Source organism: Actinomadura barringtoniae, from assembly GCF_017573505.1.
Classification (GTDB): Bacteria; Actinomycetota; Actinomycetes; order Streptosporangiales; family Streptosporangiaceae; genus Spirillospora; species Spirillospora barringtoniae.
Window position 1 is genome coordinate 576144 of the sequence record NZ_JAGEOJ010000003.1, and the last position, 57671, is coordinate 633814.

Here is a 57671-nt window from a genome sequence, read left to right on the forward strand (position 1 = left end):
CCTGGTCCTGGAGGCCATGACGAGCCGGTACGAAGGGATCGAGAAGGCAGGGAAGCCCGCGTACAACGGATCATCCGTCGTCGCGGGCCTCCGCCACTGCGATCTGACGTTCAGCGCGCCCTAGAGGTCTAGTGCGCCCCAGGTACTGACGTTCAGTGCGTCCTTGAGGGAGTGAAGACCGCCAAGGCTCCGGCTCGTTTACCGAACCGGGCCTTCGGCGGCATCTTCATCAGCTCGCCGTCGACCGCGACCGGCAGCGAGCCCTGGAGCGAGGAGAGCTCCAGCGTCGTGCCGTGCCAGGCGTGGTAGCCCGGCGCGGCGTGCAGGTGACCGGCCATCACCGAGGCGAGCGCCCGCATCTTGGAGTAGCGCCGGGCGGCCGTGACGATCCGGACATCGAGCTGCCCGTCGTCCAGGTGGCCGCGCCAGGTGGGCGCCGCGCCGCGCGACCCGTACATGCCGTTGCCGACGAACGCCAGCCAGATCTTGCGCCGCTCGCCGTCGACGAGCACGTCCACCGGCTCGGAGTGCCGCAGCGTGCGGACCGCGGCCACCGCGAGCGCGGGCCACTTGCCGAGCCGCCCCTCCAGCCGCTCCCTGCGGTGCACGAGCTCCGTGTAGGCACCGAAGCTCGCCGTGTTGAGAAAGACCAGCTCGTCGCCGCCGCTCGATGTGACCGATCCCACATCGACCTTCGCCAGGCCGCCCTTCTTATAGGCGGCGACGGCGTCGGCGGCGGTCTCGAGACCCAGCGCCCGCGTGAAGTGGTTCAGCGTCCCGCCGGGGATCGGCAGCATCGGAACGTCGTGCCGCAGGGCCACCTTGGCTCCGGCGTTGATCGTTCCGTCGCCGCCCATGACGCCCAGCACCTCCGCCCGGACGGCCGCCTCCTCCAGCTCCTTCAGCAGGTCGCCCTCCGGGCCGACCCGCACGATCTCGGCCGCGGGCAGGTCGCGTTCCAGCAACGCGATCTCCAGGTCGGACAGGCGCGGCACCCGCGCTCCGCCGCCGTCACCCCCGCCCGCGCCCGCCTTGTCGTTGATCACCACGACGACGCCGCGCCCGTCCTCGGTGATCTCGATGTCGGTGGTGGCGACCTTGGACGCGTGCGCGACCGGCGGCCGCGCCTGCCACGCCATGCGGGTGCCGAGCCCCGCCGCCACGCCGATGCCGAGGCCCGCCAGCACGTCCCCGGGATAGTGAGCCCCGGTGTAGACGCGGGAGAACGCCACGGCCGCCGCGGTGGCGGCCACCGGGACCGCGACCGCACGCGGCGCCTCCATGGCCACGCCGGTGGCGAACCCGGCCGCCGAGGCCGAGTGCCCCGAGGGGAAGGCGTGCGAGGTGGGCAGCTTCCAGCGGATCCGCATCGCGGGCACCAGGTCGACGACGGGCCGCTGCCGCCGGAAGGCCTGCTTGCCCAGGATGTTGACCACCGGGCTGGCCACCGCGATCGCGAGCGTGCCCCGCAGCGCGGCGCGCCGGAGGCTCGGCCGCCGGGTCGCCGCCAGGCCCGCGGCGACCGAGAACCACAGCACTCCGTGGTCGGCGAGCCGCGACAGCCGCGGCAGGACGTTCTCCAGGCCGGGCAGGTGCGCCGCGGCCACGCGGTCGAACGCCTTACGGTCGATCTTGGATAGCCTGCTGATCACACCTGCATCGGGCCGCGATCGAACGATCACGACCGGCGACCAGGAGGCTCGTGTCCGGTGATTCGCGCGCATGACGGGGGTATCCCCAGGGAAGCGGACATGATTCCCCAAAGATCACAAAGCGGGGGTCACATGTGGGCGAACGTACCTCACACAACGTGGACTGCAATAGGCTTCCCGGCATGAGTCACCCGGAACGGCTCAGCTCCTCGGGTGGCGAGTCGGTCGACACTCTGGCGGAACGTCCTGGCACCAATGGACACCGCCCCGAGAAGCTGGCCGATTTCGCCGCGCGCTTCGGGCTGAAGCAGAGCGCGGCACGCCCCCCGCTGCGCAAGTACATCGCCGAGGTCTGGCAGCGACGCACCTTCATCTGGGCCTTCGCCTCGGCCCGGACGCGGTCGCGCTACACCAACTCGCGGCTGGGGCAGCTCTGGCAGGTACTGACGCCGCTGCTGAACGTCGGCGTCTATTACCTGATCTTCGGTCTGCTGCTGAACAGCAAGCGCGGCGTCACCAACTTCATGCCGTTCCTGGTGACCGGTGTCTTCATCTTCAGTTTCACGCAGAACTCGATCACGGCCGGGGCCAAGTCGATCAGCTCCAACCTGTCGCTGATCAGGGCGCTGCACTTCCCCCGGGCCTCACTGCCGTTCTCCTATGTCGTCATCGAGCTCCAGCAGCTGCTGATCTCGATGGCGGTGATGTTCGTGATCATCCTGGGGTTCGGCGAGCCGCTCATGTGGAGCTGGCTGCTCATCGTGCCGATCCTGCTGCTGCAGATGGTCTTCAACATGGGCGCCGCGCTGGTCCTGGCCCGGGTCGGCGCGTTCACGCCGGACGTCCAGCAGTTGCTGCCGTTCATCCTGCGGACCTGGCTGTACGCCTCGGGCGTCATCTTCTTCCTGCCCGCGCTGGCCCACAAGATGGAGAAACTCCCCATCCTGTTGGACCTGATGCGGGCCAACCCGGGCTACGTCTACCTGGAGCTCTCCAGGACCGTGCTGCTCAAGTCCTACAACAAGGACCTGACCAAGTACCACTGGCACGACACGCAGCAGCTGTGGATCTACGCCATCGCCTGGGCGGTCGTCGGCATCACCGCCGGCTTCTGGTACTTCTACCGTGCAGAGGACAGGTACGGCCGTGGCTAAGGGTCTGAAGAACCGGAACGCGCAGACCGACTCGGCCGCGATCGCGATCGACCCCAGCCGCGAGCCCATCGTCGTGGTCGACGACCTGCACATCATCTACCGCGTGTACGGCAGCACCAGCGGCGGCAAGGGCACGGCGGCGACCGCGATGCTGCGGATGGTGAAGCGCGAGTCCGGCCCGCAGGTCAAGGAGATCCACGCCGTCAAGGGCGTGTCGTTCGTCGCCTACCGCGGCGACGCGATCGGCGTCATCGGCACCAACGGCTCGGGCAAGTCGACCCTCCTGAAGGCCATCGCCGGCCTGCTGCCGCCGCACAGGGGCGGCGTCTACACCGACGGCCAGCCCTCGCTGCTCGGCGTCAACGCCGCGCTGATGAAGGACCTGTCCGGCTCCCGCAACATCATCCTCGGCTGCCTGGCGATGGGCATGACCATGGAGGAGACCCGCGAGAAGTACGACGAGATCGTCGAGTTCGCCGGGCTCAAGGCCGGCTTCATCGACTACCCGATGTCGACGTACTCCTCCGGCATGGGCGCGCGCCTGCGGTTCGCGATCGCGGCCGCCCGCACCCACGACGTCATGCTGATCGACGAGGCCCTCGCCACCGGCGACGCCAAGTTCAAGCAGCGCAGCCAGGCCAAGATCAACGAGCTCCGCAAGGACGCCGGCGCGGTCTTCCTCGTCGCGCACAGCATGGACGTGATCGAGGAGACCTGTAACCGGGTCATCTGGCTCGACGACGGCCGCATGCGCATGGACGGCGACCCCGCCGAGGTCATCGAGGCCTACATCTCGGCCACCACCAAGTAGCTTCGCCGGGGCTCGTGGGGCGGTTGCTTCGCGAGTGGCTGTAGTTACATAGAGTTACCTCTTTGCCTCTGGATGGGGCGGCCTTGCCGATCTAACTTCGAAGGTGACGACCTTCGGCGGCAAGGGAGCTCCCCATGGCCGAGCGGCTGAGCAGACGCGGATTCCTCTCTTCTTCGGCGCTCGCCGCCGCGGGAGCGTACGCCCTCTCGGGATGCGCCAGCGAAAGCAGCGGTCCCGAGGCCAAGCCCAGCGGGCAGGCGCCCAAGGAGGTCTTCACGGCGCCGACCCGCAAGCTGGGCGGGTCGCTCACCATCCTGATGTGGAGCCACTTCGTGCCCCGGCACGACAAGTGGTTCGACAAGTTCGTCGCCGACTGGGGCAAACGGGTCGGTGTGTCGGTGCGGGTCGACCACATCAACACCGTCGACGTGCCGCGTCGGGCCGCGTCGGAGATCCAGGCCGGGCAGGGCCACGACGTGATCCAGCACATCGCGCCGTTCTCCCAGTACGAGCCGTCGGTGCTGGACATGACCGACCTGGTGCAGGAGGCGACCCGGCGGTGGGGGCCGCAGCTGGAGCTGTGCCGCAAGTCCAGCTACAACCCCAACACCAAGCACTTCTACGCGTACTGCCCCGGCTGGGCGCCCGACCCCGGCGACTACCGCAAGTCGATGTGGTCCAAGGTCGGCCTGCCGAACGGGCCCGCCAGCTACGACGACCTGCTGCGCGGCGCGACGGACATCAAGAAGCAGACGGGGATCCCGTGCGGGATCGGGCTCTCCCCCGAGACCGACTCCAACATGGCCGCGCGGGCGCTCATGTGGTCCTACGGCGCCTCCGAGCAGGACCAGAACGAGAAGGTCACGATCAACTCGCCGGAGACGATCGCGGCCGTCGACTACATGACGCGGCTGTGGAAGGGCGCCGAGACCAACGAGGTGTTCTCGTGGGTGCCCGCCTCCAACAACCAGGCGCTGATCGCGGGCAAGTCGTCCTACATCCTGAACTCGATCTCGGCCTGGCGCACCGCGATGGGCACCAACCCCAAGATCGGCGACGACATCTTCTTCACCCCGGCGCTGCGCGGCCCGAAGGCGGCGATGGCCGCCCAGCACGTGATCCAGCAGTGGATCATCCCCAAGTACGCCAAGAACGCCGACGCCGCCAAGGAGTTCCTGCTGCACTACACCGCCAACTTCCCGGCGGTGACCTACAACTCCGAGCTCTACGACCTGCCCGGCTGGCCCTCGCTCGTACCGCAGCTGAACGGCTGGCTGGACAAGGACCCGTTCGGCGCCAACCCGGCCAACAAGCTCTCGCTGCTGAAGACCGCCACCTCGTGGAGCGCCAACATCGGCTACCCGGGCCCGTCCAACCCGGCGGTCGGCGAGATCTTCAGCACCAACGTGCTGCCGACCATGTTCGGGCGGGCGGCGCGCGGCCAGGTGAGCGCCAAGGACGCCGTCGCCGAGGCGGAGAAACAGATCAACGCGATCTTCAAGAACTGGCGGGCGCGCGGGCTGGTCGGAGGCTGAAGTCGTTGTGAACACGGTGGGCGGCCGCGCGCCGGCTGGACTGAGGAGCGTCGGGAGCTTGCGACCAGAGCGACGAGGGAAGCCGGCGCGTAAGGGCGGCTGCCCGCCCGCGAGCGGAGCGAGCAATTGAACACCGTTGAAGTACGGGACCTGGTCAAGACGTTCGACGGGCACCTGCGCGGGAGGCGCAAGAGCGACGACGTGCGCGCGCTGGACGGCGTCGACCTGGCGGCCGAACCAGGCGAGTACCTGGTGCTGCTCGGGCCGTCCGGCTGCGGCAAGACGACGCTGCTGCGCACGATCGCCGGGCTGGAGCAGCCGACCGAGGGCGAGGTGCTGATCGGCGGCCACGTGGTGAACGGGCTGCCGCCGCGGATCCGCCAGGTCGCGATGGTCTTCCAGTCGTACGCGCTCTACCCGCACAAGACGGTGATGGACAACATCACGTTCCCGCTGAAGGCCGAGAAGACGCCGCGCGCGACGCGCGAGCGCAAGGCCAAGTGGGCGGCGGGGCTGCTGGAGATCGAGCCGCTGCTCGGCCGCAAGCCGCGCCAGCTGTCGGGCGGCGAGCGGCAGCGGGTCGCGCTCGCCCGCGCGCTGGTGCGCGATCCCGCGGTGTTCCTGCTGGACGAGCCGCTGTCCAACCTGGACGCCAAGATGCGTTCCACCGCGCGCGACGAGCTGAAACGCTTCCAGGAGCAGGTCGGCACGACGACGATCTACGTCACGCACGACCAGGCCGAGGCGATGGGCCTGGGCGACCGGATCGCGATCCTGGAGAAGGGCCGGGTGCGGCAGATCGGGACGCCGGTCGAGGTGTACGACGATCCGGCCGACACCTTCGTCGCGACGTTCATCGGCGCGCCGCCGATGAACCTGGTGCAGCGCGCCGACCGGCTGATCGGGTTCCGGCCCGAGCACCTGCTACCGGCCGAGAACGTGCCGTACGACGCGCGCGTGACGATGCCGATGCGGATCGAGCGGATGGAGTACCTGTCCGGCGACCGGCACATCTACGGGACCGTCACCGGCATCGGCGAGACGACCCGGGTGATCGCGCGGCTGCCGGCGAACGTGACCACCCCGCTGGCGCCGGGCGAGACGCACGAGTTCGCGGTGGTGGCGGGCCGGCTGCGGTTCTTCGACGCCGAGGCGGGCGAACGGACGTCGGCCGTACGGATCGGGGGCTGAGGGGATGCGGCGGAAGAAGGGGCGGGGCTGCAGATGACGCACGCGCGGTTGCGCGGCGGCGTTCCGAAGGGCCCGCCGGACGGCACGTTCCAGCCCCCGCGCGAGCCCAAGGCGGGGCTGGCCGACCGCGAGGGCTTCCTGGCCTGGGCGATGCTGCTGCCCTCGGTCGTCTACATCATCGCGCTGGTCGGGGTGCCGTTCCTGCTGGCCATCGCGTTCGCGTTCTCGGACGTGACGACCGGCGACCCGTCCTACGACTTCGTCGGCTTCCGCAACTTCCGCGCCATCTTCGACGACCAGGTGTTCTGGCGGTCGCTGATCAACACGATCTCGTTCACCGCGGTGACGATGGTGCTCATCGTGGTGCTCGGCAAGATCCTCGCCAACATCCTGGTGGCCGACTTCCACGGCAAGTGGTTCGTGCGGTTCCTGGTGCTGCTGCCGTGGACCACGCCGGTCGCGCTGTCGACGATCTCGTGGCTGTGGCTGCTGGACTCGATCTACTCCCCCATCGACTGGGTGCTGCGGCAGATCGGCGTGATCGACACCAACGTCGTGTGGCTGGGCAGGCCCGGGACCGCGATCGCGTCCGTGATCGCGGTGCAGGTCTGGCGGCTCACGCCGCTCGCGGCCGTCATCGTGATGGCGGGGCTGGTCGCGATCCCGCGCGACATCGACGAGGCGGCGCGGATCGACGGCGCCGGGTTCTGGCGGCGGATGTTCGAGGTCACCATCCCGCTGACGATGCCGGTGATCGCGGTGGCCGGGCTGTTCGGCGCGATCATGACGTTCACCGACATGACCGTGTCGTACGTGCTGACGCGCGGCGGGCCGACGCACTCCACCGACGTGCTGGCCTCCTGGGCGTACTTCCGCGGCATCGAGGGCGGCGACGTCGGGCAGGGCGCGGCGATCGCGCTGTTCCTGTTCCCGATCCTGCTCGCGGGCGCGGTCGCGATCCTGCGCGCCGTACGCCGGCTGGAGGCACAGTGACACGGGCGGAGGCAGCGACGCGACGCGGAGGCGCAGTGACACTGGCGGAGGCACGACGGTGACCGGGGCGGGGCTGGTGACCAACGGGGCGCAGCGGCAGACGGCGCGCGAGATGGCGCGGCTGCGGCGGCGGTACGCGCTGCGGCACGTCGCCGCGCGGTGCGGGGTGTACGGGGCGGCGGTCCTGGCCGCGCTGGTCTGCGCGCTGCCGTTCCTGTGGAGCCTGGTCAGCGCGTTCAAGCAGAACCGCGACCTGTACAACCCCGACAACGACCCGTTCACCTTCAACGAGCCCGCGACCCCCGACCATGTGACCTACCTGTTCACCGACACGCCGTTCCTCAGGTTCGTCGGCAACACGCTGCTGGTCGGCGCGCTGGTCGTGGTGCTCACGCTGGTGCTGGCGCTGCCCGCCGCGTACTCGCTGGCGCGGCTCAACCGGCCATGGGGCACCCCGATGGGCATCGCGATCTTCCTGGTCTACCTGGTGCCGCCGTCGCTGCTGTTCCTGTCGCTGACCAGGGTCGTCGTCGCGCTCGGGCTGGAGGACACGCTCTGGTCGATGGTGGTCGTCTACCCGACGATCACCGTCCCGGTGTCGGTGTGGCTGCTGATCGGCTTCCTCAAGGCGGTGCCGAAGGACGTCGAGGAGCAGGCGATGGTCGACGGCTACAGCCGGCTGGGCGCGTTCCTGCGGACCGTGCTGCCGCTGGTCTTCCCCGGGATCGTGGCCGTGGTCGTCTTCTCGTTCACCCTGACCGCCAGCGAGTTCGTCTACGCGCTGGCGTTCGTTTCGGCGAGCCCGAAGATGGTCGTCAGCACCGGCGTTCCGACCCAGCTGATCCGCGGCGACGTGTTCTTCTGGCAGTCGCTGCAGGCCGCGACGGTCATCATGGCGGTTCCGATCGCGTTCGTCTTCAATCTCTTCCTCGACCGTTTCGTGACGGGCTTCACGATGGGCGCGGTCAAGACGTGAGCGACTGGTAGGTATGGAGGTGAGCAACGCAAACGATCGTCAGAGGAGGGGGTCGGCATGCCCACCAATGCCCCGCTGCCGCACGAGCACCTGCCGCAGGTCCCGTCGTTCACCGTGGAGAGCGACGACGTGGCGCACGGCAAGCAGCTGAGCAACAAGCACGTCTTCAACGACTGGGGCTTCAGCGGCGAGAACCTCTCGCCCGAGCTGCGCTGGGCCGGCTTCCCGGCCGAGACCAGGAGCTTCGCGGTGACCTGCTTCGACCCCGACGCGCCGACCGGCAGCGGCTTCTGGCACTGGGTGATGTTCGACATCCCGGCCGACGTGACCGACCTGCCGACGGGCGCCGGAGCCGAGGACGCCACGGTCGGCGTGCAGGCGCGCAACGACTACGGGATCAAGGCGTTCGGCGGCAGCGCCCCGCCGCCCGGCGACCCGCACCGGTACGTGTTCACCGTGCACGCGCTGGACGTCGACAAGCTGGGCATCGACTCGGAGGTGTCGCCGGCCGTCGCGGGCTTCAACATCACCGCGCACACGCTGGCGCGGGCGAGCATCGTGCCCCAGTACGGGCACGGCGGCTGAGCGGACGGGCCTGAACAGACGGTCCTGAACAGGCAGAACACGCAATTCGCGGCGTGCCGGGCGCTCTCGAGGTTCACCCGGCACGCCGCGTCGCTGTTCTCGCGGTGTTGCCGTGACTTGCGGTCTTGCGATGACTTGCGATGTTGCCGTCTTGCGGAGTTACGGTTCTCCGCCGCCCTTCCGGATCGTCAGGGCTGGAACGGGAACTTGTCGGCGAAGGCGGGCTTCAGATCGTCCAGCCAGACCGCGTTCGGGTCGTACTGGGCGAAGAACGGCTTGCCCACCAGTTCGGCGTCGCGCGCCTGGATGAAGTGCAGCTGGAAGACCTTCTCACCCATCAGGTCCAGCACGCCGTCCACGCACACTTTGCCCGGCGTGGCCGACATCGAGGGCCCGCGCACCGTGCGCGAGAGCCCGGAGACGTTCTTGTAGGCGTTCCGGAAGATCTCGTACGCCTCGGCCAGCGGTACCGCGAAGTAGTCCTGCGGTCCGGTGTCGCGCTCGACGAAGAAGTAGTACGGGACCATGCCCATCCGCGTCTGGGTGCGCCACATCGTCTCCCAGACCGCCGGGTCGTCGTTGATCGTGCGGATCAGCGGCGCCTGCGTGCGGATGACCGCGCCGGTGTCGCGGATGCGCCGGACGGCCTCGGTGACCACCAGCGGCTCCAGCTCGCGCGGGTGCGAGAAGTGGGCCATGAACGCCAGGTTCTTGCCCGACTCGACGACCTGCTCGAACAGCCGCAGCATGTCGTCGGCGTCCGGGTCGGTCACGAACTTCTGCGGCCAGTAGGCCAGCGACTTGGTGCCGATCCGGATCGACTCCAGCTGCTCCAGGTCCAGCAGCGGCTCGACGTAGCGGCGCAGCACCGACTCGCCCATGATCATGGCGTCGCCGCCGGTGAACAGCACGCTGGTCACCTCGGGATGCGCGAGCACGTACTCGCGCAGCTGCTGCGAGTCGTCGCCGGCCATCTTCAGGTCCGGCTCGCCGATGAACTGCGCCCAGCGGAAGCAGTAGGTGCAGTACGCGTGGCACGTCTGCCCCTGCTTGGGGAAGTACAGCACGGTCTCGTCGTACTTGTGCTGCAGCCCCGGGACCTTGCCGTCCCCGAAGCTGGGAATGTTCAGCTCCATCTGCCCGGCCGGGTGCGGGTTCAGCTTCATCCGCACCGCGTTCGCGGCGGCCTCGATCTCGGCCTTCGGCGCCTCCTTGCGGAGCAGGTCCGACAGATGAGCGACGTCATCGGCCGGGAGCATGTCCGCCATCGGGAAGACGAGCCGGTAGATGGGATCGTCGGGAGCGGCGTCCCAGTCGATCAGTTCATCGAGCACGTACGAGTTGGTGCGGAACGGCAGGACGGTGGCCACCGCGCGGGTGGCCAGCTGCTGTTCGGGCGAGAGCCCGGCGCGAGCGGTGAGCTCGTCGAGGTGCTTCGCCGTGAAGGCGCGGAACTTGCGACCAGTGGATCGCACTGCGGGAGCCGCGTCGTTCACCAAAGTCACGTGTTGGTACTCCTTGAAAGTCAGCGGGGAGACGCGCACCGAAGCACGGCGTCACGGACAGTGAGCAAAGTGCCCCGGATCACCCCCATTGAAGCGTTTGGGTCGTCTTCATGGTGAATTGATACCCATCCAAGAGTACAAACAAGCAGGTCAAGCCTGACCCAGACAAATCACCCGCTGTGGTAGACGCATGGCTCGCCGCTAGTACAACGATTACGGGACGTGAAAGTGGCGCCCCAGTCACTTCCTTATGCTGAGTAAGGAAATACTGGGGTGGGCGGCGCAGTGGCGACGGCAAGGGGGAACGGTGTGGAGCCGGACTCATCTGGGGAGGTGGGGAGTGGCCATGGGAGCCGGACACAGCCGGACGGGCCCGGAGTAGCGCCCGCGATCGCGGCCATCCTGGCCGCCGTAGCGGGGGTCACCTACGGGACATTCCTTCTCGAACACTTCCTCAGTCCGAACCTCGACGGCATCAATGGCTATGTGAGCGAACTCTCGGCCGTTGACCAGCCGTTTCATGTCATCTACAGCGCCGGGGACCTGGTCACGGGCGTGCTGTCGATCGTGGTCGCGACCATCTGCCTCATGACGCTGCGTCGCCGCCGCTGGTCGGTGACCGGGTGGATCTTCTTCGCCGCGTTCGGGGTCTGCGCGATCGGCGACGCGGTCTTCCCGCTGGACTGCGCGCCCAGCATGGAGACCGGCTGCGCGCTGCGCGAACGGTCGGAGAACGTCTCGTTCTCCCACCAGTTCCACTCGGTGACCAGCACCACGGTGATCGTCTGCGGCGTGCTGTCGATGCTGACGCTGTCGATCGCGGCGCGCCGGTACGGATGGTGGCCCGTGCTGGCCCGCTGGGGCTGGCCGCTGGCGCTGGCCGAGACCGTCTTCGCGCTCAGCACCCTGCTGGCGATGCTGCTCGGGCGCTGGCTCGGCATCATCCAGCGCTTCCAGATCAGCGTCCTGTGCCTGTGGCTGTTCACCATCGCCTGGGCGCTGTACGCCGACCGCCTCAAGGCCCGCCGGGCGACCACCGGCAAGACCGCCGTACGGGAGAAGAGCCCGCTGTGACCACCGGCATCACGATCGAGAACATCGACGGTGAAGAGGTCCATGTCGTCGAGAGCGGCCCGGCGGACGGGCCGCCGCTGCTGCTGAGCGGCGGGCTGGGCGAGGCCTGGTTCGACTGGGCGCCGACCGTGGAACTGCTCGAGAAGCGCCACCGCGTGATCAACTTCGACCGGCCGGGGCTGGGTCTGAGCCCGGCGGCCAAGGCCGCGCCGAGCCTGCGGCGGGACGCCGCGCTGCTGGCCGGGCTGGCCGAACGGGCCGGGGCCCCCGTCACGGTGCTCGCGCACTCGATGGCCGGGTTCCACGCCGAGGCCCTCGCCCGCCTGCACCCCGAACTGGTGCGCGCCATGGTGCTGGTCGACCCGAGCTACGAGCGCGACCCGCACGCCCGCCTGCGGCTGTCCCCGCTGCTGGTGCCCGCCGCCACGGGGCTCGGCGTCGTCCTCGGCGCGACCCGGATCGCCCGGCTGATCGGCCCGCGCGGCCGCAAGCTGGTCATGCGCCAGATGAGCGACCGCGACGAGCCCGTTCCGGCGGACGTCGTCCGGTCGGTCTACGGGCGCGGCACGGTCCTCGGAACGGCCCTCGCCGAGGAGTTCGTCTACCGCGAGGAGGCCGCGGACCTGGCCGCGCTGCGCGAGCGCCGCCCGTTCCCCAAGATCCCGCTGGTCGTGATCACCGCGCTCGGGGACGTGAAAGGCGAGGACAAGATCGGCGAGTGGATCGAGAACCACCGCAGGCTGGCCGACATGTCGCCGTACGGCAGCCAGCTGGAGCTGCGCGACTGCAAGCACATGGTCACCCTGGACCGGCCCGACGCCGTGGCCGACGCCGTCGCCCGGGTCCTGGCCCAGGACACCCCGTGAAGCCCTCGCGCGGGGCTGCGCCGACGCGTGCGGGCGCGCCGATCCGGGCGGGCGTGTCGATCCAGGCAGGCGCGCTACTGCGGGCAGGCGCATTGTTGCGGGCAGGCGCGCCGGCACGGGCGGGCGCGTTGCTGCGGGCAGGCGCGTTGGCGGTCGTGCTGGCGGTGTCGCTGTCGGGCTGCGAGATGATGACGCGGATCTCCGACGGCGCGTACCGTACCGCCGTGACCGACGGCAGCATCCGGGAGCTGCAGGAACGCGGCATCAAGCTGGACGGCCGCCCCAGCTGCACCAGCCCGAAGGCCCAGTCCGGCTCGGTCGTGGTGATCGACTGCACCGGCCGCACGATCGGCGGCGAGCCGGTCGAGGTCACCGGGACGACCGCGGACGCGGGCTCCGACCACCCGCGCGAGCGGTACGTGATCATGGTCGGCGGCCGTCAGGTGGTGGACAAGACCTGCCTGGGCAGGGGCTGTCCTTCCTGATCTTGCAACGAGTTCGCATGATCCCGGGAAAACGCGCCCGGCGCGGCGCGTGAGCAACCTCACCTCCGGTGACGCTACGACCTGTGAAGCTCTCTCGTACCAAAGCCGTCGCCCTCGGCACCGTCGGCCTGCTCGTGGCCGGCGGCGGCGCCGCCATCGCCTACGTCACGCTCTTCAGCGGCAAGGAACTGCGCTACGCGACGCAGAACCAGCTCCGCGCCTCGATGATGACCACGGGCATCGACGAGCTGAAGACCCGCGGGGTCACCCTCGACCGGTCTCTGAGCTGCACGGACATGCCCGGCTGGACCAAGCTCAAGATGCGCGTCACCTGCACCGGCGCCACCGCGGACCACAAGACCGTGGAGATCATCGGGACCGGTGAGGACACCAAGCAGGAGAACTACTACACGGTCCTGGTCGGCGGCCGCCCGGTGGTGCAGAACGCCAACTGCCTGGGCGCGGACTGCCGCAAGAAGGACTGACGCGCCGCCGGGCGGCTCCCTGAGGGCCTCCTGAGGGCCCGCTGAGGCGGCCTGGGAGCTGCCGGGGCGGTTCCCGGGACGCCATACGATGCGGTGAGCTGCATCGTTCGCCCGTCCACCCTGGAGCCGCCATGCCCGGCAGAGGCACCCGCCCTGCGCCGATCGCGGTGGACACCATGGGCGGCGACCACGCCCCCGAAGAGATCATCGCGGGGGCGGTCGCGGCCGTGCGCGAGCACGGCGTGCGGCTGGTGCTGGTCGGCCAGGCGCCGCGGATCCGCAGGGAGCTGGACCGGCACGGCATCTCGGGCGAGATCCCCATAGTGCACGCCGACGAGGCGCTGGACATGGGCGAGGGCGCGCTGGCCAGCTGGCGCAAGCCCCGTTCCTCCGTCGCGATCGCCTGCCTGCTGATCAAGCAGGGCCGCGCGTCGGCGCTGGTGTCGGCGGGCAGCACGGCGGGCGTGGTCGCCACCGCGCGGCTGCGGCTGAAGGGCCAGCAGGGCGTGATGCGGCCCGCCATCGCGGTGACGCTGCCCACCCGCCCCCGGCCGACCGTGCTGCTGGACGCCGGGGCCACCGCCGACGTCAAGCCCGAGACGCTGGTGCAGTTCGCGGCGCTCGGCACCGCGTACGCCCAGATCAGGCTCGGGCTGGAGCGGCCCACGGTCGGCCTGCTCAACATCGGCGTCGAGGCGGGCAAGGGCGACAAGGTCACCAAGCGCGCCCACGAGCTGCTGGCCGACGGGCAGCGCGGCATCGAGTTCTCCGGGAACGTCGAGGGTCACGACCTGCTGCGCGGCAGCGTCGATGTGGTCGTGACCGACGGCTTCACCGGCAACGTCGCCCTCAAGACGATGGAGGGCACGGTCCGGATGGCCCTCCACGAGGTGCGCGAGGCGATGACCGCCAGCCGCGCGGCCAAGCTGGGCACGCTGCTCCAGCGCCGCCGCCTCCAGGAGCTGCGCGACAGGCTCGACTCGGAGACCTACGGCGGCGGGGTGCTGCTCGGTCTGAACGGCACGGTCGTCATCGCGCACGGCGCGGCCCGGGCCAAGGCCATCACCGCCGCCTGCGCGCTCGCCCACGAGCTGGCCGCGGGCCGGATCGTCGAACGCATCCGCGACCAGGTCGCCGCCACCCGTACCCCGTCGCGCTTCGGGCGCCTCATCCACCCCGACCGCGAAGAGAAGTCCTCGGACAAGTCGTCGGACAAGTCGTCGGAGAAGCCATCCGAGAGGTCGGCCGAGAAGCCCGCTGAGCGGACTCCCGAGAAGGCCCCCGAACGCCCTGCCGAGAAGCCAGACAAGCCCGACAAGCCTGAGAAGCCCGCCGAGAAGCCCGCCGAGAAGCCGGCCGCGAAGCCCGTTCAGCCGACTCCAGAGCCGCCGCAGCCCGCCCCGCCGGCCACCGAAGCACCGGCGTCGCCGCCCGCGGCTCCACCGGCTCCACCGGCCTCCCCGGCTCCGGCGGGTGGTGATCAAGAGAAGTCGGCCAAGAGTCCCGAGGGCGCCTCCTCCCGGCCATCCGACCGACACCCGAGGCCCGGAGAGTCACCCCCACCGGCTTAGCGTGGGATTGCCCCGAGTGATCTTGGGGAAGGGGTGCATCCAACGAAGGGTGCATCCAACGGGGGAAAAGTGACGGATGTACAGCAAGCGCCTGCCCGCGGGCTGTCCGCCGAGCAGGTGCGCGAACGCGTCGCCGCGGGCCAGGTCAACGACGTGCCGCGCCGGTCGAGCCGGTCGGTCGGCGAGATCGTCCGCGCGAACGTCTTCACACGCTTCAACGCGCTGATCGGCTCGCTGTTCGTCCTGGTGCTGATCTTCGGCGCCTGGCAGGACGGGCTGTTCGGCGGCATCATCATCGCCAACTCGGCGATCGGCGTCATCCAGGAGCTGCGCGCCAAGCGCACCCTGGACAAGCTCGCGGTCGTCGGCGAGACGCCGGTCAAGGTGATGCGCGACGGCGTCGTCGCCGAGCTGGAACAGCAGGAGGTCGTGCTCGGCGACCTCATCATGCTCGGCACCGGCGACAAGATCGTGGTGGACGGCGCGGTCGTGGGCTCACAGGGCCTGGAGATCGACGAGTCGCTGCTGACCGGCGAGGCCGACCCCGTACACAAGCAGCCCGGCGACGAGGTGAAGTCGGGCAGCTTCGTGGTCGCGGGCGGCGGCAGCTTCACCGCAGACCGGGTCGGACGGGACGCCTACGCGGCCCAGCTGGTCGAGGAGGCCAGCAAGTTCTCGCTGTCGCACTCGGAACTGATGTCGGGCATCAACACCTTCCTCAAGTACGTCACCTGGCTGATCATCCCGACCGCGATCCTGCTCTTCGTCACCCAGCTGACCGTGAGCAAGCACCACTTCGGCGAGGCGATCGTCGGCGCGGTGGCCGGCGTCGTCACGATGATCCCCGAGGGCCTGGTGCTGATGACCAGCATCGCGTTCGCCGTGGGCGTCGTACGGCTCGGGCGCCGGCAGTGCCTGGTGCAGGAGCTGCCCGCGATCGAGGGCCTGGCCCGGGTGAACGTGCTGTGCGTCGACAAGACCGGCACGCTGACCGAGCCGGGGATGGACCTCGACCAGGTCGTCGTGCTGCGCGATGACCTGCCCGGCAGGCAGGCGCTCGCCGCCCTCGCCGCCGACGACCCCGACCCGAACGCCACCATGCAGGCGGTCAAGGAGGGGCTGGACGTTCCCGATCCGGGGTGGAAGACCCAGTCCACGGTGCCGTTCTCGTCCGCGCGCAAGTGGAGCGGCGCGGCGTTCTCCGGTGAGGGCGCGTGGGTGTTCGGCGCGGCGGACGTGCTGCTCGGCCCGGACGACCCCAACCGGCACAAGGCCGAGGAGCTCGGCTCGACCGGCCTGCGCGTGCTGGCGCTGGCCCGCGTTCCCGAGGCCGCCTTCGCCGACCCGGACGCGCTGGACGTGACGGCGAGCGCCGAACCCGCCGCCCTGATCGTTCTGCGGCAGCGGCTGCGCGAGGAGGCGCCCGCGACCCTGCGCTACTTCGAGGAGCAGGGCGTCGCGGTCAAGGTCATCTCCGGCGACAACCCGGTCTCGGTCGGTGCCATCGCGCGCACGCTGAAGCTGCCCAAGGCCGAGCACCCCGTCGACGCGCGCACGCTGCCGGACGACGTCGAGGGCATGGCCGACGTGCTGGAGGACAACTCGGTGTTCGGCCGGGTCAGCCCGCAGCAGAAGCGCGCCATGGTCAAGGCGCTCCAGTCGCGCGGCCACACGGTCGCGATGACCGGCGACGGCGTCAACGACGTGCTCGCCCTGAAGGACGCCGACCTCGGCGTCTCGATGGGCTCGGGCAGCGGCGCCACGCGCGCCGTCGCGCAGATCGTCCTGCTGGACAACAGCTTCGCCACGCTCCCGTCGGTGGTCGGCGAGGGCCGCCGCGTGCTCGGCAACATCGAACGGGTCGCCAACCTGTTCCTCACCAAGACGGTCTACTCGATCATCCTGGCGATCCTGGTCGGGATCATGCACGTGCGGTTCCCGTTCCTGCCCCGGCACCTGACCCTGATCAGCACGCTGACCATCGGCATCCCCGCGTTCTTCCTCGCGCTGGCGCCCAACATGGAACGCGCGCGCTCCGGCTTCGTGCCGCGCGTGCTGCGCTTCGCGATCCCCGCCGGTCTCGCGTGTGGCATCGCCACGTTCGCCGGCTACATGATCGCCACCAAGAACCCGAACAGCACCTTCGAGGAGGACAGCTCGACCGCCACGATCGCGCTGTTCCTGCTGGCCCTGTGGGTGCTGCTGCTGATCGCCCGCCCCTGGAACTGGTGGCGGCTCGGCCTCGTCGCCGTGATGGGCGCGGCGTTCGCGATCGTGCTGGCGGTCCCGTGGCTGCGCAACTTCTTCGCGCTCCACCCCGACAACTACGGCAACGACAGCGCCGCCCTGCTCATCGCCGCGGCCGCCGCCGTCCTCCTGACGTTCCTGCTCCGCTGGGACTCCTGGCTGACCCGCCTACGCCAACTCCGCGAGCCCGCAGGCTCGGGTGGCTCGGCCGGTCCGGGCAGCTCGGGTGGCTCCGGCGCCTCGGGTAGCCCGGCCGGTCCTGGTGGCCGCCCGGACCGCTCGGGTGGCTCGGACGGGCCTGCTGGCTCGGGTGGCTCGGGTGAACGGTGAGGACGACACCTTCAAGGTCGTTCGCAGCGTGAGTTCGCGGCGCAAGGTCGTTCGCGGCGTTCAGCGGCCCTGTACGGCCCGCAGAGGCCTCGCGTGAGGCTCGTTACCTCGCAGCGGCCGCAATCGCGGCATAGGCCCTCTCAGAGGCCACACGGGTCGCAGGGGTCACAGACCTCTCGGGCGCCCCGAAAACGGTCGTCCGCGAGGGAAATCATTACCTGATCAACACCGGGTCACCGATAGCCTGGAAGCATGCCCGATCCGCAACTCGTACTCGCCGACAAGGTCCAGGCCGCGCTGAGCGCCGCCTTCGGGCCGACGTACGCGGACGCCGACCCGGTCATCCGGCCGTCGCAGTTCGCCGACCTGCAGGCCAACGTGGCATTGCCGCTGGCCAAGCGACTGCAGGGCGAGCGAGGCGAGAAGCAGAACCCGCGCCAGATCGCCAACGAGATCGTGGCGAACCTGGACGTTTCGGATGTGGCGTCCAGCGTCGAGGTCAGCGGGCCCGGGTTCATCAACTTCACCCTGAGCGACGAGTGGATCGCCGGGCAGGCGCAGCAGGTGCTCGAGGACGAGCGGCTGATGGTGCCGAAGGCCACCACGCCGCAGACCGTGGTGGTCGACTACTCCGCGCCCAACGTGGCCAAGGAGATGCACGTCGGCCACCTGCGGACCACGATCGTCGGCGACTCGATCGTGCGGATGCTGGAGTTCCTCGGCCACAAGGCAGTACGGCAGAACCACCTCGGCGACTGGGGCACCCAGTTCGGGATGCTCATCGAGCACCTCACCGACGTCGGCGAGGAGGCCACCGCCGCCGAGCTGTCGGCCGGTCACATCAACCGCTTCTACCAGGCGGCGCGGACCAAGTTCGACTCCGATCCCGAGTTCGCCGCGCGGTCCAGGCGCCGGGTCGTCACGCTGCAGTCGGGCGACCCCGAGACGCTGCGGCTCTGGCAGCAGTTCATCGACGACACCGTCGTCTACATCAACAAGGTCTACGCGCGGCTCGGCGTCACCCTCACCGACGCCGACCTGGCCGGCGAGAGCATCTACAACGCGATGCTCGACAACGTGGCCCAGGAGCTGGAGAGCTCGGGGGTCGCGCAGATCAGCGACGGCGCGCTGTGCGTCTTCCCGCCCGGGTTCACCGGCCGCGACGACGCCCCGATCCCGCTGATCATCCGCAAGAGCGACGGCGGCTACGGCTACGCCACGACCGACATGGCGGCCATCCGCTACCGGGTCAACGACCTGGGTGCCAACCGGATCATCTACGTCGTCGGCGCCGACCAGTCGCTGCACTTCCAGATGGTCTTCGCCGCCGCCAAGATGGCCGGCTGGCTGCCCGACGACGTACGGGCCGAGCACGCCCAGATCGGCATGGTCCTCGGCACCGACGGCAAGCGGTTCCGGACCCGTTCGGGCGAGTCCGTCCGGCTCACCGACCTGCTCGACGAGGCCGTCGAACGGTCCGCCGCCGAGTACGACAACGTCAACCCCGACGACTCGCTCGGCTCCGAGGCCCGGGCGCAGATCGCCGACGCGGTCGGCATCGGCGCGGTGAAGTACGCCGATCTCTCGGTCGCCCGCGACAGCGAGTACATCTTCGACTTCGACCGGATGATCTCGTTCAAGGGCAACACCGGTCCCTACCTGCAGTACGCGACCGCCCGGATCCGCTCCATCTTCCGCAAGGCGGGCGTGGACCCCGAGTCGGCGACCGGGCCGATCGTGATCGGTGACCCGGCCGAACGCGCGCTGGCCCTGCAGCTGCTGGGCTTCGGGACCGCGATCGAGCAGGCCTACGACGCGGCCGAGCCGCACAAGCTGGCGGGCTACATCTACTCGGTGGCCGACGCCTACACCACGTTCTACGAGAACTGCCCGGTGCTGAAGGCGCCGGACGAGGCGACCAAGGCGTCGCGGCTGGCGCTGTGCGCGGCCACGCTGCGGACGATGGTCACCGGCCTGGACCTGCTGGGCGTTCCGACGCCCGAGCGCATGTAGCCCTGGGCTTGACGCAGTTGAGCCGGTCTCCCGGAAATCCGGGGACCGGCTCATTTGCATATAGGGCGTCGGCTACCGGAGGTAGCGCTCCTTACGGCGGATGGACCTCGTTACCGCAGGCTGCCCTCGTTACCGCAGGTAGCCCTCGTTACTGCAGGTAGCCCTCGACCTCACCGGGCGGGCGCAGCGCCGCGTCGTCCGGGTTCTCTCCCGCCTCCTGGCGGGCCCGGCGCTGGCGCAGCAGGTCCCAGCACTGGTCGAGCGCCACCTCCAGCTGCTGGAGCCGTGCGTGCTCCTCGTCGCCGGACAGCTCGCGGCGCTGGTAACGGCCCCGCAGGTCCTGCTCCTCGGCCACGAACTCGTGGATGCGCGCAAGGATCTCTTTGTCGTCCATGGCTCCTCCGAAGGGTGTCGAAAATCCGGCAGAGCCCCGTCCCAGCAAGGGAAGGGGCTCCGCCGCCGGTTCACACCGTTCAGCTGGTCCGGCCGCCGGTCACACCGGACAGGAAACCGCCGTCCCCACTGGACGAGTGCTGCATCGACCCTACGTCGGTCTTGGCCTCGACGAGAGGCGACGTGGTGGCCGTGCTCGGAGCCGCCGCCTTGCGGGCGGTGGTCCTCTTCGCAGTGGTGGACTTGGTGGTGCGCGGCCGCGTGGTGGTGGCCTTCGGCTTGGTGGCCTTCGGCCGCGCGGCGGCGGTCTTGCGGACCGTCGTCTTGCGTGCCGTGGTCTTCTTGGCCGCCGCGGTCTTGCGCGCCGTGGTGCTCTTACGAGCGGTGGTGGCCTTGCGGGCGGTCGTGGCCTTCTTGGCCGCGGTCGCCTTCTTGGCCGCCGTGCTCTTACGCGCGGTCGCCTTCTTGGCCGCGGCCCTCTTGGCCGTGGTCTTCTTGGCGGCGCGCGCGGTGGCGGTGGACCGGGACGAAGCCGACTTCCGGGCGGCGGTGCTCTTACGCGCCGTGGTCGTCTTCTTCGCCGCGGCCTTTCGCGCGGTCGCGGCCTTGCGAGCGGTGGTCGCCTTGCGGGCGGTCGTCTTGCGCGCGGTGGTGCTCTTGCGCGCAGCGGACGTGCGCTTGCGGGCCGTGGCCTTACGGGCCGTCGTCTTGCGTGCGGCGGGCCTGCGCGCGGCGGTCTTCTTGGCCGCCGGAGCCTTGCTCGCCGAACTGACGGCCTTGGCCGCCGCGTCCATGGCCTTGGCCGCGTCGCCCATCGCCTTGGTGGCGGCGGACATGGCCTTGGTCATGGCGGTCATGGCCTTGACCGAAGCCGACGCCTTGGTGGACGCGGTCTTCATGGTCTTGGCCGCCGACTTGGCCTTGGTCGACGCGGACTTGGCCTTGGTGGCCGCCGCCGACGAGGACCGGCTCATGGTGACGGTGGACCGACGGCTCGCGGTGCTCTTACGCGCCGCGGTGCTCTTACGAGCGGCCGTGGACTTGCGCGCCGTCGTGCTCTTACGAGCAGTCGTGCTCTTACGAGCAGCAGTGCCCTTGCGAGCAGTGGTGCTCTTGCGAGCAGTGGTGCTCTTACGAGCGGTCGTGCTCTTCCGCGCGGCGGTGGTCCGCTTGGCCGGCGCCTTCTTGGCGACGGACTTGCGGGCCGTGCTCTTCCGTGCGGCGTTGGCGCGCTTGGCCGGTGCCTTCTTGGCGGTGGCGACGCGGGCCGTGGTGGTCCGCTTCGCCGCCGTCTTCTTGGCCGCGCTCGTCCGCTTGGCCGCCGTCTTCTTGGCGGTGGCCTTCCTGGCGGTCGTGGCCTTCTTAGCGGTGCTCTTGACAGCGGACCGCTTGACCGTGGTCCGCGGCGCCGAGGTCTTCGCGGCAGCGCTGGTGCGCTTCGCCGGAGACTTCTTCGCAGCGGTGGTCTTCTTGGTGCCTGTGCTCTTCGCGCGACTGGTCGTCTTACGCGATGTGGTCTTGGTAGGCACTGATCTCCCCCCCGTGATGATCAGTTACGGGGAGATCTATTCCACACTTAGTGAAGCTCTACACACGCATTGTCATTCGAGGGATCAGACGCCCACCGGATGCCACACCGTCTTGGTCTCCAAGAACGCGGTCATGCGCACCGTTCCCGGCTCGGCGGACCAGTCCGTAACGGTCGGTCGAAGCACCCGCTTCAGGTTGTCGGCCGCGACCTCTTCTAGGCCTCTGACCTGGTCTTTTGTCACTCCAGCGAGGTCGATCGCGTTCACGTCCATGTGCGATGCGAGCCACGGCGCGAGTTCGTCGCGACGCCCCGTCAACAGGTTCACGACACCGCCGGGAAGGTCGGAGGTCGCGAGCACTTCCGCGAACGAAATTGCTGCGAGCGGAGCCGGTTCGGAGGCGACGACGACGCATGTGTTGCCCGACACGATCGCCGGCGCGACGACCGACACCAGTCCGAGAAGCGGTGAGTCGGGCGCGATGATTCCGACCACTCCGGACGGTTCCGGAGTGGAGAAGTTGAAGAACGGTCCGGCGACCGGATTGGCGGACCCGGCGACCGCGCCGAGCTTGTCCGCCCACCCCGCGTACCAGACCCAGCGGTCGATCGCCGCGTCCAGTTCCGCGTTCGCCGCGCCCTTGCCGAGTCCCGCGCCGCGCAGCTCGTCCACGAACTGCGCGCGGCGGCCCTCCAGCATCTCCGCGATGCGGTAGAGGATCTGGCCGCGGTTATAGGGCGTACGGCCGGACCAGCCGCCGAACGCCTTGCGCGCCGCGCCCACCGCGTCGCGCACGTCCTTGCGGGACGCCCTGGAGGCGTTGGCCAGGAACTCGCCCTTGCCGTCGTTCACCACGTACGACCTGCCGGACTCGGACCGGGGGAAGGCGCCCCCGATGAACAGCTTGTAGGTCTTGCGGACCGTGAGCCGGTCGCCGGAGCGGTTCTCAGAGCGGGAATCAGACATCGAGGTAGGCCTCCAGCCCGTGCCTGCCGCCCTCGCGGCCGTATCCGGACTCCTTGTAGCCGCCGAACGGCGACGCGGGGTCGAACTTGTTGAAGGTGTTGGCCCAGATCACGCCCGCGCGCAGCCGTTCGGCCATCCACAGGATCCGCGAGCCCTTGTCGGTCCACACGCCGGCGGACAGGCCGTACGGGGTGTTGTTGGCCTTCTCGACCGCCTCGGCGGGCGTGCGGAAGGTGAGCACCGACAGCACCGGGCCGAAGATCTCCTCGCGCGCGATGCGGTGCGACTGCGCGACGGAGGTGAAGACGGTCGGCGCGAACCAGAAGCCGCGCTGGGGCAGCTCGCACGGCGGCGACCAGCGTTCGGCGCCCTCCTGCTCGCCGACCTCCGACAGCATCCGGATCTTCTGCAGCTGCTCGGCCGAGTTGATCGCGCCGATGTCGGTGTTCTTGTCGAGCGGGTCGCCGACCCGCAGCGTCGCCATCCGGGTCTTCAGCCGCGCCAGCAGCTCCTCGGCGACCGACTCCTGGACCAGCAGCCGCGAGCCCGCGCAGCACACGTGGCCCTGGTTGAAGAAGATCCCGTTCACGATGCCCTCGACCGCCTGGTCCAGCGGCGCGTCATCGAAGATCACGTTGGCGGCCTTGCCGCCGAGCTCCAGGGTGACCTTCTTGTCGGTCCCGGCCACGCCGCGCGCGATCTGCTTGCCGACGTCGGTGGACCCGGTGAACGCGACCTTGTCGATCCCGTCGTGCCCGACCAGCAGCCGCCCGGTGTCGCCCGCGCCGGTGACGATGTTGACCACGCCCGGCGGCAGGTCGGCCTGGCGGCAGATCTCGGCGAACGCCAGCGCGGTCAGCGGCGTCGTCTCGGCCGGCTTCAGTACGACCGTGTTGCCGCACGCCAGCGCCGGCGCGATCTTCCACGCCAGCATCAGCAGCGGGAAGTTCCACGGGATGACCTGCCCGGCCACGCCCAGCGCCTTGGGATCAGCCCCGAACCCGGCGTACGACAGCTTGTCGGCCCAGCCCGCGTAGTAGAAGAAGTGCGCCGCGACCAGCGGCACGTCCACGTCCCGCGACTCGCGGATCGGCTTGCCGTTGTCGATCGACTCCAGCACCGCCAGCTCGCGCGCCCGCTCCTGAACGATCCGCGCGATCCGGTAGAGGTACTTGGCCCGTTCGCGCCCCGGCATGGGGCCCCAGACCTTGTCGTAGGCGGTCCGCGCGGCCTTGACGGCTCGATCCACGTCGGCCGAGTCAGCGCAGGCGATCTCCGCGAGCGTCTCCTCGTTCGACGGATCGATCGACTTGAACGGCTCGCCGTGCCCGTCGGTGAACTCGCCGTCGATGAACAGGCCGTACGAGGGCCTGATGTCGACGACGTCGCGCGACTCCGGCGCCGGTGCGTACTGGAAATCCATGGTCAGCAGTCCAGTCAGTCGAGCGTGAAGTAGTCGGGGCCGGAGTAGACGCCGGTGGCCAGCTTGCGGCGCTGCATCAGCAGGTCGTTCAGCAGGCTGGAGGCGCCCAGCCGGAACCACTGCGGGGTCAGCCAGTCGGGCCCGGCGGTCTCGTTGACCAGCACCAGGTATTTGATCGCGTCCTTGGTGGTGCGGATGCCGCCCGCGGGCTTGACCCCCACCTGACGCCCCGTCTCCGCCCGGAAGTCCCGTACGGCCTCCAGCATGACCAGCGTCACCGGCAGCGTCGCGGCCGGCGACACCTTGCCCGTGGAGGTCTTGATGAAGTCGGCGCCCGCGCGCATCGCCAGCCACGAGGCCCGCCGCACGTTGTCGTAGGTCACGAGCTCGCCGGTCTCGAAGATCACCTTCAGATGCGCCTCGCCGCACGCCGCCTTCGTCGCGACGATCTCCTCGTACACCTTCAGGTAGTCCCCGGCCAGGAACGCGCCCCGGTCGATCACCATGTCGATCTCGGTCGCGCCCGCCTCGACCGCCGCCCGCGTATCGGCGAGCTTGGCCTCCATCGGCGCGCGCCCCGACGGGAACGCCGTCGCCACACTCGCGACCCCGACCCCGCTCCCCCTCAGCGCCTCGACGGCCACGCCGACCATGTCCGGGTAGACACAGATGGCTGCCACCCTCGGCACGTCCGGGTCACCGGGATCGGGCTGGACGCCCTTGGCGCACAGCGCCCGCACCTTTCCCGGGGTGTCGGCGCCCTCCAGGGTGGTGAGGTCCACCATCGAGATCGCCAGGTCGATGGCCTGGGCCTTCGCCGACGTCTTGATGGACCGGGTGGCCAGCCGCGCGGCCCGTTCCTCGGCCCCGACCTGGTCCACCCCCGGCAGCCCGTGCAGGAAGGCGCGCAGCTCGGCGGCGCTCACATGAGTCTCCGTTGACACGGTCCCAGCATCCCGCACGCCCGACACCGGCACAAAACGACCGGGGTGTGCAAATTATCTACTTCCAGTCTATGTTGGTCGGGAAAATTCAAACGGCCCCGGTACTGCGACCCCCGCACTCCCCCCGCATCCCCCGCAAAGGAGCCGAGGCGCGATGGCAGACGGTACAGCGTTGAAGCCTGCCCCGACCGCGCCCACGGCGCAACGGGCCGGGCCCACCGTCCTCCGTCTCCTCGTCGGCGCCCAACTCCGCCAGCTCCGCGAGGCCCACGGCGTCACCGCCGACCGCGCCGGCTACGAGATCCGCGGCTCCGCCTCCAAGATCAGCCGCATGGAGCTGGGTCGCGTCCGCTTCAAGGAACGCGACGTAGCCGACCTCCTGACGCTCTACGGCGTCATCGACCCGGTCGAGCGTCTCCCCATCCTCGAACTCGCCCACCAGGCCGGTGCCCCCGGCTGGTGGCAGCCCTACAGCGACCTGGTCCCGCCCTGGTTCGAGGCGTACCTGGGGCTGGAGCAGGGCGCCGCGCTCATCCGCTGCTACGAGGTCCAGTTCGTCCCCGGCCTCCTCCAGACCGAGCACTACGCCCGCGCCGTCATCCGCCTCGGTCTGCCCGACACGGCGCCGGAGGAGATCGAACGCCGCGTCGACTTCCGCATGGAACGCAAGCGCGTCTTCACTCGGCCTGGACCGCTGAAGTTCTGGGCGATCATCGACGAGGGTGCCGTCCGCCGCCCCTTCGGCGGCCCCGCCGTCATGCGCGACCAGCTTCGTCATCTGATCCACCTGGCCCAGATCCCGAACGTCACCATCCAGATCAGTCCTTTCAGCGCCGGTGGTCATGGCGCTGGCGGGCCTGTCAGCATTCTTCGCCTTCCTGCTGCGGAGTTGGATGACGTCGTTTATCTGGAGCAGCTGACCGGGGCCGCATATCCGGATAAGCCCGCCGATTTGTGTCACTACACGGATGTAATGAATCGGCTGGCCGTGCAGGCTGCTCCTGCTGCCGCTACCCCCGATATTCTTCGCGGCATTTTGAAGGATCTCTAGGCGGCTACGGTCACCCCTTCCGCTCTGGCTGGTGCCCGTCTGCGGGTTTGTGCTGGCTGAAGGCCAAAAAGCTCAGCGACGAGGAAGGAAGGGGCGGGGCCGGGGGCTGGGTTGTTCGGGTGCGGGTCTCACGGAGCTGAGCTACAAGCTTTGATAGCCGCGCTTCGCGCGGGAAAGCACCATCGAAAGAATCTTCGAATATCGCCTATTTGATCATCAAAATGGCAGACTGTGATGGTAAAATAACGGTATGAGTTCGATCGTGGCGGGCACCGAATCCGCTTCCACTCGGCAGTTGGTGGAAGCGGCCTCCGTCATATTCTCTGAACTCGCTAATAGGGCTGCGCCTGAGTCCGGGGTCGCCTGTATGGAATTGGCTGAGGCGCTGGCGACGGTGACCGATCAGGCCGAGCATGTCTTGGCCGGGCTGATTGCGGTGGTCGACCGGACCGGTGAGATGAAGCACTGGGGCCTGCCGTCCACGCAGGCGTGGCTGCGGTGTCGGATGGGCATGCGCGAAGGCCGCGCCAAGGAACGCATCACCCTGGCCCGGCAACTTCACCGGCTCGGCCGTGTCCGCACGGGCCTGGCCGCTGGTGAGCTGTCGTTCGGCTATGCGGCCACCATCGCCGACGCCGTGCAGCGTCTCAATGACGATGACACCGCAGCGGCCGAGGACATCCTCCTTACTGCCGCAGGCGAGGGTTTGTCGGCGGGGAAGGTCGCCAAGCTGGGCGGGAAGATCCATGACCTGGTGCGTGAGCACAACGGTGAGGAGAAGCCTCCCGAGGATGTGCAGCGGGGTTATGAGCGGTCCTGGGTGACGGTCAGCCGGTCGCTGGATGGGGGCTGCTACCTCAAGGGCTGGCTCAACCCCGAGGACACCGCGATCCTGGACGGCACCCTCGCTCCGTTGGCCAAGCCCGCCGGGACCGATGACCGTCGTGATCTAGGTGAGCGGACCGCCGCCGCCCTCACTTCCGTGCTCGCCGGTGGCCATGGCGCTACCCGCGTGACGGTGATCGCTGACCTGGAGACGCTGACCGGCGCCGATGTGCCCGGGCGACTCCGTGACGGCACCCCGATCCCTGCCGAGCAGGTCCGCCGCCTGGCGTTGACCGCCGGTATCTCACCCCTGATCTTCGGACGCGGACACATCCCCCTCTACCTCGGCCACACGGTCCGGATCGCCAGCGCTGGTCAACGCCGCACCCTGGAGACCCTGTATGACACCTGCGCCGTCCACGGCTGTGAGGTGCCCGGTTTTCTGTGCGAGGTCGACCACGTCGACGGATGGGCACTGGGAAGCCCCACCGACATCGACAAGCTGACGCTGTGCTGCGGCTGGCACAACCGCTGGAAACACACCAACCCGCAACAGATACAGATCAGCAAGAGCGACGGCCGATTCGTCTACCGGACCTTGGCGCCGGACGGGATCGCCAGATCTCGAAGATCGATCCCCGAACACGACGCCAACCCCTGGCGCGACGATCAATCCCTGGCCGCCTGACCAAGGCCCGGAGGCACCATGCTCCGGGCCTACAGGCGCGAACGCCAACCCGACCACCCACCACCCCCCGCGCGAAGCGCGGCTCAAAGGGTCTGAACTCCAGCCCCGTGAGACCCGCACCCGAACAACCCACCCCCAGCCATGCCCCCCGCCTTCCTCGTCGCTGAGCTTTTCGGTCTTCAACCAGCACCCCACCCGGCAGCCGGGCAGCAGACCGCCACGGAAGGGGAGACCGATGCCGCTCACTCCGCGCGAAGCGCGCCACCAAGCACGAACCCCAACCCCGTGACGCCCCGCACCCGACCAACAACCAGAGCCCCCACCCCACCTTCCTCGTCGCCGAGCTTTTGGGCCTTCAACCAACACCCCACCCGCACCCGGGCACCCAACCCCCACGGAAGGGGAGACCGCTGCCGAACACCCGTCAAGCCCAGCCCCGGCCCCGGCCCCAGCCCCAGGCCCCCCGGCCTCAGGCCCCAACCCCAGGGTTAGGCGTGGAGAGCGCGACGGGACGGGTACCAGGTCTCGCCGGCGGGCTTGCCGTCCATGTTCCAGCTCCACGAGACGGTAGGAGTGATGCGGGAGTAGAAGCCCGGGCCGACCATGCCGACGCGTTCGATGGGCGGCTCGGCAACGCCGTAGATGCGGATGCCTCGGGCGATGAACGGATCGAACGACACCATGTCGTCAATGACCAGGGCGACTTCAGGATGTTGAGCGATGTTGCGGAACTTTCGGGTGTCCAGGACCTGTTCGCCGTTGCCGCCGATCCAGAAGTACGTGCCGTCGTACTCGAACGAAAGCGGGACGACATCGGGCTGGCCATCGTGGGAGACGGTGGAGACGCGGGCGAGCGGCTGGGAGCGCAGGTAGGCGAGCTCTTCGGCGGTGAACGACATGGGTTTCCTCCTCCTGGGTTCGTCCTCTACACGAACGCGTGAGGACGGAATCGACAGGCGGATGAAGAAGATTCTCGGGATCGGGCAATCAGGGGCGTCCCTACCCCCGAGAAAGGCGCCGGATGCATGATCGAGTCTCACGCACCACCGATGGAGGCGACCAGCGACGCGGCTCTGATCGCCAAGTCGCTGGACGAGCCCGACTGGTTCTCGGTGATCTTCGACCGGTACCACGCGGCGATCCATCGGTTCGTGGCGTCGCGGTTGGGCGATGCGGCGGACGATGTGGCCGCCGCGACGTTCCTCGCCGCGTTCGACCAGCGGGGCCGGTACGACCAGACGCGTCCGGAGGCGCGGGCCTGGCTGTACGGGATCGCCACCAATCTGATCGCACGGCATCGGCGCGCGGAGGTACGCGGCTATCGGGCCGCCGCGCGAGCCAGGGGACGGCAGGACGCCGAGAACCACGACCAGCGAGTCGCCGAACGAGTGTCGGCCGAGGCGCTGAGCCCTGAGCTGGCGCGCGGTCTGGCCCGCCTGTCGCGGGGGGATCGCGACGCGCTGCTGCTCGTGGTGGTCGCCCAGTTGTCGTACGAGGAGACGGCGTTCGCGCTCGGCATCCCCATCGGCACCGTCGGCTCGCGCGTCAACCGAGCGCGTCGCCAGCTTCGTTCCGCCCTGAACACACGTGAGGACCTCGACCATGGATGAACTGCAGATGCTGCGCGACCGCCACGACGCGCTGCCCGGCCCGTCGGAGGAGGCCGTCGCCGACGCACGGCATCGGCTGCAGTCCCACATGCGGCGGCCGGAGCGGATGCGCGCGAACGGGCGACGGTCGCGGCGCTGGGAGCTGGGACTGGGGCTGGGGCTGAGGCTCGGGCTGGGAGCCGTCCTCGTTGCGGGAGGCGTCGCAGCGGTGATCGTGCCCTTGCAGGGCCGGGACGGGGGCGGTGATGGCGGTGACGGCGGTGACGGCCCCAGGCAGGTGAACGTCGCCGCCACCGAAGTCCTCGACCGCGCGTCCCGGGCCGCGGCCGCACAGCCCGATCTCAGGCCGCGAGCGGACCAGTTCCTCTACTTCGAATCCCGAGCCTTCCAGACATCGTTCAGCATCAAGGACGGCCGGGCGACGAAGGCGGAGGAACGCACGTACCGCAAGGAGTGGCTGTCGGTGAACGGCAGGCGCGCGGGCGTGGTGCAGGGGACGGGGGGCGCGGCGCCCCTGGGCACGGTGTGGCTGTGCGACAACTCTGCGGACTACGAACGCAGGGAGGCTGCGGCCAAGGCAGAGGGGCACCAGCCGAGGATCGACCTCACCGACCCGCCCGTCGGCTGCGATAACTCGCCTGCCGCCCCGTCCGGTCTGCCAACTGAGCCCAAGGCAATGCGGACCTGGCTCTACAGGCACTCCGAGGGCGGCAATCCGCCCGATGTCCAGGCGTTCATCACGATCGGCGACACCATCAGGACCCAGTACATCCGGCCGTCGTCGCTGGCCGCGATGTTCAAGGCCGCGGCCACGATTCCCGGCGTCACCGTCACTCGCGATGTGGCCGACCTGGCCGGGCGCAAGGGAATCGCGGTCGGGCAGACCTGGCACGGCATCCGCTACGAGGTCATCTTCGACGCGAAGACGTACAGGTTCCTGGGCGAACGCCAGATCGTGGACCATGACGACTCGATCAAGCCCAAGGGCGGCAAGCCTGAGGTGTCCTCGACCCCCACCCAAGGCGTGCGCGAGAAGCAGGGAACCGTGATGTACGCGTCCGCCCAGCTCAGGGTCGCCGTCGCCGACCAGCCGGGGAAAGCGCCTCGATAGCGGAAAGGCCAGCGAGAAACACGAAGAGGGTGGCCGGGCGGACAACGCGCCCGGCCACCCTCTTCACTTGTCTGGTCAGCGGAAAACCTGGGTGGTCCAGTGGCCGGAGTCGAAGAAGGTCATGCGGTTGAAGAGGCCCTTCAGGCCGCCCGACGATTTGAGCTGGTTGAGAACATCTGCGGATGCGTCGAGGCGTACGTCGTAGCCGTTCACCCCGAAGACCCAGATGAACGAGCCATTGCCAGAGGCGCTCGGGTCCAGGCTGCGGTCGTAGGCGGGATGGCCGTCGATGCTGGTGTTCGGCTTCAACGAGGCCACCGTCTTGCCCGCCGCGTTGCCCGCCGCGTTGCCCGCCGTCTTGCCCGCCGCGTTGCCCGCCGTCTTCAGTTTCTCGTACGCGGCCGGAGGCTGGGCGTTGCCGACGGAGATGCCCAGGCCTTCCACGGCGCAGTTCTGCGAGAGCCACATGGAGGTGTCGCTGTCCTTGTTGGCCACGACGCGGCAGACCTTCAGCGAGGCCGGGATGCCCTTCACGGTGAAGGGAAAGGCGCCCGGGGTCTCCTTGAAGGTCACAGACCTGGCGATGTGGTAGATCGTCTTCTCGGTGGCCGCAGCAGAGTCGGTGACCGAGAGCAGCGCCCAGTGGTTCGGGCCGTACTCCCAGCGGAACTCCGCCGCCACCTGCTCTGAGCCCGGACCGCCCGGCTTGATGGTCCAGAACGCCTTGTGGCCGTTGACGGCCGGGGCCGCGGTGCGGTTGCCGGGGCGGGCTCCGGGGAGCTTCGCCACGGGGGGTTCCTTGCCCTCGACGAGGGTGAGGCTGAGCTTGGCGCCCTTACCCGTCTCGTTGTCCGCGCCGATCGTGAACTGACCGGGCCCCTCGTTGATGGCGCTCACGAGCTTGAAGCCGGGCGGCAGCCATCCGAAGCTCGCAGGCTGGATCAGCGGGTTGGGACGGGCAGTGCTCGCAAGGGGCGGCGCTGCCGGGGAGTCCTTGTCGTCGCCGGGCGGGCCAACGGCTACGGCTCCGGCGACAAGGCCGACGGCCAGGGCCGTACCGACGCCGGCGCCCGCCCGACGGACCCGCAGCACGCGCCGTCCGCGCGCAGCGGCCGCAGCGACGTCCGGCCCGGGACCACCCGATCCGGAACGGCCGGAGCCACCAGGCCCGGCGCTGGTGCCAGGACCGCTCGATCCGGAACGGCCGGTGCGGGGCGTGCTCGCGATGTGTTCGAGCCGCTCCTTCAGGGACTCGGTCATGTCAGCTCCACAGTGGGGTCGAGGGCGCGGCGCAGGCCGGCGAGGGCGCGGGAGGTCTGGCTCTTCACGGTGCCGGTCGAGCAGTTCAGGACGTCCGCGGTCTGCTCGACCGACAGGTCGCAGTAGAACCGCAGGACGACGGCCGCGCGCTGCCGGGGCGGCAGGGCCGCCAGCGCCGCGCGCAGGTCGAGGTTGGAGTCGTGGTCGAGGGTCTCGGCCGCCGGTTCCGGTGTCTGGCGTACGACCGCGACCCGCTTCCACCAGGCGGTCCGCTGCTCGGCCAGGAAGACGCGGACGAGGACCGTACGGGCGTAGCCGTCGAGGTTCTCGACCGACCGGGCCCGGCGCCAGTTGACGTACAGGCGGGTCATCGCCGTCTGTACGAGGTCGTCGGCGCGGTTCCAGTCCTGGCAGAGCAGGTAGGCCACCCGTTGCAGCCATGGGAGGCGAGCCGTCATGTACGCCGTGTACTCGTCGTCGCGGCTCATGGATTTCGGTTCCACGCCCTCACTAATGCCGCCGGCCCCGCCCCAGGTTGCCTGGAAGTGACAGGCAACCTCTGATCGCTCGAATCGACGCCGCCCCTCGAATTCATCACCAGGGAACGGGCCCCTTGTCGTTGAAGAATCCTCCCGTCGGACCGTCGGCGCCCAGGGTCGCCAGGTCGATGATGGCGCGGGCGCCCTCCTCGACGGTACGGACGCCGCGATGGCCGTTGATGTCGGTGGCCACGTAGCCGGGCGTCGCGGAGTTGACCTTGATGTGCGCCAGCTCCGGGTCCTGGGCGAACGCCTGGGCGTACTGAACGGTGAGCATGTTCAGCGCGGCCTTGGAGCTTGAGTACGCCATGCGCAGATGGGCGTCGCCGCCGAAGTCCGTGCCGCCGCTGGTCAGCGTCAGCGATGCGGTCGTGCTGGACACGTTCACGATGCGCGGGGCCGCGGATCGCCGCAGGAGCGGCAGCAGCGCGTTGGTCACCGCGACGACGCCGAAGACGTTCACCTCGTACGTGCTGCGCAGCTGGTCGGAGGTCAGGGAGGGCGCGGGCGCCACCGCGATCGCCCCGGCATTGTTGACCAGGACGTCCAGCCGCCCCAGGTCCTTGGCGAGGGCGGCGACGTCGCCCGGGTCGGTGACATCGAGCCGTACGGGCGTGACGCCCAGCTCCCGGGCGGCACGTTCACCCCGCTCGGGATCGCGGCTGCCCAGCAGCACCTCCATGCCGCGCTCGGCGAGCTGCCGTGCGGTCTCCTTGCCGATCCCCTTGTTCGCTCCGGTCACCAACGCCACAGCCATGCCAGGCCTCCCATCACCCGATCTCCCATCACCCGATCTCCCATCACCCGATCTCCCATCGCTCGGCCTCCCATGCCCGGTCTCCAACTCGCGATACAGCCTGTATCTCAATATACAAGCTGTATCATCTCGGCCATGGCCGGGCTACGGGCGACGAAGATGCGGCAGACGCGGCGCAGGCTGCTGGACGCCGCGCGCCGACGCATGATCGACACCGGCTATCACGGGTTGAGCCTGGAGCAGGTCGCGGAGGACGCCGAGGTCACGCGGGTCACGGTCTACCGGCACTTCGGCTCCAAGCTCGGTCTCCTGGAAGCCGTCGCGGACGACCTGGCCGACCGTTCAGAAGTCGTTCCGCGCATGCGCGAGGCCGCAGCGATCACGGACGCGTCGGACGCCTTCCGGGCGATGGTCGCCGAGCTGTGCCGCTTCTGGAGTACGGATCCGGACCTCTTCCGGCGCCTCGTGGGCCTGGCGGCGGTCGATCCCGAGGCGCGCCACGTCGTCGCCGATCGCGAGCAGTGGCGTTATGAGCAGATCGCCGCGTTCGTACGCCGTCTGGACGTCCGGCCACCGTTCGACACCGCCCAGGCAGCCGTGGCCGTGGGCGCCATGACCGCCTTCCCGGCCTGCGACGACATGTCCGTGCGCCTGGGCGTAGAACTGACCGCCCTGCCCGACCTGCTCCTCCCACCCTTGACCGGCATCATCCATCTCAGACCGCCTCAGTAGGGAGACGGGCCTCCGAACATCTCGCTGAGCTTGGGGGCAAGCTCAAAGTCGCCGCGCAACTTCAGCTTGCCGTCCATCAGCAGCGACGCGGGGTTGGCGTCGCCGGACAGCGTCCGCAGGAAGTCCGCCGCGCCCGTGATGATGGTCAGTACGGGCTCCCGCGCCTCCCCCATCCGCGCGCGGGCCTTGCCGTCCCGCACCACGATCGTCCACGGGCTCACGGTCCCGTCGGCGCGCGTCAGCCGGAACTCCAGCTCACCCTCGAAGCCGCCCGCCATGGACGCGTCGTACTGCCGGGCCATCCCGGCGAAGAACACCCGCTGCGCCCGCGGCCCGAAACGCCGCTCGATCTCGGCATCGGAACGGCCGTGAATGAGCCGGTAGAAGCCCTTCTGCATCTGCCGCCGGGCACTGCCGCGCGCCTCGTCCCGCACCAACGCCAAAGCAGGCCGCACGCCAGTCGGCCGCGCCGCTCGCTTCGCCCGCCGCGCCCGTACGAGCTCGGCGTCCTCGTCGATCCGATATCCGGGCGGCAATTCCCGCGCCGGCTTCCGACGCGCCAGCGCCGCCTCAATGGCAGGCGCCAACCGTTCCGCCTTCTGCGCCTCGCGCTCCTCGCGCCCCTCCACGAACCGCGGCAGCACCGACTTGCCGAAAAGCTCGATGCTCTCGCAGATGTGCTCATGCTTGTTGTTTCCGGCCTGCAGAACGAAAGAGACCTGGTCGACGCCCGCCGCCTCGTACCGCCGAATCAGATCGGCGACCTGATCGGGCGTGCCGACCGCGCCCCGCAGCGACCCCACGTTCACGTTCAGGGCCTCGGCGTTCGCGATGATCTGGTCCCGGTCGAACCCGCTCTGCGCCCGCCGCTCCAGGAACTCCTCCCACACATTCGTGCGCCCCGGATCGTGCGGCGTCGTCCCGTAATAGTGCGCCAGCGCGAACCCGAAGAAGTGCGCCCCATCGATCCCCCGGTCAATGGCGACCGCCTCGTCCTCGTGCAGCATCATCGGCAGCACGACCGTCACGTTCGGATTGACCGCGAACCCCGCCGGAACGCACTCGTTCTCGATGATCCGGTAGTACTCCTCGGTCCACTTGGCCGCGTCCTCGGGCTCCACGAACGAGAACGACAGCGCGCCGATCCCGTTCCGCGCCGCGAAGTGAATCGTCTCCCGCCTGGAGCACGCCACCCACAAGGGCGGATGCGGCTTCTGCACAGTCTTCGGAATCACGTTCCGCGGAGGCATCTGCAGGTACTTGCTCTCCCACCCCGCGAACGGCTCCTCCACGAACATCCGGGTGATCGCGTCGATCGCGTCGCTCCACTGCGCCCGCTTCTCACCCCGCCGCACCCCGAACCCGCCGAGCTCCGCACTCGAGCTCGACTCCCCGGTCCCGAAGTCGACCCGACCGCCCGACACCAGATCCAGCGTCGCGACCCGTTCCGCCACCCGCGCCGGATGGTTCACCCCGGGCGGCAGCTGAACGATCCCGTGCCCCAGCCTGATCCGCTTCGTCCGCTGCGACGCCGCCGCGAGGAACACCTCCGGCGCCGACGAGTGGCTGTACTCCTCCAGGAAGTGGTGCTCGACCTCCCACACATAGTCGAACCCCACCCGATCAGCGATCTCGATCTGATCCAGCGCGTCGGAGTAGAGCCGCTGCTCCTCGCCCTGCTCCCCCGTCCGAGGCATCTGATGCTCGTAGAACAGCCCGAACCGAATCGCAACCACCTCCCAGTCCCTGACCAGGCAAGACCGCCCACCACCTGGCCACACACGGCCAGCGTCCGTCGTATTAGAAGGATCGTCAACCGCCACTGTGGACGTTACCGACCGCTGAGCATGGTCGGCCGCACGCACCGATCGTGATCGCCGACCACTCCAGCTTTCTCCTTGAGGTCTGCACGCCCCCGGCGCTGCAACGAGCCCTGCCAGGAGGGATCCGCCGTGGCTCGGGTTGCAGAGGGCGATTAGCGAGCCTTTTCGGACTGCTGCCTTGACTCATGACACAGGCGCGAGTTCGCTTGCCCACGCGGCTGCATTGCACGCCACGGGAGGATCCGATGGTGTTGATCCAAGCGGAGTTCGCTGCGTTCCGTGAGGCTGAACGGGATTTTGAGCGAGCCCTGCAACGACTCGAGACCGTGCTGGACAACCTGGAGGGCGACCTCGAGCAGTCGCTGGCCGAGTGGGATGGCGACGCCCGCCGCGCCTATGCCAAAGCGCGTGATCGATGGGACAAGTCCGCCCGTGACCTGCACGCCGAGCTCGCCCGGCTGCACCGGGCGATCGCACGGGCTCACCTCAACTTCCGCAGTTCCAGCAGCACCAACGTGCGGATGTGGTCGGGTTGAGCCGGGTCTGGATCGACACTGACCTGGTGCAAACGGCGGCCAGCAACGTCGCCGGCGCGCAGAACAGATTCGGCCAGACCTGGAGCACCCTCGCCGGAGCACTGACACCCACCAACGGCATGGCGGGCAACCCCGGCAAAGACGCCGCCGCAGCCAAGTTCGCCCCCGCCTACAGCCACGCCGCAGAAGCCGCCTGGGGCGGTCTAGCCACACTCCACCGGTCGGTCGGCGACATGTCACGAGGCCTCACGCAGACGGTGAAGAACCACACCAAGGCCGACCGCCGCTCGATGATCAGCGGCCCGTCGCCGTTCCCGCAACAGCCGAACTCGGTGCCGACCTTCCGCCAGTTCGTGGGCCTCGAAGCGGCCGGCCCCCTCAACATCCTGCCGCCCCCACCGGTCACAGGACCGGGCGCTTCTCCGCCCAAGTCACTCCTGGAGAATCTGACCGGCCTCCATTTTGACCCACTCGACCTTGACAAATACTGGCCGACCGGCGACCCATGGTCCCTCCTGCGCGCCGCCGACGCCTGGCAGGCCGCCCACACATCGCTCATCGAGGTACGTGGCCGACTCGCCGCCGACCTCAAGCGAGTCACAGACCAAAGCGACGCCCCTGACATCGACGCGTTCGGCGGCTACTGGGACCGGATCTACCAGGACTGCTTCCCCTCCACCTTGCTGGAGGCGCTGCCCAACCTCTGCGATGGCATATCCAGGGCCTGCCGCGAGTACGGCAACGCCGTACTCGACGGCCAAACCAAGGCAAGCGACGCGGTATCCAACCCCATCGGAATCATCGTCGAAGCAGCCACCATCCGCGCGGCGCTCGCCGCCACTGCGACCAGACTCCTCCAGACCGTCAGCGTGATCACCGCGGGAGCGCTGGCCTCCAACCTCATCACCTCGGTCGCCACCGGTGTCGCCGACACTCCCAACCTCCGCATCCTTGATGCAGAACTCGATGGCCTGAAAGGTGATGGAAGCGGCCGCCCGGGCAACATAGTTTGGGCTCTGAACGAAGACGACGTCCCAGCCCTGGACAGCACCGGAAAGGTGCACGGAGATATCCCTGACCTCATTCCAAGCCATTGGACTGAAGAGGATCTCGAGCAATTGGAGAGCGAGTTGGAGATCAGTATAAAGAAGCGTCAAGAAGTGAATGATCAGCTCGGCATAGACTATAGACATGCACTTAGACTCGCCCAGGAGTTGCGGCTTCTTCGTCAGATCAAGAAAGAGCTGGGCGGCACCTAGAAAGAGACACAGGAATGGCAACTGGAGACGAAATCATAGGCGAGCTGCTTGAGATTCCCGAGGATGGCGAGGAAGCCGGTCGCCTCTCATACGCCCTGCTCAGGGAAATATTCGGCGGATACTCGCCGGAAAGTCTGCAATCATTGATGGACAGCGACAAGGACTTCCTTGTCGACTCGGCATCATGGATCTTTTCGGAGCTGGGCTCCAAATCCTCGCCCTATTTGCAGTCAATTGCCTTCCTCTTGAGCCACCGGTCACATCGCGCCCGCTTCTGGGCAATTGAGGCGGTGCATGCGGCTGCCGGCCCGGGGGACGGCCGCATCATCGCCCAAGCTTTTAGCCTGATTGCCGATCCGACGCCACAAGTGAGATGGGAAGTCATGAACTTCCTCTCGGGAGCTACGACAGCGCAACTGGAGAGCAGCCTCCCCTATTTGCGCGACGGAAGTCTTTCCTCTCCCGTTTCCTGGCTTGCCAGTATCTCAGACAATCACGAGGCCGATAAAGAAATAAAGAACAAGTTGTCCAGCAGTTCTTCAATTGACCGTCGAATTGCGGTGGCGGCTGCGGCGCGAAGCCCCTCGGGGCGTAGGCCTCTTCTCGAGTATGCCGCTACATTGTCTGACCCTGAAGTTCAAAACTTCGCCGAAAGCGCACTGCGCACGATGAATTAGTCGCCGTTCACCGTCGCCATCACGACCGCGGTCCGGCTGGTGCCACCAGCCGCAGCTAGCACCTCTTGCGCCAAAGCGGTGTCGTGCGTGTGCGCGGCTCGTAGAACAGCCCGAACCGAATCGCAACCACCTCCACGCGTCTGACCAGGCAGAACTGCCCGCCCGCCAAGGTCACCCACGCCCAGCGTCCGTCGAATTGGACACCGAGTCAACGCCAGCCGCGCAGCGGCAGGACCTCACCCCATAGCGTTAACTCTCAATCCATTGCAAAGCCTCGCCTAGGCTCATTGCATTGAGTTTCAGGGACATTGCAACACTTTTTCAGCCGTGAGCTGCACGTATGCATATTTAAAGCAACGAGTCTGTTGCATAGATTTGGAATGCAACGTAGCGTTTGCGTTGTTCGAAACAACGAGGAACACGAACGCAGGAGACCACGATGCAGACCTTCGCCGCCACCGCCTCGATCACCACCGTCCTGGACATCCCCGCCGGCCAGATCCAGCTCACCGCCGCCGACCGCGCCGACGCCACCGTCGAAGTTCAGCCCGCGGACGCTTCCAAGAGCCGCGATGTGAAGGCCACCGAGCAGACCAGCGTCGACTTCCGCGACGGCATCCTGCGGATCCAGACCGCGGCCAAGAACCAGCTGATGGGCCCCTCCGGCGCCGTCCAGGTCACCGTGCACCTGCCCGCCGGGTCGGCCGTCCAGGGCAAGGTTGCCAGCGCCGACGTCCACAGCACCGGGCCGCTCGGCGAGGTCAGCTTCGAGGCCGCGCACGGGCAGCTCGCGTTCGATGAGACCGGCGACGCCCAGCTGACCGTGCAGGCCGGTGACGTGCAGGTCGGGCGTCTCAGCGGGGCCGCCACGATCACGACCAGCAAGGGTGACATCCGCATCGCCGAGGCCACGGGTGGAGCGCTGGTGCTGACCACGCAGGCCGGTGAGATCTCGGTCGGCGCCGCCACCGGGGTCTCGGCCTCGCTGGACGCCAGCACCAGCAGCGGCCGCGTCCACAACACGCTCAAGAACGACGGCACCAGCCAGCTCACCATCCAGGCCACCACCTCGGTCGGCGACATCGTCGCTCGCAGCCTCTGACCGTGAACCGGCCGAACAGGGCCGTCAGACCACCAGGTCTGACGGCCCTGAGCCTTTGGGGGGACGGGGAGTCTGGCTCGCGCGGGTGACGCGTGGCGGGGTCAGTGATCTTTAGCGTGATGGCTTACCGATCAAGGGAGCACACGTGTTCAAGCATCAGCGGGCGTCCAAGGGCGCGTTCGTCCTGGCCGTGGCGGTCGCGGGTTCGCTCGCCGCCGGATCTGTCGCTGCGGCGGGCACCACGTCCACGAGCGCCGGGCACGAGCGGTTGCGGGAGGTGATGACGCGGCTGACCACGGTGGACGGCGGGCCCGGTGCGCTCGTTCAGGTGCGTGACCGGCGCGGGAGTGCGGTGCTGACCAGCGGCGTCGCGGACGTGAAGAGCCAGGCGCCGGTACGCGGGGACAGCACGTTCCGGATCGGCAGCATGTCCAAGATGTTCGTCGCGACGACCGTGCTGCAGCTGGTGGGCGAGCACCGCGTCTCGCTGGACGCGCCCGTCGAGCGCTACCTGCCGGGCGTCATCCGCGGGGCCGACAACGACGGGCGGGAGATCAGTGTTCGGCAGCTGCTGCAGCACACCAGCGGCCTGCCCGACTACCTCAAGTACATCAAGCCGCAGGACGTCATCCAGGACCCGCTCGCCCACCACGACACCCGCGACATGGTGAAGGTCGCGCTCGCCCACAAGCGGGACTTCAAGCCCGGCGACGGCTGGCACTACTCCAACACCAACTACCTGCTCGCGGGCATGCTCATCGAGAAGGTGACCGGCCACTCGTACGGCCAGGAGATCCGCCACCGCATCATCAAGCCGCTCAAGCTGCGCGAGACGTACGTGCCGGGCGACTCCTCGGTGATCCCCGGGCCGCACCCGCGCGGGTACGCGCGGCCGGGCGCGAACGCGCCGCTCATCGACATCACCGCGATCAACCCCACGGTCGCGGGCGCGGCCGGGGGCATGATCTCCAGCGCCACCGACCTCAACCACTTCATGGCCGCGCTCGTACGCGGCAAGCTGCTGCGCCCGGCCCAGCTGCGGGAGATGATGCGGACCCGCTCGACCGACGACGGCTCCAACGACGGATCCAGCGACGGATCCAGCGACGGCGACGGATCCAGCGGGCGGGCGTACGGGCTGGGGCTGGAGAGCAACCCGCTGCCCTGCGGCGGCGTGTACTGGGGCCACAGCGGCGACGTCCTCGGCTACCAATCGATGGGCGGCGTCACGACCGACGGCAGGCAGGCGACGGTCATGGTGAACCTCGACCCGGGCGGTACGGACGCCCAGGACGACGACGTGAAGGCGGCCGTCGAGACCGCTCTGTGCGAGGCCGAGTCCTGAGAACGGCGAGGCAGGGATCGGCGATCCTAGGCAGAGCGGTCCGATTTCGGGTTCCGCGAACGGTTGGCACCGTGATCTGCGTGCGGGAATCCACCCCGCGGATCAGGGAGATCGACATGAGCACGATGAAGGCCGTTCGGTTCGACGAGTACGGCGAGATCGAGGTCCTGCGGGTCGACGACGTGGAGCGGCCGGTGCCCGGTGCGGGGCAGGTGCTGGTGAAGGTGGCGGCGGCATCCGTCAACCCGGGCGAGATGTCGATCCGCACCGGGATCCTCCACGCGATCTGGCCGGCGAACTTCCCGTCCGGTCAGGGCAGTGACCTGGCCGGAACGGTGGCCGAGGTCGGCGCGGGCGTCGAGGGCCTCACCACGGGCGACGAGGTGTACGGGTTCACCGACGACCGCGGCAGCCACGCCGAGTACGTCCTGGTCGAGGCGGGCAACCTAGCGATCCGCCCGCCGGAGGTGCCGGCGGAGCAGGCCGCCACGCTCTACGTCGCGGGCACCACCGCGTACGCCGAACTGCGCGCGGTCGGCGTGGAGCCCGGCGACACGATTGTGATCACCGCGGCGGCCGGCGGCGTCGGAACGTTCGCCGTCCAGCTGGCCGTCCGCGCGGGCGCCACCGTGGTGGGCCTGGCGAGCGAGCGGCATCACCAGTGGCTCCGCGACGTCGGCGCGATCCCCGTCACCTATGGCGAGGGCGTCGCCGAACGCATCAAGGCCGCAGTCGGGGACGTGGACGCGTTCGTCGACAACTTCGGCGGCTACACCGAGCTCGCGCTGGAGCTCGGCGTCGACCGCGACCGGATCAACACCATCGACCGCGCAGCCGCGGCCGAGCACGGCGTGAAGGCGCACGGCAACGCCGAGGCGGCCGAAATCAAGGTCGTCGCCGAGCTGGCCGACCTCATCAAGGCCGGCGACCTGCGGGTCCCGATCGCCGCGACCTACCCGCTGGCCCAGGTCCAGGACGCGTTCCGGGAGCTGGAGAAGCGCCACACCCGCGGCAAGATCCTCCTCAAGCCGTGACGGACCAGGGCTCGGTCCGGGGCGCACCGCCGAGGGAGACCTCGTTGCCGTCGGGATCGCGGTAGGTCGGGATCGCGGTAGATCGTACGAGGCGGTCGATCGAGCAAGCGCTCGCTTGACCGGCGCCTCGACCTGACGGCAGGGTGGGGGCGGGTGTGGGATCTGGGAGGGGTGCGATGGGGCTGCTGGACGGGCTTCGGGTGCTGGACCTGACGATGTGGCGGCCCGGGCCGTACGCGACGCAGCTGCTCGCCCAGCTGGGGGCGGACGTGATCAAGGTGGAGCCGCCCGGCGGTGAGCCGATGCGGATGTTCCGGAGCCACTTCGACCTGCTCAACCAGCACAAGCGAAGCGTCGAGCTCGACCTGAAGGACGCGGAGGGGCGGGCTCGGTGCCTGGAGCTGGCCGAGGGCGCCGAGGTCTTCGTGGAGGGCTTTCGGCCTGGCGTCGCCGACCGGCTGGGGGTGGGGCATGAGGTGGTCCGGGCGCTCAACCCGCGGCTCGTCTACTGCTCGATCTCGGGGTACGGGGCGGAGGGGCCGCTGGCCATGGTCCCCGGGCATGACATCAACTACCGGGCGTACGCGGCGGCCATGACCGAGGACGCGGTCTCGCCGGACGCGGACGAGCTGCCCGTGGCGGACATGTCGGCGGCCACGATGGCGGCGTTCGCGATCACGGCGGGCGTTCTGAAGGCGCGGGCCGGCGGGGTGGGCGACCGGATCGACCTGGGGATGGCCGATGTGCTGGCCAACTGGGTCGGTACGGTCCCGACGGCCAAGCAGCGCACGGGGGCCGGGCCGGTCGCGGGGTACGGGGTCTACCCGACCAAGGACGGGCACAAGATCACGCTGGGCGTCGTCTCGGAGGAACGGCTGTGGGCCGCTTCCTGCGAGGCGCTGGGGCTGGGCGAGTTCGCGGGCGTGCCGTTCCTTGAACGGCTCGGGCGCGTCCGAGAGCTGGACGAGGCGATCGCGGGGGTGATCGGTGGGCTGACGCGCGAGGAGGCCCTGGAACGGCTGAACGCGGCCGGAGCGCCCGTCGCGCCGGTGCTGAGCCGGGACGAGATGATCGACCTTGACCACTTCCGGATGCGGGGCGTCGTCGAGGGAAGCCCGGTCCGGACGGTCGATCACCCGCCCCTGGCCCCCGGCGTGATCGCCGAACTGGACGAACACCGTGGCCAAGGATGGCTTACCTGAGCCTCACCGAGGCTTCATGGAGGGAATATTCGTGCGGTTTTGTCAGATTCATTTGGCATGCTGGACGGCGTGAGCGCTCGCACGATCAGTCCCGTCCTGGTGGGCCGTACGACCGAGCTCGGTTATCTGGAGGACGCCCTCAGGGCCGCCCCCGGGGCCGTTCTGGTCGGCGGCGAGGCCGGGCTGGGCAAGACCCGGCTGGTCCGGGAGTTCTCGCAGTGCGTGCGCGACACGGGACGCCTGCTGGTCGGCGGCTGCCTGGAGCTGGGATCGGACGGCCTGCCGTTCGCCCCGTTCACCACCGTCCTGCGGGGGCTGGTCCGCGACATCGGGATCGAGGGCGTCGCCGAGTTGCTGCCGCGCGGCGACACCGGCGGCCTGGCCAGGCTGCTGCCCGAGTTCGGCGAGCCGGAGACGGACGCGGCGTCGGGCGAGGAGCGGGCGCGGCTGTTCGAGCTGGTGCTCACGCTGCTGGAACGCCTCGCCGAGAGCCGCCCGGTGGTCCTGGTGATCGAGGACGCCCACTGGGCCGACCGTTCCACCCGTGACCTGCTGTCCTTCCTGATCCGCAACGCCGGCACGGCGCCGCTGCTGATCCTGGTCACCTACCGCGTGGACGAGCTCCACCGCACCCATCCCCTGCGCCCGCTGCTGGCCGAGCTGGACCGGGTCGATCGCGTACGGCGGCTGGAGCTCACCCGGCTGTCGCGCGGCGAGGTCGCCGAGCTGGCCGCCGGGATCCTGGGGCAGGCGCCGGCGGGCGAGCTGGTCGACCGCATCCATGCCCGCAGCGAGGGCAACCCGCTGTTCATCGAGGCGCTGCTCGACAGCGACGGCACGCTGGCCTGCGAGATCCCCGAATCGCTGCGCGACCTGATGCTGGCCGGGGTCCAGCGGCTGCCGGAGGAGACGCAGGAGGCCCTGCGCGACGCCAGCGGCGGCGGCACCCGCATCGAGCACGCGCTGCTCGCGGCCGTGTCCGGGCTGGACGACTCCGCGCTGACCCGGGTCCTGCGACCCGCGGTCGCCGCGAACGTGCTGGTCGTGGACGGCGACGGCTACGCGTTCCGGCACGCCCTGATCCGCGAGGCGCTGCACGACGACCTGCTGCCCGGCGAGCACACCCGCCTGCACACCCGCTACGCCGAGGCCCTGGAGAACGACGCGAGCCTCGTTCCGCCTGGGCGGCTGTGGGTGGAGCTCAGCCACCACTGGAACGCGGCACACGACGCCACCTGGGCGCTGGTCAGCTCGTGGCGCGCGGCGGGCGACGCCCGCAAGGCCGTCGCCTACGCCGAGTGCCTGACGATGCTGTCGCGCGTGCTGGAGCTGTGGGACCGGGTTCCGGACGCGGCCGAACGGATCGGCGCCGAGCATCTCGACGTCCTGGAGCAGGCCGCGACCGCCGCCGACCACGCCGGCGAGTACGAACGCGGCATCAAACTGGCCACCGCCGCCGTACGCGAACTCGACGCCCGGCCGACCGCCCTCGGAGCCGCCTCAACGCAGGCCGCCGCCGCGCAGGCCGCAGCCGGAGCCGACGCAGCCGGAGCCGACGCAGCCGGGGCCGCAGCCGGAGCCGACGCTGCCGGAGCCGACGCTGCCGAGGCCGAGGCCGCTCACACGGCGGCGAGGGACTCGCGGCGGGCGGTGTTGTTGGAGCTGCGCGGGCGGATGCACTACCAGGTGGCGCGGCCCGGGTTCATCGAGGACCTGCGCGAGGCCGTACGGCTGCTGCCCGCCGAGCCGCCGAGCGCGCTCCGGGCGCGCACGCTCGCCACGCTGGCGCAGTACGTGCGGCTCACCACCGATACCGACGACGCCCGCGAGGCCGCCACCGAGTCGTTGAAGATCGCGCGCGAGCTCGGCGACGCGACGGCCGAGAGCGACGCGCTCACCACGCTGTTCTGCGTCGAGATCGACTACGACCAGGACGGCCGGTTGCTCGTGGACGTGGAGCGCACCGCCGAACGTTCCGGCAACCACCGCTCCCTGCTCCGCGCCGCCGTGATCAGGTCGCACTTCCTGGAGGGCTCGGGGCGGCACGCCGAGGCGGCCGAGGTGGCCCGCGCGGGCATCGCCAAGGCCCGGGAGTTCGGCGTGCTGCGCACGCAGGGCACCTTCCTCGGCATCAACCTCGGCGAGCCGCTGGTGTCGCTCGGCCGCTGGGACGAGGCGCTGAACGTTCTGCACCAGGCGCTCGACCAGGACCCGCCCATCACGATCAGGACCTCGCTCCTGGTGCTGCTCGGCGAGCTGTCCCTGGCCCGGGGCGACCTGGAGGACGCCGAACGGCGCCTCTCGGCGTCGCAGGAGACCATGGACCTCAAGATGAGGTGGCTCAAGACCCAGGACTACTTCGCGACGCAGCGGCTCGAGGTCATGGTCCGGCTGGCTCAGGGACGGTACGTGGAGGCGCTCGCGGCGGCGGCCCCCGTGCTGCCGACGACCGGGCTCCCCGACGACAGCCGCTACGCCTGGCCGGTCCTGGTGCTGGCCGCCACCGCCTGCGCGGAGCTGGGCGACGGCGCGATGATCAACGGCTCGCCCGCGCTTCCGCAGGTCGCGGCCCGTGCGGCCGAGACGAAGGTGCTCGGCCCGGCGCAGGAGGCGCACCGCCTGGCGTTCGAGGCCGCGATGGCCGAGGCACGCGGCGAGCCCGACCGGGCCGCCTGGGACGCCGTGGCGGAGGCCCGCACGGCGCTCGGCCAGCAGTACTGGCAGGCCGAGGCGCTGACCCGTGCCGCCGAGGCCGCGATCGCGGCGGGCGACCGGGAGGCCGCCGCCGAACGCCTCCACCGCGCCATCAAGATCGCCGGTGCGCTGGACGCCAAGCCGCTGTGCGCGCAGATCGAGGACCTGTGCCGCCGCGCCCGCATCCCCTTCGGCGGAGGCGCGGGTGCGGGTGCGGGTGCCGATTCAAGCACCGCCGGCCGCTCCGCCGTGCCCTCGTTCGGCCTCACGCCCCGCGAGCTGGAGGTGCTGCGGCTGGTCGCGGACGGGCACAGCAACCGCGAGATCGCCGAGGCGCTGTTCATCTCGATCAAGACCGCCAGCGTGCACGTCTCCAACATCCTGACCAAGCTGGAGGTCTCCAGCCGCGGTGAGGCCGCCGCCACCGCCCACCGACTGGCCCTCTTCGCCCCCGCCTCCTAAGGCGTGGCCGAGGGTCTAGGTACGTGATCGAGGGTCTAGGTAAGGGCCCGGGCGCCGAGATAAGGCATGCGCCCGATGTGAGGGGTGGCGCCTTAGGACGAATGTTGAGGGTGTCGGAAGGAAGCCGGAAGGCCCCGGAAGCCGAAAGGCCCGGAAGCCGGAAGGCCCCACAGCCCGACAGCCCGCATCGACCTGAGGAGCACGCCATGCACGCCGACATCACCCGCCAGATCGCCGCCGACCACGTGAAGACGCTCGTCCAGGAGGCGCAGCGCTCCCGCCGGGTCCGTCACCTGCTGCGCAACCCGGTCCGCCGGATCGCCGCCTGAGACCCCGGCCGCGGAACCGGCACGCATCATGAGCAAAGACGCTCCTTACCCCATACTGGACTTCATGACGAGCCAGGTCAGCCCGATCTTCGCCGGACGCGAAGCCGAGCTCGGCACGCTCCTGGAGACCTTCGAGTCGGCCCGTACCGAGGCGCCCGCCATCGTGCTGCTGGCGGGCGAGGCCGGCGGCGGCAAGACGCGGCTGGCGAACGAGTTCGCCGCGCGCGTGGGCGAGGGCGCCCGCGTGCTGGCCGGGGGCTGCATGGAGCTGAGCTCGGCCGGTCTGCCGTACGCCCCGTTCACCGCCGCCCTCCGCCAGCTGATCCGGGAGATCGGCGAGGACGGCGTGGCCGCGCTGATGCCCGGCGGCACCACCCGCGACCTGGCGCGCCTGCTGCCCGGTCTCGGCGAGGCCCCGGCCGACTCCGATCCCGCGACCGCGCGGGCGCGGCTGTTCGAGCAGATGCTGACGCTGCTGGAACGCCTCGCCACCCGCGAGCCGCTGCTGCTGATCGTCGAGGACGCGCACTGGGCCGACCGTTCCACCCGTGACCTGCTGGTCTTCCTCGCGCGCAACCTGCGCCACGGCCCGCTGATGCTGCTGATCAGCTACCGCTCCGACGACCTGCACCGCACCCATCCGCTCCGCCCCGTCCTGGCCGATCTGAGCCGGGCCGAGGGCGTGTCCCGGCTCGAGCTGCCGCGCCTCAGCCTCGGCGAGGTCGCCGGGCAGCTCGCCGGGATCCTCGGCAGCTCACCGAAACCCGAGCTGACCGAGCTGGTGTACGGGCGCAGCGGCGGCATCCCGCTGTTCGTCGAGGCCATGACCGACTACGCCGACGCCTCGGGCATGGGCGTTCCCGAGTCGCTGCGCGACCTGCTGCTGGTGGGCGTCAACCGCCTCCCCGAGGAGACCCAGGAGGTCCTGCGGGTGGCGAGCGCGTCGGTCGCCACCGACTCGATCGGCCACGAGCTGCTGCTCCGGGTGACCGGCCTGGACGACCAGCGGCTGAGCGAGGCGCTGCGGCCCGCCGTCGACGGCAACATCCTGGTCGCCGACTCCCAGGGCTACCGGTTCCGGCACGCGCTGATCAGCGAGGCCGTGCACGAGGACCTGCTGCCCGGCGAGCACGGCCGCATCCACCGTACCTACGCCGAGGCGCTGGAGCGCGACCCCGAGCTGTGCGCCCAGGGCGGGCCCGGCTCGTCGGCGGCGCTCGCGCTGCACTGGCACTCCGCGCACGACAACGAGAAGGCGCTCTCGGCCGCCTGGAAGGCCGCCGCCGAGTCCGAGTCCGCGCTGGCCTACTCCGAGCAGGTCCAGATGCTGGAACGGGTGCTGGAGCTGTGGGACCGGGTCGAGGACGCGCCCGAACGCACCGGCCACGACCAGGTCGGCGTCCTGGAGATCGCCATCGAGGCCGCGCACGCGTGCGGCGAGGCCCACAACGGCCTGTCCTTCGTCCGTGCGGCGCTGGCGGAACTGGATCCGGCGCAGGACCCGGATCGGGTGGCGATGCTGCTCGCGTGGCGCGGCCGTCTGAAGGGCCTCAAGGGGCTGACCGGAGAGCTGGACGACCTGCGCGAGGCCGAACGGCTGGCCGCCCGGCCGACGGCGATCCGCGCCCGCGTGCTCGACCGCATCTCGGTGACGTTGCAGCTCCACCATGAGATCGCTGAGGGGTCCGAGTTCGCCAGAGAGGCCCTCGAGCTGGCCCGCGAGCTCGGCGAGGAGGAGATCGAGCTCGACGTCACGATCAGCCTGGCGACGCTCGCCACCAAGGAGGGCGCGGGCGACCTGGACGGGACCCGCCGCACCCTGCACGAGGTCCAGCGGCGCGGGGCGGAACTCGGCCACGCGGAGACCGTGTTGCGCAGCCGCACCAACCTCTCCGACACGCTGGAGGCCGCCGGCGCGTCCGCGGAGGCCGCCGAGGTCGCCGCGAAGGGCTGGGAGATCGCCAAGGAGGTCGGCCGGGCGAGGCTGAACGGCCCCTTCCTGGCCGGCAACCTGACCGAGTCCCTGGTCTCCCTGGGACGGTGGGACGAGGCCCTGGCGGTCGCCGACGAGAGCCTGTCGATCAATCCCGCGCCCGCGCTCCACGGCTTCCTGCTCATTCATCAGGGCACGATCGCGCTGGCACGGGGCGACCTGGCGGCCGTCGAGCGGTCTCTGGAGCTGATGCCGCCCTCGGCGCGCAGCGGGTTCACGGTCCCGCAGGAGACCATGCCGCCGCGGCTGCTTCTCACGCGCTACCGGCTGGCCACCGGGGACGTCGCCGGCGCAATGGAGCTGGTCGAGGAGACCGTACGGGAACGTCCGGACGTCAAGGGCCGCTATCTGTGGCCGTTGCTGCTGGTGGGCATGCGCGCCTGCGCTGAGGCGGGCACGGTGCTGGGCGACGATGCGCTGCTGGAACGATCGGTCGCACTGCGCGCCCGGCTCCGCGAAGTCGCCGCGCACACGCTGGCAGACGGGGCACTGAACAGTGCGTACGCCACGACGTTCGCGGCCGAGGCCGCCGCCGCGGAAGGCGCGCTCGACGCCCCCGCCTGGGACGCGGCGGCGAGCGCCTGGGGCGGGCTGTCACAGCCGTACCCGCAGGCCCTCGCGCTGCTGCGCGCCGCCGAGGCGGTGGCGGGCGACGGCGACCGTGAGGGCGCGGCGGAACGGCTGAAGATCGCAGCCAGCCTGGCCGACGGTCTCGGCGCCCGCCCGCTCCGCACCCAGATCGAGGATCTCGCGCGCCGCGCCCGCATCCCGTTCGAGCAGGCCACGGCGTCCGCGACCCCGAGGAACGGCGAGCACACCTCGTTCGGGCTCACGCCGCGCGAACGCGAGGTGCTGCGGCTGGTCACCGAGGGGCGGGGCAACCGGGAGATCGCCGAGGAACTGTTCATCTCGGCGAAGACGGTCAGCGTGCACGTCTCCAACATCCTGACCAAGCTGGAGGTCTCCAGTCGCGGTGAGGCCGCCGCGCTCGCCCACCGCCTGGGCCTCTTCGCCGACCGCTGAGCCGAATCCGACCGTTCACTCGGCATGTACCGACGAGCCACTAGGTATGGCTAGGTACTGCGTTGCCGCCGGCGGGGCGTCGCGCCAGAGACGCACCCGCCGGCGACACGACCACAGGGTCCCCTGCGCGGCCCGGCGGGGTGTGTGCGGGGTGCTCGCGGGGTGTACGGGGTGTGTGGATCCGGCGACGGGAGCCTCCCCTCCCGGGCTCCCGTCACCGAATCGTCGGACCACACGGGAACTTCAGTGGTTGACCTTCGGGACCACGGCCCGCGGAAGTGCGCGGTACTTCTCCGCGAGGAGAGGCGGCCCGTGGTCCGTCCAGCCATTCACCAGTCTCCGGCTCCGGGGCCTTGAGGACATCGGGAGACATCCCGATAGGCGTACCTAAATCAACTCGGACGGATACCCATACCCGTGGAGTCAGGCGTCTCGGGCGGGTCGGGAGGCGGGTCCGGAGGCGGGGCGCAGGCGTTCGGCCACCCACGCGGCGATCTGCGTGCGCGAGGCCATCTCCAGCTTGGCGAGGATGTGCTCCAGGTGGGAGTCGACCGTCCGCTTGGCGATGACCAGCCGCTGCGCGATCTCGCGGTTGGACAGCCCCTCGGCCACCAGCGCGGCGATCTCGCGTTCGCGGCGGGTGAGCGGCTCCCACGGGTCGGTGTCGCGCCCGCCGGCGTCGCGCTGGTCGAGCGCGTAGTCCATGGCCTCGTCGATGCTCAGCCGGCGGCCCTCGTCGTAGCAGACCTGCCACGACCGTTCCCCCAGCATCGCCCGGACCTCGCCGACCACCACGTCGCGCAGCGCCAGGTAGGCGGGGCCGAAGAACATCGGCGCGCCGACCGTCGTCCACAGCCGGTCGGCCGCGCCGAACAGCCGGGCGGAACGTTCGTGCGCGCCGTTGAAGCCCGAGCAGCCCGCGGCCAGGTCCAGCGCCATGGCGCCGCCGAGCCGGTCGTTCAGCGCGCGCATCAGGCGCAGCGCCCGCAGCGCCTCGCCGCTCGCCACCGTGTTCTCGCCGCGGAAGCAGTACGCGAGCCCGCGCACCCAGGTCGCGTACGCCAGGCACCACTGGTCGCCCGCGGCCTCGCTGACGACCCGGCACTCCTCGCAGTACTCCAGCGCGCGGTCGACGTCGCCGGTGAGGCAGTGCAGTGCCGCCAGCAGCGGCAGCCGCAGCATCGTCCAGATGTCGCCGCCGGGCATCGGCTCGGCCAGCAGCGGCCGCGCGGCCTCCAGGTCGCCACGGAAGAACGCGACAAGCCCGGCGAGCTCGACGGTGTACGCACGTTCCAGGGACGAACAGTTCGCCAGCTCCGCGGCGTCCTCCTGGAAATGTTCGGCGGCTTCGAGGTCGCCCTGCAGCGCGGCGAGCAGGCCCGCCAGGCACAGCGCGCGCACGCGGCCGGGCTGCGGCTCGCCCTCCGGCCCGGTCTCCGGCGCGGCGGCCAGGGCCTTGCCGAGCCAATGCCTGCCCTCGCCGAGCAGCCCGGACGCGAACCAGAACGTGGCGAGCGCGGCGGCCATCCGCAGCGCGTGCGGCGTCTCGTCCGGCGTGGCGACCGAGAACTCCAGCGCGGCGCGCAGGTTGGCGTGCTCGCGCGACAGCCGGGTCAGCCGCTCGGCCTGGTCGGCGCCGAACGCCTCGGTCTCGGCGTAGACGGCCAGCCCCAGGAACCAGTCGCGGTGGCGCCGCCGCAGCCGCGGGACGTCGTCCAGGCCCGTCAGCAGGTCGCCGCCGTACTCGCGGAGCGTGTCGAGCATCCGGTAGCGGCGGCCGCCCTCCTCGCGCAGCACGATCGACTTCTCGACCAGCCGCGCCAGCGTCTCGTAGACGGCGTCGGACGGCAGCCCGTCGGGCTCGTCGTCACCGCAGACGTACTCGGCCGACGCCAGGTCGAACCCGCCGGGGAAGACCGTGAGCCGCGCCCACAGCAGCTCCTCCTGCGGCGTGCACAGCTCGTGGCTCCACTGAACGGCGGCGCGCAGCGTCTGGTGGCGCGACCCGCCGGCCCTCTGCGCGCGATGCGTACCGAGGAGCCGGAACCGGTCGTCGAGCCGGTCGACCAGCTGCTCCACCGACAGCGCCCGCAGCCGTACGGCCGCCAGCTCGATCGCCAGCGGGATGCCCTCCAGCCGCGTGCACAGCCGGGCGACCGCGGCGAGCTCCGACTCGTTCAGCGTGAACCCGGGGACCACCGCCGCGGCGCGGTCGGCGAACAGCGCGACCGCGTCCGAGGACGCGATGGCCTCGGCGGGCCCGGCCTGGCCGGATCCGGACTGGTCGAGTCCGGCGGGGAGGCTGAGCGGCGGGAGCACCATCGTGTGCTCGCCCAGCACGTCCAGCGGCTCGCGGCTGGTCGCCAGGATGTGCAGCCGCGGCGAGGCGCGCAGCAGCACCTCGGCGAGCATCGCGCACGGGTCGACCAGGTGCTCGCACGTGTCGAGCACCAGCAGCAGATGCCGGTCGGTCAGGTGATCGGCGAGCATGTCGAGCCGGTCGCGCGCCGACTGGTCGGGCACGTGCAGCGCCTCGGCCACCGTGTGCGCCAGCAGCTCCGCGTCGCGCAGCGCCGACAGGTCCACGAACCAGACCCCGTCGGCGTACGACCGCTGCGCGTCGGCCGCCAGCCGCAGCGCCAGGCGGGTCTTGCCGACCCCGCTCGCCCCGGTCAGCGTCACCAGCCGCGACGCCTCGAGCAGCCTGCGAGCCTCGACGAGCTCGCTCCGTCGTCCAACGAATCGGGTCACCTCGGCGGGCAGCCTGCCCGCCGACCGTTCCAATGCAACGCTCGCCACGGCCGCCTCGGGGGTCGTGCCGGTCCACCCGCCCGACCGGCGCTTCGGGGGTTCACGTGCATCGTACCCAGGTGAACACCACCCGAGAGGGCCCGATTACTCTCGGCTCACATCGCTGAAGCCGTTAAGACTGGGGAACGCGGGCGACGCAGAAGACGGTCTGGCCGAACGGGGGCCGGACCAGGCGCTCGATCGCGCGGGTGGTCGGGATGACCGTACGGTCGTAGATCTTGACCAGGCGCGGGTCCGGGTAGCCGGCGCCGCCGCGGCGGACCGCCGCCCACCAGGCGATGCCGCCCAGGAAGTTGATCGGCTTCAGCACCTCGGGGACCAGGCCCGCGTCGCGCACGGACTTGCCCAGCGTGGTCGGCGTGTAGCGGGTCACGTGGCCGACCTTGCGGTCGAAGTCCCCGTACAGCTGCATGTAGCCGGGCACCCAGATGACGATGCGGCCGCCGGGCGCGGTGACCGAGGCGAGGTCGCGCAGCGCCTGGACGTCGTCCTTGATGTGCTCCAGGACGTTCATCATCACGACGGTGTCGACCTTCTGCCGGATGTCGATCTCGGCGGGCAGCTCGAGGTCGAGCACCTCGACGTCGCCGTCGTCGGCGTACCGGTTGCGCAGCTCACCCACGCAGTAGGGGTCGTTGTCGCTCACGGCCAGGTAGTCCAGGCGGCCGGCGAACTGCTCGGAGAAGTGCCCGAGGCCCGAGCCGATCTCCAGCAGCGAACGCCCCACGTGCGGGGCGACCATGTCGTACTCGTACTTGCGGTAGTTGCGCGCCTCGTCGCCGCCCAGGTGGTTCTCCAGGGCGCCCTCACCCGCGGCGGGCTGGACGAGCTCGCCGTCGCCCGCGGTGGGGACGGAAGGCGGCTCGGTCTTGCTGCCGAGGACCTTGAGCAGCGTTCCGGCAATGGAATTCTTCTGACCTGGTGAATGCATACTTCCCGCTCGCTGAGTGCGTGGTCGCCTGTGCGTTCGGCTGGCGTTCGCCGGACCGGCGTTCGAACTGAGAGCGAGCCGGTCTCTGGCGCAAAGGTCGGGTCAGTCTAGTCCACGCCGTCTGCACATTGGTGCCGTCTGACCGATTCACACCGCACTCCCAGGGTCTCCCGTGGTCACACGGCTGAATCGGGCCGTCACTCCAGGCTACCGCCCGGTGAACTCCCGCGAATCCTGCCGGGAGCGGAGACCTCCGGTGAGATGCCAGGTCACATCCCCGTACCGCACTCCGTAGAGGTGATCGCGGAGGCCGCGTTCGGCGGCGCTGGGCCGCCTGGTGCAGGCGATCCCGTACTCCTCGACCACCGCGCAGAGGATCGCCGCGCGTACGGCGTCCAGGGTGACCTCGACCCCCGCCTCGGCCAGGGTGCGCTGCCGCGCGTGGGCGCCGTCCGGCGCCACATAGCCGCCGGCCTCACCCGGTGCCACGTAGCAGGGCCCGTACGCGCAGAGCGGCGTGACGTGCACGGCGGCGTGGGTGAGCGTGACACGCCGGGTCCGCAGCCGCGCCACCTGGATGATCCCGTTCCGGAGCGCGGCGGCCGGGAGGCCGAACCCTTCGACAGCCGTGGCCACGAGCACATCGAGGTCGGGCCGCGCCCCGGAACGGGGGTCTGCGGAGGCGGGGCCGGCGGAGCGGCGCTCCGGGAAGGCAGAGCCGCTGGAACGGTGCTCCGGGAAGGCGGAGCCGGTGGAGCGGACGAGCGTGACGTTGAGGGTGCCGGCCTCGGTGTAGACGGCGCCGCCGCCGGTCGCCCGCCGCACGACGCGGACGCCGTCGCGGGCGCATGCGGTGAGGTCGACGGCCTGGCTGACGTCCTGGAAGCGGCCGAGCACCACGCTCGGGGCGTTCTGCCAGATCCGCAGCACCGGCAGCGGCTCGCCGCCGCGCGCCAGCGCCTCGTCGAGGGCAAGGTTCCAGGCAGGGTCGCGCGTGTCGTCGACGACCACGCTGAGCATCGAGCCTCCGCCGCTCCTCAGGGGCTCGCCGGCCCACTGCTGCATGGCGGTGTGACGAACCACACCGCCGAGACTCAAGAAAGATATCGGTCCGGCGCCCCGTTCGCAGGCAGACGGTTTTCATATGGTGACACTGTGCGATGACCACCAGGTCACGACGGTATGTCGGGAAGGAACGGGTGATCATGGAACGGTGCGGTGCACGTTCTCCTGCGCGCTCGGTCCGGGCTCGGCGGGCGCGATCCACGGACCCGGGATCGACATGTCCAGCACGCCCTCCTCGACCCAGGTGAACTCGCCGCCGAGCACCTGCTTGGCCAGCCGCGAGTCCAGGTCGTCGGTGTTGCGCCAGAGCCCGTCGAACAGCTCCTCGACGCGGATGCGGGCCTGGCGGCAGAACGCGTCGGCGAGCCGCATGGCGGACGGGCCCGGTGCGGTCGCGTCCACGCCCGCGAGCGGCTCCACGCCCTTCTTGGCGTCCTCCAGCGCCCGAACGCAGACGGCGCTCATCGCGTAGAGCTCGGCGCCGATGTCGACCATGCGGCCGAGGAAGCCCTGCTTGTACTCGAGCTTGCCCTGCCAGCGTCCGGCCGCGTAGAAGGTCGAACGGGCGAGCTTGCGGCTGGCGCGCTCGACATAGCGTAGGTGGCGGGCGAGCGGCCCGAACTCGGCGTACGCCCCGGGCCGCTGCCCCGAGCCCGCGACCAGCGTCGGCAGCCAACGCGCGTAGAAGCCGCCCGCCTTCGCCGCAGCCTTGGCCTTCTGCCCGGTGCTGGCGTCCGGGTCGATGATGTCGCCCGCGACCGACAGGTGCGCGTCCACGGCCTCGCGCGCGATCAGCAGGTGCATGATCTCGGTCGAGCCCTCGAAGATCCGGTTGATCCGCAGGTCGCGCAGCACCTGCTCGGCGGGCACGCCGCGTTCGCCGCGCGCCGCCAGGGACTCGGCGGTCTCGTAGCCGCGCCCGCCGCGCAACTGAACCAGCTCGTCGGCGATCTTGCAGGCCATCTCCGAGGCCCACAGCTTGGCCAGCGCGGCCTCGATCCGGATGTCGTTGCGCTCGTCGTCGGCCAGGCTGCTGGACAGGTCGAGCATGGCCTCCAGCCCGTACGCGGTCGCCGCGATGAACGCGATCTTCTTGGAGATCGCCTCGTGCTCGCCGACCGGGCGGCCCCACTGAACGCGTTCCTTGGACCACTCGCGGGCGATCTTGGTGGACCACTTGCCGGCGGCGGCGCACATCGCGGGCAGCGACAGGCGGCCGGTGTTCAGCGTGGTGAGTGCGATCTTGAGGCCCGCGCCCTCCTTGCCGATCAGGTTGGCGGCCGGGACCCGCACGTCGTGGAAGCGGGTGACGCCGTTCTCGATGCCGCGCAGGCCCATGAACGCGTTGCGGTTCTCGACCGTGATCCCGGGCGAGGCCGCCTCGACGACGAACGCCGAGATGCCGCCGCGATGGGTGTCGGACTTCGGAACGCGGGCCATGACCACGACCAGATCGGCGACGACGCCGTTGGTCGTCCACAGCTTGACGCCGTTCAGCACGTACTCGCCGCCGTCCTCGGAGGGCACCGCGGTCGTGCGCAGGCGGGCCGGGTCCGAGCCGACGTCGGGCTCGGTGAGCAGGAACGCGCTGATCTCGTTCGCGCAGCGCGGCAGCCAGGCGTCCTTTTGCTCGTCGGTGCCGAACAGCTTGATGGGCTGCGGAACGCCGATGGATTGGTGCGCCGAGACGAGCGCGCCGAGGGCCGGGCTGACCGATCCGATGATCATCAAGGCCCGGCAGTAATGGAGCTGTCCGAGCCCGAGGCCGCCGTACCGTTCCGGAATCTTCATGCCGAGCGCGCCGAGCTCGCGCAGCCCTTTGATGACCTCGTCGGGAATGCGCGACTCGCGTTCGATGACGAACGGATCGATCTTGGTTGCGCAGAACTCGCGGAGCCGCGCGAGGAATTCCTCGCCCTTGTCACGGGTCGCGGCGTCGGGGCGCGGATGGGGGTGGATGAGGTCCAGCCGGAAGTCACCCAGGAACAACTGCTTGCCGAAGCTCGGGAGCCGCCACTCGGCCTCCCGGGCCTCCTCGGCGACCTTCCGTGCGGTGCGCTCGTCGACGCGTCCCGTGTCGGGGCGGTTCTGCTGGGTCATGCCGGCTCCTCACATGACGGCTTCGGAGGTTCCTCACTTGCGAAGTTACTCTTCAGTCTTACCCCTGAGTAGCCCCGAGAACAGTCCCCTCGTGAGCCCGCCGGGACGCGCCTTCACCAATGCGATTCAGGCGAACGGAAGTGTCCATTGGGAGCCGACTCGTCGCACCCTGTAAAGGCCCTCGAAAGGACCGTTCCATACCCCCCGCATTACCTGGGCCACTCCCGGAAACCGGCCACCGAGTGGCACACGAAGTGATCCAATGGACCCAGTATCACCAAAGGCCTTGACCCAACGAGGCCAGAGGGGTTCGCTGTGCGTAATGGATGAGACACGGAGGCCCACTCTCATCGCCTCGGTGCAACGCGCGTTGCATCTCATGGAGGCGGTGGCGTCGCATCCCAATGGAGCGCCCGCGAAACAGCTGGCCCGCGAGGCGCGGCTCCCCCTCGCCACCACTTACCACCTGCTGCGAACGCTCGCCCACGAGGGTTACGCGACCCGCCTGTCGGACGGCGTCTGGGTCCTTGGCGACCGCGTCCAGTCACTGCACGGCCAGAGCAAGACCCAGCAGCTCCTCGCCCGCGTCCGCCCCACGCTGATCGCGCTCCGCGACGAACTCGGCGTCGCCTCCTACTTCGGCATGCACGAGGACGACGAGATCCGCATCGTCGACATCGCCGACGGCCCCCGTACCCCCCGCGTCGACCTCTGGGTCGGCTTCGACGAGGCCGCGCACGCCACCGCGATCGGCAAGTGCATGCTCCGCCAGCTCGACCAGGACAGCCAGCGCGACTACCTCGCCCGCCACCCCCTGGTCGACCTGACCCCCCACACGATCACCGACCCGCAGGCCCTCATGCGCGCCCTCGCCGACCCGAACGGCCTCTCCCTCGACCACGAGGAGTACGCCATCGGCACCAGCTGCGCCGCCGTCCCCGTCACCGACGCCACCGGCTCGGTGGTGGGCGCGCTCGCCATCTCCTGCCGTTCCAGCAAGCTCCCCAAGATCGAGGCGTCCGTCCACCGCATGCAGGCCACCGCCGCCCGCATCCAGCGCACCCTCACCCTCACCACCTGAGGCCAACGCCACCCGATCTCGCCTTGGGAACGTTTCCAAAGACGACGTGACGCGTTTGGAAACGTTCCCAACCTCAGCGGCGCGGGGTCACATGGGAGGCACGGAGGCGCGGCGACTGCGCACCCGGGACTCCAGTTCGCGGATGCGCCGGCGCCCGGTCTCGACCTGCCCTTCCAGGGCCTTGACCTGCTGCTCCAGCTCCAGAACGCGCCGGATCGCGGCCAGGGTCATGCCCTCGCGAGTCAGCCCCACCACGTACTGCACGCGCCCGACCTCCACGCGCGAGTAGCGGCGCTGCCCGCCGTCGGTGCGGCGCGGGCGGACGACGTCGAACTCGTCCAGCCGCCGCAGGAACGCCTGCTGGAGCTCCAGCATCGAGGCGACCTGGCCGACCGAGTACAGCGGCGCGTACTCGTCGTCGAAGGGCAGCACGGAGCTAGGTGTGACCACGGCCATGGTCGATCAGCCAACCATGAGCGGCGCCGCAGGTCAGGGAGGCGTGCCGCGACCGATCATCGACCGGTGAAGTCGGGCTTGCGGCCTTCGAGGAAGGCGGTGATGCCTTCCTTGGCGTCTTCGGTGCCGGCCAGTTCCACTAGGCCTCCTAGGAGGTAGGCGACCTGGTCTTCCAGGGAACGGCCTTCGATGGCGAAGAAGGCGTCGCGGCCGATGCGGAGGCCGATGGGGCTCTTGGCGGCGATGGTGGAGGCCAGTTCGGTGACGCGGGCGTCCAGGTCGGCTCGGGGGACGACCTCGGTGACCAGGCCGATCTGGTGGGCTTCGGCGGCGGTGACCCGGCCGCCGGTGTAGTAGAGCTTGAAGGCCTGCTTGGGGGCCACGTTGCGGTTGATGATGGCCATGATCATCATGGGCCACAGGCCGACGTTGACCTCGGGGGTTCCC

At 69.8% G+C, this 57671-nt stretch carries 48 protein-coding genes and 1 pseudogene (2 of these 49 cut by a window edge); 31 read left to right on the forward strand and 18 right to left on the reverse strand.

The genetic code is table 11. The features are described from left to right. Positions 1-124, forward strand: the end of a protein-coding gene (locus J4573_RS09510) for a cytochrome P450 (RefSeq protein WP_208254905.1). 1106 nt of this gene lie to the left of the window's left edge; the window shows 124 of its 1230 coding nt (coding positions 1107-1230); its start codon lies beyond the left edge, outside the window; the stop codon is at positions 122-124. Between the two features lie 28 nt (positions 125-152). On the opposite strand, the gene J4573_RS09515 is transcribed toward J4573_RS09510, so the two are convergent. Beyond that, positions 153-1652: a bifunctional phosphatase PAP2/diacylglycerol kinase family protein gene (locus J4573_RS09515; RefSeq protein WP_307796569.1), complete on the reverse strand. Its 1500-nt coding sequence runs from the start codon at positions 1650-1652 to the stop codon at positions 153-155. A gap of 182 nt (positions 1653-1834) precedes the next feature. Here J4573_RS09515 and J4573_RS09520 point away from each other — a divergent pair, with 182 nt between their 5' ends. The 7 genes from J4573_RS09520 to J4573_RS09550 all read left to right on the forward strand — a co-directional run bounded on the left by J4573_RS09520 (position 1835) and on the right by J4573_RS09550 (position 8897). Next, positions 1835-2806 carry an ABC transporter permease gene (locus tag J4573_RS09520; protein WP_208254907.1) on the forward strand — a complete coding sequence of 324 codons (972 nt, stop codon included), beginning with the start codon at positions 1835-1837 and terminating at the stop codon, positions 2804-2806. Beyond that, positions 2799-3617, forward strand: coding sequence for an ABC transporter ATP-binding protein (locus J4573_RS09525; protein ID WP_307796570.1), 819 nt, complete (start codon positions 2799-2801; stop codon positions 3615-3617). Before J4573_RS09520 ends, J4573_RS09525 begins: the two co-directional genes overlap by 8 nt. Positions 3618-3751: 134 nt before the next feature. Beyond that, a complete protein-coding gene (locus tag J4573_RS09530) occupies positions 3752-5152 on the forward strand; it encodes an ABC transporter substrate-binding protein (protein WP_208254908.1) in 1401 nt (466 codons plus the stop codon). Between the two features lie 126 nt (positions 5153-5278). After that, complete coding sequence (locus J4573_RS09535; RefSeq protein ID WP_243772677.1) at positions 5279-6343, forward strand: ABC transporter ATP-binding protein; 1065 nt, start codon at positions 5279-5281, stop codon at positions 6341-6343. A 33-nt stretch (positions 6344-6376) separates the two neighbouring features. Continuing rightward, positions 6377-7336 (forward strand): carbohydrate ABC transporter permease, encoded by a 960-nt coding sequence (locus tag J4573_RS09540; RefSeq protein ID WP_208254909.1) that lies wholly within the window; start codon positions 6377-6379, stop codon positions 7334-7336. 58 nt (positions 7337-7394) lie between these two features. After that, the gene (locus J4573_RS55205; RefSeq protein WP_208254910.1) at positions 7395-8312 is read left to right on the forward strand and encodes a carbohydrate ABC transporter permease; all 918 of its coding nucleotides are present in this window, start codon (positions 7395-7397) and stop codon (positions 8310-8312) included. Between the two features lie 57 nt (positions 8313-8369). Then, positions 8370-8897 carry a YbhB/YbcL family Raf kinase inhibitor-like protein gene (locus J4573_RS09550; protein WP_208254911.1) on the forward strand — a complete coding sequence of 176 codons (528 nt, stop codon included), beginning with the start codon at positions 8370-8372 and terminating at the stop codon, positions 8895-8897. A gap of 188 nt (positions 8898-9085) precedes the next feature. Here the strand turns inward: J4573_RS09550 and J4573_RS09555 are convergent, their stop codons facing one another. Next, on the reverse strand, positions 9086-10402 hold the full coding sequence (locus tag J4573_RS09555; protein WP_208254912.1) for a KamA family radical SAM protein: 1317 nt from the start codon (positions 10400-10402) through the stop codon (positions 9086-9088). A gap of 333 nt (positions 10403-10735) precedes the next feature. Here J4573_RS09555 and J4573_RS09560 point away from each other — a divergent pair, with 333 nt between their 5' ends. The 7 genes and pseudogenes from J4573_RS09560 to argS all read left to right on the forward strand — a co-directional run bounded on the left by J4573_RS09560 (position 10736) and on the right by argS (position 19473). After that, complete coding sequence (locus tag J4573_RS09560) at positions 10736-11476, forward strand: DUF998 domain-containing protein (RefSeq protein WP_307796571.1); 741 nt, start codon at positions 10736-10738, stop codon at positions 11474-11476. Beyond that, on the forward strand, positions 11473-12342 hold the full coding sequence (locus J4573_RS09565; RefSeq protein ID WP_307796572.1) for an alpha/beta fold hydrolase: 870 nt from the start codon (positions 11473-11475) through the stop codon (positions 12340-12342). The genes J4573_RS09560 and J4573_RS09565 overlap by 4 nt, the downstream gene beginning before the upstream one ends. Beyond that, on the forward strand, positions 12339-12827 hold the full coding sequence (locus J4573_RS09570) for a hypothetical protein (RefSeq protein ID WP_243772678.1): 489 nt from the start codon (positions 12339-12341) through the stop codon (positions 12825-12827). The genes J4573_RS09565 and J4573_RS09570 overlap by 4 nt, the downstream gene beginning before the upstream one ends. An 83-nt stretch (positions 12828-12910) precedes the next feature. Beyond that, positions 12911-13312 carry a hypothetical protein gene (locus tag J4573_RS09575; protein WP_208254913.1) on the forward strand — a complete coding sequence of 134 codons (402 nt, stop codon included), beginning with the start codon at positions 12911-12913 and terminating at the stop codon, positions 13310-13312. A gap of 131 nt (positions 13313-13443) precedes the next feature. Then, positions 13444-14493 (forward strand): annotated as a pseudogene (gene plsX, locus J4573_RS09580) (phosphate acyltransferase PlsX); the annotation flags it as partial. A 459-nt stretch (positions 14494-14952) separates the two neighbouring features. After that, on the forward strand, positions 14953-17460 hold the full coding sequence (locus tag J4573_RS09585) for an HAD-IC family P-type ATPase (protein ID WP_208254914.1): 2508 nt from the start codon (positions 14953-14955) through the stop codon (positions 17458-17460). Positions 17461-17712: 252 nt separating this feature from the next. After that, entirely contained in the window at positions 17713-19473 is a 1761-nt protein-coding gene (gene argS, locus J4573_RS09590; protein ID WP_208254915.1) for an arginine--tRNA ligase, read from the forward strand. Positions 19474-19621: 148 nt separating this feature from the next. Here argS and J4573_RS09595 read toward each other — a convergent pair whose 3' ends face one another. The 5 genes from J4573_RS09595 to deoC all read right to left on the reverse strand — a co-directional run bounded on the left by J4573_RS09595 (position 19622) and on the right by deoC (position 24728). Continuing rightward, positions 19622-19867: a DUF2630 family protein gene (locus J4573_RS09595; protein ID WP_208254916.1), complete on the reverse strand. Its 246-nt coding sequence runs from the start codon at positions 19865-19867 to the stop codon at positions 19622-19624. 79 nt (positions 19868-19946) lie between these two features. Continuing rightward, positions 19947-21395, reverse strand: coding sequence for a hypothetical protein (locus J4573_RS09600; RefSeq protein WP_208254917.1), 1449 nt, complete (start codon positions 21393-21395; stop codon positions 19947-19949). A gap of 84 nt (positions 21396-21479) precedes the next feature. Beyond that, positions 21480-22361 (reverse strand): aldehyde dehydrogenase family protein, encoded by an 882-nt coding sequence (locus tag J4573_RS09605; protein ID WP_208254918.1) that lies wholly within the window; start codon positions 22359-22361, stop codon positions 21480-21482. Further along, positions 22354-23784 (reverse strand): aldehyde dehydrogenase family protein, encoded by a 1431-nt coding sequence (locus J4573_RS09610; RefSeq protein WP_208254919.1) that lies wholly within the window; start codon positions 23782-23784, stop codon positions 22354-22356. The genes J4573_RS09605 and J4573_RS09610 overlap by 8 nt, the downstream gene beginning before the upstream one ends. A 14-nt stretch (positions 23785-23798) precedes the next feature. Further along, positions 23799-24728 (reverse strand): deoxyribose-phosphate aldolase, encoded by a 930-nt coding sequence (deoC, locus tag J4573_RS09615; protein WP_208254920.1) that lies wholly within the window; start codon positions 24726-24728, stop codon positions 23799-23801. Positions 24729-24882: 154 nt separating this feature from the next. Between deoC and J4573_RS09620 the strand changes: the two genes are divergently transcribed. Both J4573_RS09620 and J4573_RS09625 read left to right on the forward strand, forming a co-directional pair. Continuing rightward, entirely contained in the window at positions 24883-25779 is an 897-nt protein-coding gene (locus J4573_RS09620) for a Sco1979 family transcriptional regulator (RefSeq protein WP_208254921.1), read from the forward strand. A gap of 250 nt (positions 25780-26029) precedes the next feature. Continuing rightward, a complete protein-coding gene (locus J4573_RS09625; protein WP_208254922.1) occupies positions 26030-27292 on the forward strand; it encodes an HNH endonuclease signature motif containing protein in 1263 nt (420 codons plus the stop codon). A 488-nt stretch (positions 27293-27780) separates the two neighbouring features. Here the strand turns inward: J4573_RS09625 and J4573_RS09630 are convergent, their stop codons facing one another. After that, positions 27781-28191, reverse strand: a complete 411-nt coding sequence (locus J4573_RS09630; RefSeq protein ID WP_208254923.1) for a PPOX class F420-dependent oxidoreductase — start codon at positions 28189-28191, stop codon at positions 27781-27783. A gap of 126 nt (positions 28192-28317) precedes the next feature. Between J4573_RS09630 and J4573_RS09635 the strand changes: the two genes are divergently transcribed. Beyond that, a complete protein-coding gene (locus J4573_RS09635; protein ID WP_243772679.1) occupies positions 28318-28902 on the forward strand; it encodes an RNA polymerase sigma factor in 585 nt (194 codons plus the stop codon). Further along, a complete protein-coding gene (locus J4573_RS09640; RefSeq protein WP_208254924.1) occupies positions 28895-30013 on the forward strand; it encodes a CU044_5270 family protein in 1119 nt (372 codons plus the stop codon). The genes J4573_RS09635 and J4573_RS09640 overlap by 8 nt, the downstream gene beginning before the upstream one ends. A 75-nt stretch (positions 30014-30088) precedes the next feature. On the opposite strand, the gene J4573_RS09645 is transcribed toward J4573_RS09640, so the two are convergent. The 3 genes from J4573_RS09645 to J4573_RS09655 all read right to left on the reverse strand — a co-directional run bounded on the left by J4573_RS09645 (position 30089) and on the right by J4573_RS09655 (position 32569). After that, positions 30089-31273, reverse strand: coding sequence for a hypothetical protein (locus tag J4573_RS09645; protein WP_208254925.1), 1185 nt, complete (start codon positions 31271-31273; stop codon positions 30089-30091). Further along, entirely contained in the window at positions 31270-31761 is a 492-nt protein-coding gene (locus J4573_RS09650) for a SigE family RNA polymerase sigma factor (RefSeq protein WP_208254926.1), read from the reverse strand. Before J4573_RS09650 ends, J4573_RS09645 begins: the two co-directional genes overlap by 4 nt. 106 nt (positions 31762-31867) lie before the next feature. After that, positions 31868-32569 (reverse strand): SDR family oxidoreductase, encoded by a 702-nt coding sequence (locus J4573_RS09655; RefSeq protein ID WP_208254927.1) that lies wholly within the window; start codon positions 32567-32569, stop codon positions 31868-31870. Between the two features lie 135 nt (positions 32570-32704). On the opposite strand from J4573_RS09655, the gene J4573_RS09660 reads away from it, so the two are divergent. Further along, positions 32705-33301, forward strand: a complete 597-nt coding sequence (locus J4573_RS09660) for a TetR/AcrR family transcriptional regulator (RefSeq protein WP_208254928.1) — start codon at positions 32705-32707, stop codon at positions 33299-33301. On the opposite strand, the gene J4573_RS09665 is transcribed toward J4573_RS09660, so the two are convergent. Then, entirely contained in the window at positions 33295-35037 is a 1743-nt protein-coding gene (locus J4573_RS09665) for an LLM class flavin-dependent oxidoreductase (RefSeq protein ID WP_208254929.1), read from the reverse strand. The two genes, J4573_RS09660 and J4573_RS09665, sit on opposite strands and share 7 nt — an antisense overlap. A 332-nt stretch (positions 35038-35369) precedes the next feature. Between J4573_RS09665 and J4573_RS09670 the strand changes: the two genes are divergently transcribed. From J4573_RS09670 to J4573_RS09710, 10 genes are all read left to right on the forward strand, one after another. After that, positions 35370-35660, forward strand: a complete 291-nt coding sequence (locus tag J4573_RS09670; RefSeq protein ID WP_208254930.1) for a WXG100 family type VII secretion target — start codon at positions 35370-35372, stop codon at positions 35658-35660. Continuing rightward, a complete protein-coding gene (locus J4573_RS09675; RefSeq protein WP_208254931.1) occupies positions 35648-36919 on the forward strand; it encodes a WXG100-like domain-containing protein in 1272 nt (423 codons plus the stop codon). Before J4573_RS09670 ends, J4573_RS09675 begins: the two co-directional genes overlap by 13 nt. 14 nt (positions 36920-36933) lie before the next feature. After that, on the forward strand, positions 36934-37596 hold the full coding sequence (locus J4573_RS09680; protein WP_208254932.1) for a hypothetical protein: 663 nt from the start codon (positions 36934-36936) through the stop codon (positions 37594-37596). Positions 37597-38035: 439 nt separating this feature from the next. Then, positions 38036-38698 carry a DUF4097 family beta strand repeat-containing protein gene (locus J4573_RS09685; protein ID WP_208254933.1) on the forward strand — a complete coding sequence of 221 codons (663 nt, stop codon included), beginning with the start codon at positions 38036-38038 and terminating at the stop codon, positions 38696-38698. A gap of 145 nt (positions 38699-38843) precedes the next feature. Continuing rightward, a complete protein-coding gene (locus J4573_RS09690; RefSeq protein WP_208254934.1) occupies positions 38844-40043 on the forward strand; it encodes a serine hydrolase domain-containing protein in 1200 nt (399 codons plus the stop codon). Positions 40044-40159: 116 nt separating this feature from the next. Then, on the forward strand, positions 40160-41077 hold the full coding sequence (locus J4573_RS09695; protein ID WP_243772680.1) for an NADP-dependent oxidoreductase: 918 nt from the start codon (positions 40160-40162) through the stop codon (positions 41075-41077). 176 nt (positions 41078-41253) lie between these two features. Beyond that, on the forward strand, positions 41254-42279 hold the full coding sequence (locus J4573_RS09700) for a CaiB/BaiF CoA transferase family protein (protein WP_208254935.1): 1026 nt from the start codon (positions 41254-41256) through the stop codon (positions 42277-42279). Between the two features lie 69 nt (positions 42280-42348). After that, complete coding sequence (locus J4573_RS55210) at positions 42349-45435, forward strand: helix-turn-helix transcriptional regulator (RefSeq protein ID WP_307796573.1); 3087 nt, start codon at positions 42349-42351, stop codon at positions 45433-45435. 206 nt (positions 45436-45641) lie between these two features. Beyond that, on the forward strand, positions 45642-45764 hold the full coding sequence (locus J4573_RS55215; protein WP_279575392.1) for a hypothetical protein: 123 nt from the start codon (positions 45642-45644) through the stop codon (positions 45762-45764). Between the two features lie 64 nt (positions 45765-45828). Then, entirely contained in the window at positions 45829-48780 is a 2952-nt protein-coding gene (locus J4573_RS09710) for a helix-turn-helix transcriptional regulator (RefSeq protein ID WP_208254937.1), read from the forward strand. Positions 48781-49203: 423 nt separating this feature from the next. Here the strand turns inward: J4573_RS09710 and J4573_RS09715 are convergent, their stop codons facing one another. The 4 genes from J4573_RS09715 to J4573_RS09730 form a co-directional block, all read right to left on the reverse strand. Further along, positions 49204-51579 carry an ATP-binding protein gene (locus J4573_RS09715; protein ID WP_208254938.1) on the reverse strand — a complete coding sequence of 792 codons (2376 nt, stop codon included), beginning with the start codon at positions 51577-51579 and terminating at the stop codon, positions 49204-49206. Positions 51580-51703: 124 nt separating this feature from the next. Then, a complete protein-coding gene (locus J4573_RS09720) occupies positions 51704-52522 on the reverse strand; it encodes a class I SAM-dependent methyltransferase (protein ID WP_243772681.1) in 819 nt (272 codons plus the stop codon). Between the two features lie 207 nt (positions 52523-52729). Further along, a complete protein-coding gene (locus J4573_RS09725) occupies positions 52730-53605 on the reverse strand; it encodes a lipoate--protein ligase family protein (protein ID WP_208254939.1) in 876 nt (291 codons plus the stop codon). Positions 53606-53725: 120 nt separating this feature from the next. After that, positions 53726-55687, reverse strand: a complete 1962-nt coding sequence (locus J4573_RS09730; protein WP_208254940.1) for an acyl-CoA dehydrogenase family protein — start codon at positions 55685-55687, stop codon at positions 53726-53728. A 358-nt stretch (positions 55688-56045) separates the two neighbouring features. Between J4573_RS09730 and J4573_RS09735 the strand changes: the two genes are divergently transcribed. Next, positions 56046-56768: an IclR family transcriptional regulator gene (locus J4573_RS09735; RefSeq protein ID WP_307796574.1), complete on the forward strand. Its 723-nt coding sequence runs from the start codon at positions 56046-56048 to the stop codon at positions 56766-56768. Positions 56769-56855: 87 nt separating this feature from the next. Here the strand turns inward: J4573_RS09735 and J4573_RS09740 are convergent, their stop codons facing one another. Both J4573_RS09740 and J4573_RS09745 read right to left on the reverse strand, forming a co-directional pair. Continuing rightward, positions 56856-57224, reverse strand: coding sequence for a MerR family transcriptional regulator (locus J4573_RS09740; RefSeq protein ID WP_208254942.1), 369 nt, complete (start codon positions 57222-57224; stop codon positions 56856-56858). Positions 57225-57280: 56 nt separating this feature from the next. Next, positions 57281-57671, reverse strand: the 3' portion of a protein-coding gene (locus J4573_RS09745; protein WP_208254943.1) for an enoyl-CoA hydratase/isomerase family protein. 404 nt of this gene lie beyond the right edge of the window; 391 of the gene's 795 nt are visible here — the last part of the coding sequence; its start codon lies off the right edge, out of view; the stop codon is at positions 57281-57283.

Coding starts and splice junctions, on each gene's coding strand:
- J4573_RS09520 (WP_208254907.1), top strand. CDS start 1,835: ATGAGTCACCCGGAACGGCTCAGCTCCTCGGGTGGCGAGTCGGTCGAC.
- J4573_RS09530 (WP_208254908.1), top strand. CDS start 3,752: ATGGCCGAGCGGCTGAGCAGACGCGGATTCCTCTCTTCTTCGGCGCTC.
- J4573_RS09540 (WP_208254909.1), top strand. CDS start 6,377: ATGACGCACGCGCGGTTGCGCGGCGGCGTTCCGAAGGGCCCGCCGGAC.
- J4573_RS09550 (WP_208254911.1), top strand. CDS start 8,370: ATGCCCACCAATGCCCCGCTGCCGCACGAGCACCTGCCGCAGGTCCCG.
- argS (WP_208254915.1), top strand. CDS start 17,713: ATGCCCGATCCGCAACTCGTACTCGCCGACAAGGTCCAGGCCGCGCTG.
- J4573_RS09595 (WP_208254916.1), bottom strand. CDS start 19,867: ATGGACGACAAAGAGATCCTTGCGCGCATCCACGAGTTCGTGGCCGAG.
- J4573_RS09605 (WP_208254918.1), bottom strand. CDS start 22,361: ATGTCTGATTCCCGCTCTGAGAACCGCTCCGGCGACCGGCTCACGGTC.
- J4573_RS09610 (WP_208254919.1), bottom strand. CDS start 23,784: ATGGATTTCCAGTACGCACCGGCGCCGGAGTCGCGCGACGTCGTCGAC.
- J4573_RS09620 (WP_208254921.1), top strand. CDS start 24,883: ATGGCAGACGGTACAGCGTTGAAGCCTGCCCCGACCGCGCCCACGGCG.
- J4573_RS09625 (WP_208254922.1), top strand. CDS start 26,030: ATGAGTTCGATCGTGGCGGGCACCGAATCCGCTTCCACTCGGCAGTTG.
- J4573_RS09630 (WP_208254923.1), bottom strand. CDS start 28,191: ATGTCGTTCACCGCCGAAGAGCTCGCCTACCTGCGCTCCCAGCCGCTC.
- J4573_RS09635 (WP_243772679.1), top strand. CDS start 28,318: ATGATCGAGTCTCACGCACCACCGATGGAGGCGACCAGCGACGCGGCT.
- J4573_RS09640 (WP_208254924.1), top strand. CDS start 28,895: ATGGATGAACTGCAGATGCTGCGCGACCGCCACGACGCGCTGCCCGGC.
- J4573_RS09645 (WP_208254925.1), bottom strand. CDS start 31,273: ATGACCGAGTCCCTGAAGGAGCGGCTCGAACACATCGCGAGCACGCCC.
- J4573_RS09650 (WP_208254926.1), bottom strand. CDS start 31,761: ATGAGCCGCGACGACGAGTACACGGCGTACATGACGGCTCGCCTCCCA.
- J4573_RS09655 (WP_208254927.1), bottom strand. CDS start 32,569: ATGGCTGTGGCGTTGGTGACCGGAGCGAACAAGGGGATCGGCAAGGAG.
- J4573_RS09660 (WP_208254928.1), top strand. CDS start 32,705: ATGGCCGGGCTACGGGCGACGAAGATGCGGCAGACGCGGCGCAGGCTG.
- J4573_RS09670 (WP_208254930.1), top strand. CDS start 35,370: ATGGTGTTGATCCAAGCGGAGTTCGCTGCGTTCCGTGAGGCTGAACGG.
- J4573_RS09680 (WP_208254932.1), top strand. CDS start 36,934: ATGGCAACTGGAGACGAAATCATAGGCGAGCTGCTTGAGATTCCCGAG.
- J4573_RS09685 (WP_208254933.1), top strand. CDS start 38,036: ATGCAGACCTTCGCCGCCACCGCCTCGATCACCACCGTCCTGGACATC.
- J4573_RS09695 (WP_243772680.1), top strand. CDS start 40,160: ATGAGCACGATGAAGGCCGTTCGGTTCGACGAGTACGGCGAGATCGAG.
- J4573_RS09700 (WP_208254935.1), top strand. CDS start 41,254: ATGGGGCTGCTGGACGGGCTTCGGGTGCTGGACCTGACGATGTGGCGG.
- J4573_RS55215 (WP_279575392.1), top strand. CDS start 45,642: ATGCACGCCGACATCACCCGCCAGATCGCCGCCGACCACGTGAAGACG.
- J4573_RS09710 (WP_208254937.1), top strand. CDS start 45,829: ATGACGAGCCAGGTCAGCCCGATCTTCGCCGGACGCGAAGCCGAGCTC.
- J4573_RS09720 (WP_243772681.1), bottom strand. CDS start 52,522: ATGCATTCACCAGGTCAGAAGAATTCCATTGCCGGAACGCTGCTCAAG.
- J4573_RS09730 (WP_208254940.1), bottom strand. CDS start 55,687: ATGACCCAGCAGAACCGCCCCGACACGGGACGCGTCGACGAGCGCACC.
- J4573_RS09740 (WP_208254942.1), bottom strand. CDS start 57,224: ATGGCCGTGGTCACACCTAGCTCCGTGCTGCCCTTCGACGACGAGTAC.